This window comes from Mesorhizobium sp. M5C.F.Ca.IN.020.29.1.1 (assembly GCF_003997375.1).
In the GTDB taxonomy this organism is placed as follows: domain Bacteria; phylum Pseudomonadota; class Alphaproteobacteria; order Rhizobiales; family Rhizobiaceae; genus Mesorhizobium; species Mesorhizobium wenxiniae.
Genome location: NZ_RZSW01000002.1, coordinates 1 through 45,821, shown reverse-complemented (window position 1 = coordinate 45,821; position 45,821 = coordinate 1). Strand labels below are relative to the sequence as shown.

49 protein-coding genes and 1 tRNA gene are annotated in these 45,821 nt (G+C 62.2%); 34 read left to right on the top strand and 16 right to left on the bottom strand.

Annotated elements, in window-relative coordinates; genetic code table 11:
- Window positions 1-108: 108 nt before the first annotated feature.
- Window positions 109-591 (bottom strand): isoprenylcysteine carboxylmethyltransferase family protein, encoded by a 483-nt coding sequence (locus tag EOA85_RS00600; RefSeq protein WP_127207961.1) that lies wholly within the window; start codon window positions 589-591, stop codon window positions 109-111.
- Window positions 592-724: 133 nt separating this feature from the next.
- On the opposite strand from EOA85_RS00600, the gene EOA85_RS00595 reads away from it, so the two are divergent.
- Window positions 725-1,228 (top strand): MarR family transcriptional regulator, encoded by a 504-nt coding sequence (locus tag EOA85_RS00595; protein ID WP_127207960.1) that lies wholly within the window; start codon window positions 725-727, stop codon window positions 1,226-1,228.
- A 209-nt stretch (window positions 1,229-1,437) separates the two neighbouring features.
- On the top strand, window positions 1,438-1,752 hold the full coding sequence (locus tag EOA85_RS00590) for a hypothetical protein (RefSeq protein ID WP_127207959.1): 315 nt from the start codon (window positions 1,438-1,440) through the stop codon (window positions 1,750-1,752).
- Between the two features lie 76 nt (window positions 1,753-1,828).
- Here EOA85_RS00590 and EOA85_RS00585 read toward each other — a convergent pair whose 3' ends face one another.
- The 3 genes from EOA85_RS00585 to EOA85_RS00575 form a co-directional block, all read right to left on the bottom strand.
- Window positions 1,829-2,062 (bottom strand): hypothetical protein, encoded by a 234-nt coding sequence (locus tag EOA85_RS00585; RefSeq protein ID WP_065009975.1) that lies wholly within the window; start codon window positions 2,060-2,062, stop codon window positions 1,829-1,831.
- 539 nt (window positions 2,063-2,601) lie between these two features.
- On the bottom strand, window positions 2,602-3,018 hold the full coding sequence (locus EOA85_RS00580) for a LysR substrate-binding domain-containing protein (RefSeq protein ID WP_127207958.1): 417 nt from the start codon (window positions 3,016-3,018) through the stop codon (window positions 2,602-2,604).
- Window positions 2,933-3,499 carry an NnrU family protein gene (locus EOA85_RS00575; RefSeq protein ID WP_127207957.1) on the bottom strand — a complete coding sequence of 189 codons (567 nt, stop codon included), beginning with the start codon at window positions 3,497-3,499 and terminating at the stop codon, window positions 2,933-2,935. Before EOA85_RS00575 ends, EOA85_RS00580 begins: the two co-directional genes overlap by 86 nt.
- A gap of 950 nt (window positions 3,500-4,449) precedes the next feature.
- Here EOA85_RS00575 and EOA85_RS00570 point away from each other — a divergent pair.
- Together EOA85_RS00570 and EOA85_RS00565 are read left to right on the top strand one after the other, a co-directional pair.
- Window positions 4,450-4,743, top strand: a complete 294-nt coding sequence (locus tag EOA85_RS00570; protein ID WP_065012366.1) for a GYD domain-containing protein — start codon at window positions 4,450-4,452, stop codon at window positions 4,741-4,743.
- Window positions 4,744-5,062: 319 nt separating this feature from the next.
- The gene (locus EOA85_RS00565) at window positions 5,063-5,431 is read left to right on the top strand and encodes a VOC family protein (RefSeq protein WP_127207956.1); all 369 of its coding nucleotides are present in this window, start codon (window positions 5,063-5,065) and stop codon (window positions 5,429-5,431) included.
- On the opposite strand, the gene EOA85_RS00560 is transcribed toward EOA85_RS00565, so the two are convergent.
- Window positions 5,377-5,853 (bottom strand): hypothetical protein, encoded by a 477-nt coding sequence (locus EOA85_RS00560; RefSeq protein WP_127207955.1) that lies wholly within the window; start codon window positions 5,851-5,853, stop codon window positions 5,377-5,379. The two genes, EOA85_RS00565 and EOA85_RS00560, sit on opposite strands and share 55 nt — an antisense overlap.
- 800 nt (window positions 5,854-6,653) lie before the next feature.
- A tRNA-Arg gene (locus EOA85_RS00555) sits at window positions 6,654-6,730 on the bottom strand.
- A gap of 224 nt (window positions 6,731-6,954) precedes the next feature.
- Here EOA85_RS00555 and EOA85_RS00550 point away from each other — a divergent pair.
- From EOA85_RS00550 to EOA85_RS00535, 4 genes are read left to right on the top strand one after another with little or no spacing between them, the layout of a single operon-like run.
- The gene (locus EOA85_RS00550; RefSeq protein WP_127207954.1) at window positions 6,955-9,396 is read left to right on the top strand and encodes a DEAD/DEAH box helicase family protein; all 2,442 of its coding nucleotides are present in this window, start codon (window positions 6,955-6,957) and stop codon (window positions 9,394-9,396) included.
- 3 nt (window positions 9,397-9,399) lie between these two features.
- Window positions 9,400-10,854, top strand: coding sequence for a class I SAM-dependent DNA methyltransferase (locus EOA85_RS00545; RefSeq protein WP_127207953.1), 1,455 nt, complete (start codon window positions 9,400-9,402; stop codon window positions 10,852-10,854).
- A complete protein-coding gene (locus EOA85_RS00540) occupies window positions 10,851-12,584 on the top strand; it encodes a restriction endonuclease subunit S (RefSeq protein ID WP_127207952.1) in 1,734 nt (577 codons plus the stop codon). Before EOA85_RS00545 ends, EOA85_RS00540 begins: the two co-directional genes overlap by 4 nt.
- Window positions 12,581-13,504, top strand: coding sequence for a hypothetical protein (locus EOA85_RS00535; RefSeq protein ID WP_127207951.1), 924 nt, complete (start codon window positions 12,581-12,583; stop codon window positions 13,502-13,504). The genes EOA85_RS00540 and EOA85_RS00535 overlap by 4 nt, the downstream gene beginning before the upstream one ends.
- A gap of 195 nt (window positions 13,505-13,699) precedes the next feature.
- Here EOA85_RS00535 and EOA85_RS00530 read toward each other — a convergent pair whose 3' ends face one another.
- The gene (locus EOA85_RS00530; protein ID WP_127207950.1) at window positions 13,700-14,587 is read right to left on the bottom strand and encodes a D-alanyl-D-alanine carboxypeptidase family protein; all 888 of its coding nucleotides are present in this window, start codon (window positions 14,585-14,587) and stop codon (window positions 13,700-13,702) included.
- A gap of 221 nt (window positions 14,588-14,808) precedes the next feature.
- Here EOA85_RS00530 and EOA85_RS00525 point away from each other — a divergent pair, with 221 nt between their 5' ends.
- From EOA85_RS00525 to EOA85_RS00510, 3 genes are all read left to right on the top strand, one after another.
- The gene (locus tag EOA85_RS00525; protein WP_127207949.1) at window positions 14,809-15,918 is read left to right on the top strand and encodes a hypothetical protein; all 1,110 of its coding nucleotides are present in this window, start codon (window positions 14,809-14,811) and stop codon (window positions 15,916-15,918) included.
- A gap of 556 nt (window positions 15,919-16,474) precedes the next feature.
- Window positions 16,475-17,095 carry a nucleoside triphosphate hydrolase gene (locus EOA85_RS00515; RefSeq protein WP_127207948.1) on the top strand — a complete coding sequence of 207 codons (621 nt, stop codon included), beginning with the start codon at window positions 16,475-16,477 and terminating at the stop codon, window positions 17,093-17,095.
- A 99-nt stretch (window positions 17,096-17,194) separates the two neighbouring features.
- Complete coding sequence (locus EOA85_RS00510) at window positions 17,195-17,569, top strand: hypothetical protein (RefSeq protein WP_127207964.1); 375 nt, start codon at window positions 17,195-17,197, stop codon at window positions 17,567-17,569.
- Between the two features lie 50 nt (window positions 17,570-17,619).
- Here the strand turns inward: EOA85_RS00510 and EOA85_RS00505 are convergent, their stop codons facing one another.
- The 3 genes from EOA85_RS00505 to EOA85_RS00495 all read right to left on the bottom strand — a co-directional run bounded on the left by EOA85_RS00505 (window position 17,620) and on the right by EOA85_RS00495 (window position 19,874).
- The gene (locus EOA85_RS00505; RefSeq protein ID WP_127207947.1) at window positions 17,620-18,324 is read right to left on the bottom strand and encodes a glutathione S-transferase N-terminal domain-containing protein; all 705 of its coding nucleotides are present in this window, start codon (window positions 18,322-18,324) and stop codon (window positions 17,620-17,622) included.
- An 82-nt stretch (window positions 18,325-18,406) separates the two neighbouring features.
- Window positions 18,407-19,615 carry a beta-ketoacyl-[acyl-carrier-protein] synthase family protein gene (locus EOA85_RS00500; protein WP_127207946.1) on the bottom strand — a complete coding sequence of 403 codons (1,209 nt, stop codon included), beginning with the start codon at window positions 19,613-19,615 and terminating at the stop codon, window positions 18,407-18,409.
- 4 nt (window positions 19,616-19,619) lie between these two features.
- Entirely contained in the window at window positions 19,620-19,874 is a 255-nt protein-coding gene (locus EOA85_RS00495) for an acyl carrier protein (RefSeq protein ID WP_065011664.1), read from the bottom strand.
- Window positions 19,875-20,076: 202 nt separating this feature from the next.
- On the opposite strand from EOA85_RS00495, the gene EOA85_RS00490 reads away from it, so the two are divergent.
- From EOA85_RS00490 to EOA85_RS00470, 5 genes are read left to right on the top strand one after another with little or no spacing between them, the layout of a single operon-like run.
- Window positions 20,077-20,919: an urease accessory protein UreD gene (locus EOA85_RS00490; protein WP_127207963.1), complete on the top strand. Its 843-nt coding sequence runs from the start codon at window positions 20,077-20,079 to the stop codon at window positions 20,917-20,919.
- A gap of 43 nt (window positions 20,920-20,962) precedes the next feature.
- Complete coding sequence (locus EOA85_RS00485; RefSeq protein ID WP_023801505.1) at window positions 20,963-21,265, top strand: urease subunit gamma; 303 nt, start codon at window positions 20,963-20,965, stop codon at window positions 21,263-21,265.
- Between the two features lie 10 nt (window positions 21,266-21,275).
- Window positions 21,276-21,533 carry a DUF1272 domain-containing protein gene (locus EOA85_RS00480; protein WP_127207945.1) on the top strand — a complete coding sequence of 86 codons (258 nt, stop codon included), beginning with the start codon at window positions 21,276-21,278 and terminating at the stop codon, window positions 21,531-21,533.
- A 31-nt stretch (window positions 21,534-21,564) separates the two neighbouring features.
- Window positions 21,565-22,158 (top strand): HupE/UreJ family protein, encoded by a 594-nt coding sequence (locus EOA85_RS00475; RefSeq protein WP_127207944.1) that lies wholly within the window; start codon window positions 21,565-21,567, stop codon window positions 22,156-22,158.
- 8 nt (window positions 22,159-22,166) lie between these two features.
- A complete protein-coding gene (locus EOA85_RS00470; protein ID WP_095491221.1) occupies window positions 22,167-22,472 on the top strand; it encodes an urease subunit beta in 306 nt (101 codons plus the stop codon).
- Window positions 22,473-22,498: 26 nt separating this feature from the next.
- Here EOA85_RS00470 and EOA85_RS00465 read toward each other — a convergent pair whose 3' ends face one another.
- Window positions 22,499-22,993 (bottom strand): hypothetical protein, encoded by a 495-nt coding sequence (locus EOA85_RS00465; RefSeq protein WP_127207943.1) that lies wholly within the window; start codon window positions 22,991-22,993, stop codon window positions 22,499-22,501.
- A gap of 126 nt (window positions 22,994-23,119) precedes the next feature.
- Window positions 23,120-23,503, bottom strand: a complete 384-nt coding sequence (locus tag EOA85_RS00460; RefSeq protein WP_127207942.1) for a hypothetical protein — start codon at window positions 23,501-23,503, stop codon at window positions 23,120-23,122.
- A 173-nt stretch (window positions 23,504-23,676) separates the two neighbouring features.
- On the opposite strand from EOA85_RS00460, the gene ureC reads away from it, so the two are divergent.
- The 7 genes from ureC (at window position 23,677) to EOA85_RS00430 (ending at window position 28,835) form a co-directional block, all read left to right on the top strand.
- A complete protein-coding gene (gene ureC, locus EOA85_RS00455) occupies window positions 23,677-25,392 on the top strand; it encodes an urease subunit alpha (RefSeq protein WP_164759427.1) in 1,716 nt (571 codons plus the stop codon).
- Window positions 25,393-25,435: 43 nt separating this feature from the next.
- A complete protein-coding gene (locus tag EOA85_RS37190) occupies window positions 25,436-25,600 on the top strand; it encodes a hypothetical protein (protein ID WP_164759426.1) in 165 nt (54 codons plus the stop codon).
- Between the two features lie 70 nt (window positions 25,601-25,670).
- Window positions 25,671-26,243: an urease accessory protein UreE gene (locus EOA85_RS00450; protein ID WP_127207940.1), complete on the top strand. Its 573-nt coding sequence runs from the start codon at window positions 25,671-25,673 to the stop codon at window positions 26,241-26,243.
- Window positions 26,236-26,907, top strand: coding sequence for an urease accessory protein UreF (locus tag EOA85_RS00445; protein ID WP_127207939.1), 672 nt, complete (start codon window positions 26,236-26,238; stop codon window positions 26,905-26,907). Before EOA85_RS00450 ends, EOA85_RS00445 begins: the two co-directional genes overlap by 8 nt.
- Entirely contained in the window at window positions 26,904-27,344 is a 441-nt protein-coding gene (locus tag EOA85_RS00440) for a DUF3995 domain-containing protein (RefSeq protein ID WP_127207938.1), read from the top strand. Before EOA85_RS00445 ends, EOA85_RS00440 begins: the two co-directional genes overlap by 4 nt.
- Window positions 27,341-27,982 carry an urease accessory protein UreG gene (ureG, locus tag EOA85_RS00435; RefSeq protein WP_127207937.1) on the top strand — a complete coding sequence of 214 codons (642 nt, stop codon included), beginning with the start codon at window positions 27,341-27,343 and terminating at the stop codon, window positions 27,980-27,982. The genes EOA85_RS00440 and ureG overlap by 4 nt, the downstream gene beginning before the upstream one ends.
- A gap of 85 nt (window positions 27,983-28,067) precedes the next feature.
- A complete protein-coding gene (locus EOA85_RS00430) occupies window positions 28,068-28,835 on the top strand; it encodes a class II aldolase and adducin N-terminal domain-containing protein (RefSeq protein WP_127207936.1) in 768 nt (255 codons plus the stop codon).
- A gap of 3 nt (window positions 28,836-28,838) precedes the next feature.
- Here the strand turns inward: EOA85_RS00430 and EOA85_RS00425 are convergent, their stop codons facing one another.
- A complete protein-coding gene (locus tag EOA85_RS00425; RefSeq protein WP_095517549.1) occupies window positions 28,839-29,471 on the bottom strand; it encodes an HAD family phosphatase in 633 nt (210 codons plus the stop codon).
- A gap of 248 nt (window positions 29,472-29,719) precedes the next feature.
- On the opposite strand from EOA85_RS00425, the gene EOA85_RS00420 reads away from it, so the two are divergent.
- Window positions 29,720-30,676, top strand: coding sequence for a sugar-binding transcriptional regulator (locus tag EOA85_RS00420; RefSeq protein WP_127207935.1), 957 nt, complete (start codon window positions 29,720-29,722; stop codon window positions 30,674-30,676).
- A 21-nt stretch (window positions 30,677-30,697) separates the two neighbouring features.
- On the opposite strand, the gene EOA85_RS00415 is transcribed toward EOA85_RS00420, so the two are convergent.
- Window positions 30,698-30,883: a hypothetical protein gene (locus tag EOA85_RS00415; RefSeq protein WP_065011651.1), complete on the bottom strand. Its 186-nt coding sequence runs from the start codon at window positions 30,881-30,883 to the stop codon at window positions 30,698-30,700.
- Between the two features lie 110 nt (window positions 30,884-30,993).
- On the opposite strand from EOA85_RS00415, the gene gcvA reads away from it, so the two are divergent.
- The 9 genes from gcvA to EOA85_RS00370 all read left to right on the top strand — a co-directional run bounded on the left by gcvA (window position 30,994) and on the right by EOA85_RS00370 (window position 40,918).
- The gene (gcvA, locus tag EOA85_RS00410; protein WP_127207934.1) at window positions 30,994-31,902 is read left to right on the top strand and encodes a transcriptional regulator GcvA; all 909 of its coding nucleotides are present in this window, start codon (window positions 30,994-30,996) and stop codon (window positions 31,900-31,902) included.
- A gap of 223 nt (window positions 31,903-32,125) precedes the next feature.
- On the top strand, window positions 32,126-33,436 hold the full coding sequence (locus EOA85_RS00405; RefSeq protein ID WP_127207933.1) for a sugar ABC transporter substrate-binding protein: 1,311 nt from the start codon (window positions 32,126-32,128) through the stop codon (window positions 33,434-33,436).
- 118 nt (window positions 33,437-33,554) lie between these two features.
- Window positions 33,555-34,427 (top strand): sugar ABC transporter permease, encoded by an 873-nt coding sequence (locus EOA85_RS00400; protein WP_127207932.1) that lies wholly within the window; start codon window positions 33,555-33,557, stop codon window positions 34,425-34,427.
- 11 nt (window positions 34,428-34,438) lie between these two features.
- Window positions 34,439-35,263, top strand: a complete 825-nt coding sequence (locus EOA85_RS00395; protein ID WP_023801521.1) for a carbohydrate ABC transporter permease — start codon at window positions 34,439-34,441, stop codon at window positions 35,261-35,263.
- A gap of 50 nt (window positions 35,264-35,313) precedes the next feature.
- Window positions 35,314-36,318 carry an ABC transporter ATP-binding protein gene (locus EOA85_RS00390; RefSeq protein ID WP_065011647.1) on the top strand — a complete coding sequence of 335 codons (1,005 nt, stop codon included), beginning with the start codon at window positions 35,314-35,316 and terminating at the stop codon, window positions 36,316-36,318.
- The gene (locus EOA85_RS00385) at window positions 36,315-37,085 is read left to right on the top strand and encodes an L-iditol 2-dehydrogenase (protein WP_127207931.1); all 771 of its coding nucleotides are present in this window, start codon (window positions 36,315-36,317) and stop codon (window positions 37,083-37,085) included. Before EOA85_RS00390 ends, EOA85_RS00385 begins: the two co-directional genes overlap by 4 nt.
- A gap of 71 nt (window positions 37,086-37,156) precedes the next feature.
- Window positions 37,157-38,635, top strand: a complete 1,479-nt coding sequence (locus EOA85_RS00380; protein WP_127207930.1) for a mannitol dehydrogenase family protein — start codon at window positions 37,157-37,159, stop codon at window positions 38,633-38,635.
- 16 nt (window positions 38,636-38,651) lie between these two features.
- Entirely contained in the window at window positions 38,652-39,335 is a 684-nt protein-coding gene (locus tag EOA85_RS00375; protein WP_127207929.1) for an HAD-IA family hydrolase, read from the top strand.
- Window positions 39,332-40,918, top strand: coding sequence for an FGGY-family carbohydrate kinase (locus tag EOA85_RS00370; protein ID WP_127207928.1), 1,587 nt, complete (start codon window positions 39,332-39,334; stop codon window positions 40,916-40,918). Before EOA85_RS00375 ends, EOA85_RS00370 begins: the two co-directional genes overlap by 4 nt.
- A gap of 26 nt (window positions 40,919-40,944) precedes the next feature.
- On the opposite strand, the gene EOA85_RS00365 is transcribed toward EOA85_RS00370, so the two are convergent.
- Entirely contained in the window at window positions 40,945-41,523 is a 579-nt protein-coding gene (locus EOA85_RS00365) for a histidine phosphatase family protein (protein ID WP_127207927.1), read from the bottom strand.
- Between the two features lie 274 nt (window positions 41,524-41,797).
- On the opposite strand from EOA85_RS00365, the gene EOA85_RS00360 reads away from it, so the two are divergent.
- Window positions 41,798-43,201 carry an MATE family efflux transporter gene (locus EOA85_RS00360; RefSeq protein WP_127207926.1) on the top strand — a complete coding sequence of 468 codons (1,404 nt, stop codon included), beginning with the start codon at window positions 41,798-41,800 and terminating at the stop codon, window positions 43,199-43,201.
- 254 nt (window positions 43,202-43,455) lie between these two features.
- On the opposite strand, the gene EOA85_RS00355 is transcribed toward EOA85_RS00360, so the two are convergent.
- Window positions 43,456-45,821 (bottom strand): adenylate/guanylate cyclase domain-containing protein (locus EOA85_RS00355; protein WP_245485541.1); only part of this gene is annotated, 2,366 nt, incomplete at its 5' end.

Here is a 45,821-nt window from a genome sequence, read left to right as displayed (position 1 = left end):
CATTTGATACCCTGTAGCGTTGGTTCTGGATCGTCGTCAGCCGACAAAATAGTACCAACTCGACGAGACTTTGGGATCAGGCGTCACACATCAGGATTCCTGCGACTCTCAGAGCCACCGCCGCACGCGTTGCCTGTAGTGGCGATAGGCATCGCCGAAGCGCCGCTCGAGGTAGGCCTCCTCGCGGGCGACGACGCCGTAGCGGATCAGGATTGCAAGCGGCAGCGTCAGGACAAGGATCCACATATTCTGCGCGGCCACGCCGATGCCGCCATAGATGAGGAACATGCCGAGGTAGATCGGATTGCGCGTCCATCCGTGGACGCCGGTCGTCACCAGCACGCGCGTCGGCTCATTCGTCGGCACCGGCGTCTCCGCGCGCATGAAGTTGCGGATGCCCGCGGCGAACAGCGCAAAACCGATCAGGATCAGCGAGCCGCCGATGATCCAGGTGACCAGGTCATTCCTGGGGAACGGCAAGCGCAGCAGGCGATCCAGCACGAAGCCAATCAGGAAAGCAGCGAGAAAGAGCAGCGGCGGTCTCGCGATGACACCCGCGGTTCCGCTGTCGGTTTGCCCAGCCTGGTCCATGTCTGCTCCCGCAGATGCTGGAGGGCCATGAAGCCCTACAGCCGCCTAGAAACGACAACTAAGGTGTCATTCTAAAAGTTGACAACTGCAGTGTCAATCGCAGAACTTGGCACGGAAAAGGGGAAAGAAGGCGATGGCGTCGGCACGACACGGGACCGGGGCGGGCCCAAGGACGGACCCCATCGTTGACGGCAAGGCCGAGGCGATCACCGAGCTGATGCTCGAAGTGGCCCAGTGCTTCTTCAGAATACGGGCTCTCGGCCAGAAGACCGGGCTCATCACCAGTTGGGGCGGCGGTGCGTTCGGCTTCATGCGAAGCCTGGCGCTGCTTGGCCCGCTCACCGTGCCGCAGATCGCCCAGATGCGGCCCACCAGCCGTCAGCGCATGCAGCGGCTGGCGGATGAGCTTGCGGCCGAGGGGCTGGTCGAATTCATCGACAATCCAAAACACCGGCGCTCGAAGCTTGTGCAGCTGACGCGCAAAGGCGCCGCGCGCTATGGCGAGCTGAACGCTCAGCTCTTGGCGATCGCCTCGACCATGGGCGTCGCTCTCGACGAAGCCGATATCCGCAAGACCGCCGAGGTCGTGCGGCAGCTAAGCGATGACGTGAAAGTGCGGTCGGAGCGGCTGTCGTAGCGCTGGCGCAAAGGCGGCGCGGCGCCATTGATGGGAATCCTGCTTGAGCGCCTCCTCGGCCTCGTGCCGTTTCAGCCTGGATGCGCTTGGCTGTCGCCCCTTCCGTCCAAGCCTGCCGGCGACGATTGCCACCCGGAACCTCTGCGGAGCTGAGGCGTTCGAACCGCAGGAGCTGAGAGCTGCACCTGCAATTTGCAAAGAGTACTGCAATGGCTCAGAAACCAGAGATAACGACAGGCACCAACGACCGGCCGCGCAACGAAACCATAGGCCAATCCGGCGAAGGTCTGCCCGATGACAGCAGCACGTCGCTTGAAGTCGACGAAACCGTGGTCGCCCAGTTGAGAAAGCAGCTGCAAGGCAAACCCGAACAATTTGGCGAAGCCAATCCCGACGCGACAGGCATTCCCGGTGCCGGCGAGCATATGTGTCACCGCTGCGCCGGGACGGGTATGATCGACGGCCGCACCTGCCCCGAATGCGGCGGAACCGGAAAGGTGACGACGCCGATCGGCGGCGGCTGAGGCGATCAAGACAGCGATCACGCTTCGCGGCAACCTCATCACTGAAGCGTCAAGGGGCCGATGCAAATTGCGCGGATCAGATCGCCGGCACCCACTTCCAGAACACGCCCTCCATCCGTTCGGGGTAATGCTTGAACTCGCATTCGAAGCGCCATCCGTAAGTCTTGGCGGCCGCCAGCGCTTCCTTGCTGACCGGGTTCATGCCCGTTCCCGGCGCGAACCAGTCCTCCAGCAAATCGTCGGGCACGTAGGCGCCGATCCTCAAAGGCAGCTTTTCGAGGACGACATCCATTTCCTCAGGTGCGGACAATGGTTCCTCCCTTCGAGAGCTATCGACAAACAAGTCATTCGAGGCGGATTGGGTTCCAGACCATGGCAGAGTGGAAGGGAAACGTGATGGGCGACTGTCTCTCGATCTGCACATTTCAGGCCGCCCGCCGCCGCCGGTTGGTCGAACGCCGGCTAGCGTGTTCTCACAAGGTTGCAGATGGAGCTATGGGGCATACTTGACGACCGCTTGTGGGCGCCTTGCCGTCCGGCAGGACCGAGGCCGGAAGCAGACCGGCAACTTCTGGTGTCCGAAAAACGATAGCGGACATTCGGACGGCCGCGATGCGTGCGAACGGCGACCTTGTCGCTTATTGTCGTGAACGTCACGAAATGGTGCGTTCCGCTGGTTCAAACACCTGAGCCGCAGAACGCCCGATATGAGCTTCGAAGGACTGGCTGTACTAGTTTCGCGACCATAGCTCTTCCGCCGCAAACGCTTGTTGGTGATACGGAATGCACACGCGGCTCATCAATTCAAGATTGCCGGCGGCACATTCCGGCGCGACGGTGACGGTTCTTCTAAGCTTCAAAAGGCGGACGCGTGTTGCGACTCGGCGATTGGTCGGACGCTCGGTCCCAATAAGGCGGATCGCCGAAGCTTCGCCGCAGACTTTCGATGAGCGCGAGCACCTTGGCTGACGCACTGCGCTCACGCGGATAAGCGATGAACAGCTCCGCGCCTTCGGCCTCTACACCAATGTCGATTCGGGTGAGGGCCCCGTCTACAAGCTGGTAGTGGACGAAGAAGGTAGGCAGCAGCGAAATGCCGAGGCCGGCGACAGCGCTCGATCCGCGGCAACTGGTGGGATTCGCCAGGACATCCTCGAAGGCGCGCCGTCGCTGCGGACGTTCAAGCGAAGGGCGAGACTCCGAACAGCCAGCCGTGCAGCCAGAGCCCGAACAATGCGAAAGCCACCAAGCCGATGCCCACAGCAATCAGGTCGCTACGCGGTCGCACGACCGCGGGTGCCGGATCGCCGCGTGGAATGACGGCAATGAGATCGACAATCGCGTAAACCAGAAATGCTCCGAAGACTAGGAGCGAGGCAAGGTCGCCATTGGCCAGGAGGTGGCCGATGGCCCAAAGGATGATGCCCACCAGCATCGGGTGCTTCAGCCGATGCTTGATTGAACCGGTGGGCAAGTAAGCGGCTGCCAGAAAGACGAATGCGGCGAGCACCAACACCGACGCGACATGGCGGCCCCAAGAGGGCGGCTCGTAGATCTCAGGCGCATTGGGGCGATAAAGACTCCAGCCCCAGACGATCAGCACGAAGCCGATGATCGATAGGAGCGAATAAAGTCCCTTCCAGCGCCGCTCGTTTGTGGCGATTTGCTGATCACGAAAGCTGCCGGCGGCGATCCGAACAGAATGGATTCCGAAGAAGATCACGAGGCCGAAAACCAGTACTAGCATAACACCTCCGAGGTTCGGCGCGTCGGCGGGAAGCTTACGCTCTCGCTCGAGTTGCCGGCTGCATATGCGCAAAACGGATCCTGCGAACGAGATGGTCAGAGTAATATATCAGGGACCCGCAATCTTGGAATGGGCAAAGCTGCCGATTGGCACGGCACCGCACGTTTGACACCTGCCAGTCGCCGCCTTCGCGCGGCACCACTCGGTCTTCAAAGTCTCGCTCTTGGCGTTGATTCGGCTGTGCGCCACCTTTCGGGTCCTTCGCCCAATACGGGATCAGACCCCACCGCGCCGACACAAACATGGTCGTACCGCGCACCAACTCATCGACAACGATCATCGGATATGTCAGCCGGGGTGCGCCGTTCTAGACCGGAAACTGGTTCGACAGCCGGTCGACCTTGTCCGGATCAGCGAAGGAAAACTTCGCCACCATCTCTGCGATAGAGCGCTTTACATGAACCCGTCCACACATTGGGCGAAGATTGTTGCCCGAAAATCGAGACTCGAGCTTCTGGACTCAGGACAGCGACAGACACCGCTATGACAATCGTTCTGGCTGGTGGCGAAAGCGTGCTGTAAGTCTTGTCCTCCAAGTGGCCGTCGATCTCAGCTACAGTCCCTCGTCGGTCTTCCTACACTTGGGCCGGCTGCGAGGAGTTGGACGACGTCGCAGGGTGGCTTCGCCGAACTGCTGGACCACGGCTCGATCGAGATCACATTCGCATCACAATGGCGACGAGGCCATCCTCCAGGCCAAACGTGATCCTTCTTCAACGGCCTGCTAGGGCCTTCCGCCCACTGTTCCCGAGCCAAGGCGTCATAAGGGAGCCATTCTTGCAATCGGCCTTAGCAATGGGACGCAGTTCGCGTGACGTGCTATGCTTTGAGGCGGGAGATACGGCGGTCGCCGAAGCGCCCGCATGCCTCCCTGTCTATGGGAGGATAATATGGCTTACTATGTGCTGCTCACCAACTTCACGGATCAGGGGGCAAAGACAGTCAAGGACACCGTAAAGCGTGCTGAAGCATTCAAGGAGATGGCGGCCAAAAGCGGGGTCAAAGTGCATTCGCTTTACTGGACGCTCGGTCAGCACGACGTGGTCGCGATTGCCGAAGCGGACGATGATATAGCCGCGACCGCGCTCAGCTTATCAATAGCTTCGCTCGGCAACGTCCGAACGCAGACCCTAAGGGCGTTCGACGCCAACGATATGGCAAAGGTCATTGCCAAGATGGGCTGAAGAAAGAAGCGACAATAAAGATCGCGCCGACCGTTGGCGCAGGCAAACGGCCGACGCGACCGCGCCGATCCACAGTTCCGGGTTTCAGGCACGTGACGTGTGGGCGCGGGCTTCGGAAGAGATGGTTTACGTGGTTTGTGACTCAGTGCTTCCGGGAGGCTTCCCTGGAATGTCTGAGCCGGCGGCGACCGTGTCCTCGACGTCGGCGATCTCACCGTCTTGGCCGTGGCGCCGGGTAGGCGATGCAGCGAGAGCGTTCATCGTTCTTCATCGTTCAATGGAGGGGTGAGGAGGACCGGGCGGGACCAAGGAGAATCATATGTTCAGCCATGTAAAATTCGCCCATCTGCCAGTGCGCGACCAGGATCGCGCGATCGCATTCTATCGCGACAAGGTAGGGCTTAAGGTCGCGACGGATGCTCCCTATCGGGACGGTCTCCGCTGGATCGAGCTGGCCGTCGGGGAGTCGCCCACCCATCTGCTTTTCACAGAGCGGCCCGACGACACGCCCGGCGAGACGCCGAGTGCAATTCTAATTACACCCGATGTCGGGGCGGCCTATGAACGGCTGACAGAGCGCGGCGTGGAGTTCACGCACCCGCCGTCGCCGGCACCTTGGGAGCCAGGCGCCACCTACGCCCTTTTCCGCGACAGCGAGAACAACCTAATCATGCTCGGATCGCATTGATCGGGCGAGCTGGAGGAGCACTCCAGGCAGCCATCCGCGAAAAATTTCGTCGGCAATGCCAAAGTGAGAATCTTCGTGCTCTCGGATTGAGTTTCATAGCGCCCACCATCGGTCAGAGCGCTCGGTATCCTCGACAAGCTGCTAGAAATTTCGCAGAAGCTATCGATCTCGCTTTCGCGGTTGTGGAAATGGGGTGAGACGCGCACGAGCCCGTTGCGCGCCTCGACACGGACGCTGCGCATTCGAAGCAGCGCCGCCAGCGCCTCGGCATCCGATGACCTGAAGGAGATGATACCGGCGGCCTCACGCTGCGACGTCACGATGTCGGTGCCGATCCTGATCAGATTTCCGGCCAAGCGCGCACGCAGCATTGCGAGACGACGGAAGATGTTCTCCCAGCCGAGCGCCTCAAGGTCCAGCAATGAGGCTTCGAGGGCGCATCCAAGATGTGGCCCGTGATCACGCTCAGGCTAGCGACCGAAAATGCAGACGCCGCTATTTTCCAAGGCGGGTGTAGACGGCACGTGTCGCCTTCCAATACACCCGAATCTCCCAACGGATAGCTTAACCCGATCTTGCCTTCAGCCTGGAGAACCTTTGGTTCATCAGGCACTTCGTTGAGATAAATGGCGCCCCGCATGTCCGCGATGAGACTGTGGTATGACCGTGCCAGTCCTCACCGAGCATTTTCGTTGCCGCCTTTCCGTCGATAGTTGCCGTTCGGATTTTCGGTCTAAGATAGTGAAGTTCCAAGGCAAATCGTCCGCCACCCGGGACCACGCCTGCGACTACTTCGCGTTGCGAATAGTGAGAGACAAGCCGGGGAAATGGACAAGTCGAATCGTTCGTTTAGACAACTAATGTCAGCGCTATCTGGCTACGACACCGTAATCAATGCCGGTGTCGTCATGGAGCTAGGCGATTGCGCTTATCCTAGCTGTTCTGCCGCCACTGGCGCGTGAATGACCGCTTTCGGGAAGTGGCAGAAGGGCAATCAACGACGGACACGCGGCGCATAGCGGTCATCCAACGACGAATATGCGAGCTCTGCCATGAGGTCCAAATACGCCATTCGACCGTAAGCGATTCGGACTTTTTCACCGCCGATCACCGCCATTACTAGGCTTTTTTCGCCTTCTGGCTATTTCCCGCTCTTCGCACGGGCGTAGTTCCGGCGGCGATTGGCGGCAATTTTCGGTGCTTGCGTGGTGGAATGTGCCCTTGGCGCACCCGACAGGATTCGAACCTGTGACCTCTGCCTTCGGAGGGCAGCGCTCTATCCAGCTGAGCTACGGGTGCCTTCAGGATCGAAATCCGGAAAACGAACCAGCCAGTGAACCGGCCAGCCACGGCTTCTTAGCGGAAGCCGAGGCGGGCTTCAACGGCCAAGTGGAGGTTGTGCGAATTCCCACGGTCCCCACAAAACGTGGGCTTTTAAACGGCTCACTAGCCGATGTGTTGAACTGCACCCTTGATCGGAATGAGCTTACCTCATAGAGCCAAGGGTGGGGGAACATCAGTTGATGGACAAACGAAGCCTCACTGAACGCGACATCTGCACGAAATTCATCTTGCCTGCCGTCAAGCACGCTGGATGGGACGAGATGTTGCAGGTTCGGGAGGAGGTCTATTTCACCAAGGGCCGCATTATCGTGCGCGGCAAGCTGGTGACGCGCGGCAAGGCCAAGAAGGCCGACTTCGTTCTCTACTATAAGCCGAATATCCCGATCGCTCTGATCGAAGCGAAGGACAACAATCACAGCGTCGGCGATGGCATCCAGCAGGGCCTTGACTACGCCGCGACACTAGACATCCCTTTCGTCTTCTCCTCAAACGGCGATGGCTTCGTCTTTCACGACCGCTCGGGGCAGAGCGATACCAAGGAAGCGAACCTCGGTCTCGATGCTTTCCCTTCACCCGCCGATCTGTGGGTGCGCTATCGCGCCTGGAAGGGTCTCAACCCGGAAGCGGAACAGATCGTGCTTCAGGATTATTTCGACGACGGCAGCGGCAAGGCCCCCCGCTATTATCAGGTAAACGCCGTCAACGCCGCGATCGAGGCCATCGCCAAAGGCCGTGACCGCGTGCTGCTCGTCATGGCGACGGGGACGGGCAAGACCTACACGGCGTTTCAAATCATCTGGCGCTTGTGGAAGGCGGGTCGCAAGAAGCGCATCCTGTTCCTAGCCGACCGCAACGTGCTGATCGATCAGACGATGGTCAACGATTTCCGCCCGTTCGGCGCAGCGATGGCGAAGCTTTCGACGAACGCTAAGACCATCGAACGGCAGGACGGCACAACCGTCGATCTGACGCTGGCACTCGACCGAAAGCGGCGCATCGACACCGCCTTCGAGGTGTATCTCGGGCTCTATCAGGCGATCACTGGGCCGGAGGAGCGCCAGAAGCTCTACAAGGAGTTCTCGCCCGGCTTCTTCGATCTGATCGTTATCGACGAATGCCATCGCGGCAGCGCGGCGGAGGATTCCGCTTGGCGCGAAATCCTCACCCACTTTTCCGGTGCAACGCAGATCGGCCTAACTGCCACGCCGAAGGAAACGGAATACGTTTCCAACGCCGATTATTTCGGCGAGCCAATCTTCACCTATTCATTGCGCCAAGGCATCAGCGACGGCTTCCTTGCGCCCTACAAGGTCATCAAGGTCCACATCGATCGCGACGTAGAGGGCTATCGCCCGGAACTTGGGCAACTCGACCGAGACGGCAACGAAGTGGAGGATCGCATCTATAACGCCAAGGATTTCGACCGGACGCTGGTTCTTGACGACCGCACCCTGCTTACCGCCAAGAAGGTCACCGAATTTCTAAAGGAAAGCGGCGACCGCTTCCAGAAAACCATAGTGTTCTGCGTTGACCAGGAGCACGCAGCGCGTATGCGACAGGCGCTCATCAACGAGAATAAGGATCTTTGCGACGAGAACCACCGATACGTCATGCGGATCACCGGTAGCGACAAGGATGGCCAGGACCAACTCGGCAATTTCCTCGACCCGGAATCGAAATATCCGGTTCTCGTCACAACCTCGCGGCTTTTGTCCACCGGGGTTGATGCGCAGACCTGTCGGTTGATCGTGCTCGACCGCACGGTGGATTCGATGACCGAATTCAAGCAGATCGTCGGGCGTGGCACCCGCGTTCACGAGGACACCAAGAAATTCTACTTCACGCTGATCGACTTTCGCGGCGCGACCTCTCATTTCGCCGATCCGCAGTTCGATGGCGACCCGGTGCAGATTTATGAACCCAGCGAAGACGATCCGATTACGCCGCCCGATGATGCCGTCGTTGATTTTGGTGAAGGTAATCAAGCGCCTTACGAATCGGGCGATGGCGAAACCATAATTGATCAGGGTTTTCCGCTGCCGCCGGGCAACCAGGCGCGCAAGATTTATGTGGACGGCGTCGGTGCCCGCATCGTCGCCGAGCGCGTCGAATATCTCGACGAGAACGGCAAGCTCGTCACCGAAAGCTTGCGCGGTTTCACTAAGACGGCGTTGAAGAAGCGTTTCGCTAGTCTCGACGATTTCCTCAGGCGCTGGAAATCTGCTGACCGCAAACAGGCAATCATTGACGGACTGGAAGCCGAGGGTCTGGCGCTCGATGCCATTGCGGATGAACTGGGCAAGAACCTCGATCCCTTCGATCTGATCTGCCACGTCGCCTTCGATAAGAAACCTTTGACACGCCGTGAGCGGGCCGAGAACGTCAAAAAGCGCGATGTTTTCACGAAATACAACGCGCGAGCCCGCGCCGTCCTTAACGCACTGCTTGAAAAATATCGCGACGAGGGCGTGCTCAATCTCGACGACGCGAATGTGCTGAAGGTAACGCCTTTCACCGCAATGGGCAGCGTCGTGCAACTTATCAAGGCATTCGGCGGTAAGGACGGTTTCGAGAAAGCTGTCCACGAATTGCAAGACGCCCTCTATCAGGAGACCGCTTAAACCATGATCGTCCGAACCACCATCAAATCCATTCAGGACATCATGCGCCAGGACGTCGGTGTCGATGGCGATGCACAGCGCATCAGCCAGTTATGCTGGATGTTCTTCCTCAAGATCATCGACGATCAGGACCAGGAACTCGAACTGACCAAGGATGGCTACCACTCGCCGATCCCGGAAAATCTCCAGTGGCGCAGCTGGGCGGCGGATCCGGAAGGCGTTACGGGGCAAGCCATGCTTGATTTCATCAATGATGAACTGTTCCCCGCTTTGAAGGGGTTGCAGCTCACTGGAAAGCCCGGCGACCGGCGCCGCGTGGTGCGCGATGTGTTCGAGGATGCCTATAACTACATGAAATCCGGCCATCTCATCCGGCAGGTGGTGAACAAGATCAACGAGGTCGATTTCAACAATCTCGATGAGCGGCGTCACTTTGGCGAGTTTTACGAGCAGTTGCTCAACGACTTGCAATCGGCCGGCAATGCAGGCGAATATTACACGCCACGCGCGGTCACCGCCTTCATGGTCGACCGTATTGACCCGAAACCTGGTGAAACTCTGTTCGATCCCGCTTGCGGCACCGGCGGTTTTCTTACCTGTGCTATCCGGCACATGGAGAAGAACTACATCCGCACTCCCAAACAGCGCGAAGCGATGCAAAGCGCACTTCGCGCGGTGGAGAAAAAGCAGCTTCCGCACATGCTCTGCGTCACCAACATGTTGTTGCACGAGATCGAGGACCCAAGCTTTGTGCGCCACGACAACACGTTGGCCCGCCCGCTCATTTCGTGGAGGAAGGAAGAGCGAGTTGATATCGTCGTCACCAATCCGCCCTTCGGCGGACGTGAGGAGGACGGCATCGAGAATAACTTTCCGACCTTCCGCACGAAGGAAACCGCCGATCTGTTCCTCGCGCTTATTGTGCGGCTGCTGAAGACCGACGGTCGCGCCGCGGTGGTGCTGCCCGATGGCACGCTGTTCGGTGAGGGCGTGAAGACACGACTGAAGGAGCATCTGATGGAGGAATGTAATCTCCACACGATCGTCCGCTTGCCCAATTCCGTGTTCAAGCCCTATGCCTCAATCGGCACCAACCTTTTGTTTTTCGAGAAGGGCGCACCGACCAAGGACATCTGGTTCTACGAGCATCGCGTGCCCAACGGCCAGAAGGCCTATTCTATGACCAAGCCGATCCGGTTGGAGCATTTCCAGGGCTGCATCGACTGGTGGGGCGGCAAGGAGCGCAAGGGCCGCGAGGAAACGCCGCAGGCGTGGCGCGTGACGGCGCAAGAGGTGAAGGCGCGCGGCTTTAATCTCGACATCAAGAATCCGCATACAGTGGCGGATGACCACGGCGACCCCGAAACGCTGCTGGCGAACCTCGCCCGCGCCGAAGCCGAGACGGCGGCTTATCGCGACCAGTTGAAGGCGATCCTCGCCGAGGCGCTGGCCCGATGAATGCGGAACGCCTGCTGAATCATTACGAGCAGATTGCCGACGCGCCCGACGCAATTGTGCGGCTACGCCGCTTCATTCTCGATCTGGCGGTGCGCGGCAAGCTGGTGCCGCAGGAGGCGGGCGAAGAATCGGCATCGGACCTGCTGAAGCGGATCGCGAAGGAGAAGGCGCGGCTGGTGAAGGCCGGAGAGCTTCGCAAGCCGCGTGACTTTGATAACGGCAACGACCTCAACGAGCCTTTCGCGATCCCGGTGACATGGAGATGGCTGAGGCTTGATGCAGTTGGCGCAATCGTTGGCGGTGGAACGCCATCGGCCGCCGACTCCGACAACTTTACCGAACCGGGCGAGGGCGTGCCATGGCTTACGCCTGCCGATCTTGGCGGATATTCAAACCTCTACATCTCGCGAGGTTCCCGAGACCTATCAGAAAAGGGATCGCGGGCTTCATCGGCAACCGTAATGCCGAAGGGCACGGTGCTGTTCACCAGCCGGGCACCGATCGGCTATGTCGCTATCGCCGCAAATGCGATTTCGACCAACCAGGGATTCAAGTCGATCGTTCCCTACGTCCCGGATTGTTCGCGCTTCATCGCAACTGCGATGAAGGCATTTGCGCCCGAGATTGACGCCAAAGCTCCGGGCACCACATTCAAGGAAGTTTCGGGCAAGATCGTCGCCGCAATTCCCTTTCCCCTTCCACCGCTCGCCGAGCAGAATCGGATCGTCGCCAAGGTCGATGAACTGATGGGTCTGTGCGACCAGCTGGAGGCGGCGCGTGCAAGCCGCGAGAGGTCACGCGACCGGCTGGCGGCGGCGAGCCTCGCCCGCCTCAACGCGCCTGGTCCCGAAAGCTTCCGGGCCGACGCCCGCTTCGCCCTTGACGCGCTGCCAGCGCTAACAACGCGCCCCGACCAGATCAAGCACCTCCGCCAAACCATCCTCAACCTCGCCATGCGCGGAAAGCTCGTGCCACAGGACCCGAACGACAATCCGGCGTCGGAACTGCTTGTTAGTCTGCATCCTGGCGCTAAAAAGGCCCGCGGAAAGAAAACCAAGTCAGATAATATCACTTTAGCCGATGCCCCTTTCGATTGTCCGAAGGGCTGGGTGTGGACGAAAGTGCAGAATGTTCTCGATGAGAACCGAGAGATTTCTTACGGAGTGATCAAGCTTGGTGACGAACCCAAGTCCGGCGGCATTCCTACACTGAGGTGTAGTGACGTGCGTGCAGGTTATGTCGACCTTTCAGGCGTTCGGAAAGTTCGTGAAACGATCGAGGCTGAATATGCCCGGACGCGCCTTTCGGGTGGCGAAGTTGTCATTAATATTCGTGGAACCCTCGGTGGCGTGGCACTCGTTCCGCCCGATTTGAGCGGGTTCAATGTTGCGAGAGAAGTCGCCGTGGTTCCTATTGCTGACGCAATACCAGGACCGTTCATGGTCTACCTGATGCTGTCCCCGTACTTCTGGGATCATATCCAGAACAATCTCCGTGGGATCGCGTACAAGGGGCTCAACCTCGGGATTTTGAGAGACCTTCCAATTCCGCTCCCACCCCTCGCTGAACAACATCGCATCGTCGCCAAGGTTGATGCGCTGTTGGCGCTTTGCGACCGGCTTGAGGCGAGCCTCAGTGCTACCGCCGGCACCCGCCGCCGCCTTCTCGACGCGCTGCTGGCCGAAGCGCTGGCGCCGGCAGGCGCGCGCGAACTGGAGGCAGCGGAGTGACGCTCCTGATCGAATATCAGAGCCGATCTTTTCCCAGCGCATACAATTTGGCACGCACCGGAACTCTCAGCACATCATGGGATGAACTACTCTGGGCGGCGATAACTATTGGCCGCCCAAGCACCTACCACGTATTTCAGCATGGGCCGACGTCGTTCCACGAGGCAATATTCCGGTTGTCCCTGATCCGCATGGCCGTTGAGCAGAATTGGCACCGGCATCTTCAACGCACTGATGCCTTTGCTGCGCTGGACCCTACTGAGAAGGGAATGGTCAGCTACTTCCTGGGAATGACACTTTGCAAGCTGTTCTCATCACGGATATTGAACACACCGTCGCTGCTTCACCTCGACGTTTTTCGCCCTCAGCTTAACCCCACAATCCTTGGCAGATCGCGCCCCGATCTTGTTGGCGAAAACAACGCTGGAAAGTGGTACGCCTTTGAAAGCAAAGGGCGATCGTCTGTACCATCATCGGGCGACAAGGCAAAAGCGAAGTTGCAGGCCCACCGCCTTGTTTCAATCGGTGGCCACCCATGTACGTTGCACGTCGGCTCGTTCGCCTTCTTCCAATCTGATCTGCTTAAGTTCTACTGGCGGGATCCGGATCCAGACGCAAAGGAACCGATTGAACTGCCGCGCCCGGGTGAGGAATGGAGATACTACTACGAACCCGGCCTCAGTCTCGCATCAATGCTCGATGAAGGTGCCATGGCATTAGAGCACGAAAGGGCTGATGCCACCGTTACAATTCATCCGAAGATTCGCGAGTTGCTCGAGCAAGGGCTGTGGTTACAGGCGCGCGAAGCGGCCAGAATGCTTCAAGATGAGTTCGGATCTGATGGGTATCGGCCGGACGGTTTGCGGGTCGTTGCAGGTGAGAGCTGGTCCAAGTCGTATGACTTTTCGGAAAGACGGTAAGGCCGGCAAACCTGCGGTTTTGTCGGACTTATGAAGAATGGCGCCGGCGCCTAAAATGAAAAACCCGCCCTCGGCGGGCGGGCGCAAATCAACACTATGAATAAATTCCTAGCATAACTGCCGTCACCTGTCAAGTTGAAACTGACACGGATCGCTGACACCCGTCACGAGCTCGCCCCCGCCGAACGTCACGCCTCACTGCTCCCCGGCATACAGCAACCTTGTCGTCGTGTTCGATGCCGGCGACAGGTTGCGCTGGATCAGCGCTTCGACGTGGTCGTTGCGCTGGCGCGCGCTGTCGGCGCCCATCACCACGAGGATCAGCCGGCGGCCGTCGGCATCGTAGGAGGTGACGATGTTGAAGCCTGAGGCTCTGATAAAGCCTGTCTTGATGCCGTTGACGCCGCGGACGCGGCCGAGCATGTCGTTGTGGCCGCGCACCAGCCTGCCCCGGAACATGAAGTCGCTCTCGGAGAAATAGTGGAAATGCTGCGGGAAGCGGGCGCGCAGCGCCGTGCCAAGCACCGCCATGTCGCGCGCCGTCGTCAGCTGGCCGGCGTCCGGCAGGCCCGAGGCGTTGCGGAAGACGGTGCTGCGCATGCCGATCTGGCGCGCTTTGGCGGTCATCATTGCGGCGAACGCCGCTTCGCTGCCGCCGAGATATTCGGCGACGGCGACCGCCACGTCATTGGCCGATTTGACGGTGATCGCGCGGATCGCCGATTCGACATCGATCGTCTCGCCGCGCCTGAAGCGCAGCTTGGTCGGCGGCTGCCTGGCGGCGTTGTCCGAGACCGGGATCAGCGTCGTCTTGCTGATGCGGCCCTGTTCCAGCGCCTCGAATAGAAGGTAGAGCGTCATCATCTTGGTCAGCGACGCCGGATAGCGCGGCGCCGTCGAATTGGCCTCGAACAGCGTCTTGCCGCTGCTGCCGTCGATGACGACAGCCGCATATTTCTGCGCCGGCGCCGGCACCGCCAGCATGGTTTCAGTCGGCGTCGTCGCGCAGCCGGCGACGAGCACCAGCAGCGCCAGCGCTGCGACAAATCTTTGGAGGAGCGGAAAGAGGCGCGGTTTGGACAAGATAGGTCTGTTCTGAAAGGTGGCAGTTGCTTAAACGAACGGGAAACTAGCGTAACCCAATGGCGCCGTCTATTTGGTTAATGCCGGTGTTGCGCAGGATCACCGCCTGTCCACAGGACGGAGCCGGCGCTGCGTCGATCTCGGCACCGAATACCGGGACTGAGCTTGCGCAACCGGCACCGAGCGGGTTTGCTGGCGCTGGCAGAATCAGCAGGTGCGCCATGGATACGCTGACGATCAAGGCAAAAGGCATTTCGGTAACGGTCGATCTCACCGTCGGCCATCTCGCCGACATGACGGTCGATATCGACGGGCGCCGGCTAAAGCCGCTGCATCGCGCGCCGTGGATCGGCGAGCCGCGCGAGACGCTGCCGCCAGACCTGCCCGAGGGCACCGTTCGCCTGTCCGGCGATTTCCTCTGCGCGCCGTTTTCGCGCAGCGATGTCGAGGCGGCACCGCTGCATGGCTGGCCGGCCAACAGCCCCTGGGATGTCGTCGATTCCGAGGCGACTGCCGACGGCTGGCGGGCCGTTTTCAGGCTGCGGCACCTGGTCATGGGCGCCACGGTCGACAAGATCCTCACTTTGCGCGACGACCATCCCTTTCTCTATCAGGAACATGTCTTTTCCGGTGGCTCGGGCGGCATTTCCGTCGCCCATCATCCGATGACAGCGATGAAGGACGGCGGCAGGCTCGCCTTCTCGCCGAAGCGATTTGCGGCAACGCCGGACGATCCGCTCGAGCCTGACCCGGCCCGCGGCCGTTTTCTGCTCGTCTATCCGGCCCGCTCTGCAGACCTGACGCGTTTTCCCGCCGCCGATGGCGGCACGCTCGACCTGACCGACTATCGCATGGACCAGAGCCGAGAGGATTTTGTCACGCTGGTCGAGGCCGACCATGGCGGGCCGGGCTGGACCGCGCTGGCGCGCCAGGCGGAAGCCGATCTCGTTGTGGTGCTGAAGAACCCCGCCGAGCTGCCGGTCACCATGCTGTGGATCAGCAATGGCGGGCGCGACTACGCGCCGTGGAGCGGCCGCCATCGCGGCGTGCTCGGCATCGAGGACGGCCGCACCGCGCTCGGCCATGCCGCGTCGCTGGGTGACAACTGGCTGAAGCGGGAAGGGGTGGCGACCGCCTTTGCCCTTGGCGAAGGCCGCAACGTCTCGTTCCGCCACGTCATCGGCGCACTGCCTCAAGAAGCCGGCGGCGAGCCGCCGCGCGACATCATAACCGAGCAGGGGCATATGCGCATTGCGGCGCCTGACGGTACGATGCGGGAAGTGCCTTTCGACGGCGATTTCCTGCGGATTGGCAAGTCGCTCCCAGCTTGAGCGCTCGCCTCCCCACCTTCGTCATCCCAGGGCGGAGCAGGAGCGAAGCGACGTCGCGGAGACCCTGGGATCCATGCCGTGACATCGGAGCGCTGCTGCGGTGCAGAACCTTTGATCGCGGAGGGACAACGCCCCCCTCTGTCCTGCCGGACATCTCCCCCACAAGGAGGGAGATTGGCCTTCATCACTGATTTCGCCAACAACCAACCTTGCAAAAAGGACGCTGTCCGCGAAAGCGGCCGATCTCCCCCCAAGTGGGGGAGATGTCCGGCAGGACAGAGGGGGGCGCGAAGGATCGCTGCGGAGCGCTTTTATTCTGAGCCGCAGCATTCTTCGGCTGATGTCACGGCATGGATCCTGGGGTCTGCGCCGCGTCGCTTCGCTCCTTGCTTCGCCCCAGGATGACGAAAGGGAGTATCGTTTCGGGCCAATCCTAGAGGTCTGCGATTTGCCAACGGACGGTCGAAACTTCTGTGTCGAGGACTAATCCCAGATTTGAAATTCCTGCGAATTATCGCCAAGATGCGATCCAAAACACCCGGCCAGAAAGGCTCCGATGTCCGAGATTGCCCACCTCGCCGCCACCATCTTCAAGCGCGCCGGCAAGGCGCAGCGTTTTGTCGTTGCCATCGCCGGTCCTCCGGGCGCCGGCAAGTCGACGATTTCGGCCCGCCTGCATGAACTGCTGCCGGAAGGTACGGCCGAAATCGTGCCCATGGATGGCTTCCATTACGACGATATCGTGCTCGAGCAGCGCGGCCTGCGCGCGCGCAAGGGCGCTCCGGAAACTTTTGACTTTGCCGGCTTCGAAACCTTGCTGAAGCGCATCCGCGCGGCCGAGCCCGACATCGCCATTCCGGTGTTCGACCGCAGCATGGAGCTGTCTCGCGCGGCCGCTTCGATCATCGCCGCCGACACCAAGTTCATCCTGGTTGAAGGCAATTATCTCTTGCTCGACGAGGAACCCTGGTCGCGACTGGCGCCGCTGTTCGATTTCTCGATTTTCGTCGATGTGCCGCGCGCTGAGCTCGAGCGCCGGCTGCTTGAGCGATGGCATGAGCATGGCCGCTCCGACGAGGACGCCCGCGCCTGGATCGCCTCCAACGACATGCCCAACATCGACCGCGTGCTTGCCCGCCGCCGCCTCGCCGATCTGGTGATCGGCGATCAATCCTGATTTGCAGGACGGCCCCGCCGGAACCTTAGGACTTTCCGGCCGTTATGTCGGATACGGCAATGATGCTGACATGAGGAAAACTGTCCCATGGCAACTCCGATGGCAACCAAGGCAAGAAAGCCTGCGCCCGGCAAGGGCAGGGCAACTCGATCAAAGGCAGCTGAATCAAAGGCAACTGAATCAAAGACGGGCGCTGGCCCGGCGGTCGCCGCCCGCTCCAAGGATGCAAAGCCTACTTTCGGCAAGGCGGCACCGAAGAAAGTGACACCGACCGCAGCTAAGGCCACGGCAAAACCCGCCAAGCCGAGGAAATCGGCAAGCGGTGGCTCGATGGCAGACAGCGCAATGCGCACGGTCAAGACGACGGCCAATGTCGCGGCCGGTGCGGTTGTCGCCACCGCCAAGACCGCTGCATCCCTTGCCGCTTCCGTTATGGGCAAGGGCGGCTCAAAATCCAAAGCCAAGACAAAGTAGGTCTCGCGTACGACAGCCGCTTTGTGCAGCTCGACCGATTAGCCCCCTAGTTAGCCCCGGGCGGGGATACTAAGACCCTTTTGCACCGCCGGCCGGGCAAGGCCGCGTTCCAGCCATGCCGCGACATGGCGGAAGTCGTCGAAGCCGACAAGTTCCCTTGCCTCGTAAAAACCGATCAGATTGCGCACCCAGCCCAGCATCGAGATATCGGCGATGGTGTAGTCGTCGTCCATGATCCAGCTGCGGCCCTTCAGCCTCGTCTCGAGCACACCGATCAGCCGCCGCGATTCGTCGCGATAGCGCGCCAGCGGCCGCTTGTCGGCGATTTCGCGTCCGGCGAATTTGTGGAAGAAGCCGACCTGCCCGAACATCGGCCCGATCGAGGCCATCTGGAAGAACACCCACTGGATCGTTTCGTAACGCCGCGCCGGGTCGGCCGGGACCAGCTTTCCGGTCTTGTCTGAGAGATAGAGCAGGATGGCGCCGGATTCGAACAGCCCGATCGGCCTGCCGCCCGGGCCGTCCGGATCGATCATCGCCGGGATTTTGCCGTTGGGGTTCAGCGACAGGAATTCCGGCGTCCAGCTTTCCTTCTTGCCGATGTTCACCGCATGCGCCTCGTACGGCAGGCCGAGTTCCTCCAGCGCGATCGACACCTTCACTCCGTTCGGCGTCGGGAACGAATAGAGCTGGATGCGGTCGGGATGGCTGGCCGGCCAGCGCGTGGCGATCGGAAAGGCGGACAGGTCGGTCATCGAAACTCCTGGGCGGGGATTTTTCGCGCGTGCGTGGCGCGTGGCAAGACGCGTCTCGCCGTATCTTGGGAACCGGTTGCGGTCAGACCGCCTTGAACGCCAGCACCGCATTGGTGCCGCCGAAGGCGAAGCCGTTGCTGATCGCCGCGCGCACCTTGCGCTCGCGCGCCACATTCGGCGTGATGTCGAGATCGCAATCGGCGTCGGTTTCGCGAAAATTGGCTGTCGGCGGCACGATGCCTTCGCGGATCGCCATCACGCAGGCGATCAGCTCCAGCGCGCCCGACGCGCCGAGGCAGTGGGCGTGCATCGATTTGGTCGAGGAGATCGAAAGCCTGGAGGCATGATCGCCGAAGACGCGCTTGATCGCCGCCGTCTCGATCTGGTCGTTGGCCTTGGTGCCGGTGCCATGCGCATTGACATAGTCGATGTCTTCCGGGTTCAGCCTGGCATCGACGAGGCAGAAGCGCATCGCCGCCTCCGGCCCTTCGATGGTCGGCGCGACGATGTCGGAGGCATCGCCGGAAAGGCCGGCGCCGGCAATTTCGGCCAGAATCGTGGCGCCGCGCGCCATGGCATGCTCGTAGGTTTCCAGCACAACCATGCCGGCGCCTTCGCCGAGCACCAGGCCTTGGCGATCGGCCGAAAACGGCCGGCAGGTGTCGGGCGACAGCACCCGCAGCGCCTCCCAGCCTTTCAGGATGCCCCAGACCAGTGGCGCATCGGTGCCGCCGGCGAGCATGATATCGGCGCGGCCGAGCCTGATCTGGTCGACAGCCGAGGCAATGGCGTGGTTGGACGAGGAGCAGGCAGAGGTGATGCCGAAGACCGGTCCGCGCAGGCCGAGATTCATGCTGACATGGCCGGCCGCGGCACCCGGCATCACTTTCGGCACGGTGAAGATGCCGGCGCGATTCTTGCCTTCGAGCAGGATGGCGCGATAGCTCTCTTCGATCGCCTCCCAGCCGCAAACGCCGACGCCGACGATGGCGCCCATCCGGTAGGTGTTGGCTGCGTGCGAGGTCAAGCCAGCCTGTTGCGCGGCTTCCCGCGCGGCGATCGTCGCCAGCAGGCTGAAGCGATCCATCGACACGACCTGCTTGCGGTCGATACCGTGATCGGGAAGCGTCTTGATTTCGCAGCCGACCCTGACTTTCAGGTCATGCAGCTCCGAATTGACGATCGGGCCGATGGCCGAGCGGCCGTCGCGCATCTCGCCCCAGATTGCGGGCGCATTGGTGCCGAGCCCGCATATGCCGCCGATGCCGGTAATGACGACGCGCTTGTTCATTCAGTCAGGCTTTATTCGCGATCAGCGCGCGAACCGCCTCGACCATGTCGCCGACGTTCTTCAGGTTGCTCCAGGCATCGACCGTGTTCATCTCGATCTCGATGCCATACTGTTCCTCGAGATCGAAGATGATCTCCGTCAGTTCCAGCGAATGGATGCCAAGTGAGGTCAGTTCGGTGCTGGTGGTGATTTCTTCGCCACCCGGCTCGGCATGAGCTTTGATCTTCGCGATGATGTCCGTTGCCAGCTGGTCAGCCATTCGGTTCCTTCCCCAACCTTGTCGTTTCTCGACGCCGACTGATCAGCGCCTCTTTTTCCCCAGGTTCAGATCGTCACCGTCGCCTTTTATCCCGCCAGGCGCTGTGTGACCGTACCAAGACGGCTCCTCTATAGAAACCGAAACGTTGTCAAGCAACAAGCTATATGTCGACAAAGCCGGCGGAGTGCTTAACCTTGGCACCATGAATCTGATCGAACGTGGCCTGACCTTTGTGCCGCCGGCCCAGCGCGTCGCCGGAACGGCGCAGCTTGCATGCGACAGGAATGGCGGCCGCACGCGTCTTCGGCGGCTTTATCAGGATGGTTCCGCCAAGATCCGCATGCCTGCCGTCTCGGCCGATCCGCTCGAAGCCGTCCTGATCAACACCGCCGGCGGGCTGACCGGCGGCGACCGCCTCGGCTGGGAGGTCGATGTCGGCGCCGGCGCCTCCGCCACCATAACCACCCAGGCCTGCGAGAAGGTTTACCGTGCCGCATCCGGTCGCGCCGAGGTGCGGGTGAAGCTGACGGTCGGCGCCGGCGGCCGCATCGCCTGGCTGCCGCAGGAAACCATCGTCTTTGATCGATCGGCCTTTGCCCGCAGGCTCGACCTGGAGCTTGCCGCCGGTGCCGAGGCGCTGGTGCTCGAGGCGACCGTCTTTGGCCGCCTCGCCATGGGCGAACGCGCGGCGCACGGCAATTTCCATGACCGCTGGCGGGTCAGCCAGGATGGAGCGCTTGTTCATGCCGAGGATTTCCGCATCGGGCCCGGCATTGCGGCCATTCTGGGCCGTTCGGCCGTGGCCGGCGGCGCCATCGCCATGGCGACGGTGCTGATGGTCTCACCGCGGGTGGAGGCTTTGCTGGATCCGGCCCGGGACATCATCAGCGGCCAGGGCGACGCCAGCGTCTGGACCGTGAAGAAATCTGGCAAGCTTCTTGCGAGGCTGTTTGCCGAGGACGGCTACCAGCTCCGCAAGCGGCTGGTTCCGCTCGTCGAATTGCTCAACGGACGGGCGGGTCTGCCCAAATTATGGTCACTCTGATTCCGATTATGTCATTCCAATTTACGCCATCCTAGGGAAACGCATGAACCTGACGCCAAGGGAAAAGGACAAGCTGCTGATCGCCATGGCGGCGATCGTGGCGCGCAAGCGGCTCGAACGCGGCGTCAAGCTCAATCACCCCGAGGCGATCGCGCTGATCACCGACTTTGTTGTCGAGGGCGCCCGCGACGGCCGCCAGGTCGCCGAGCTGATGGAGGCCGGCGCCCATGTCGTCACCCGCGCACAGGTGATGGAGGGCATCGCCGAGATGATCCACGACGTCCAGGTCGAGGCGACGTTTCCCGACGGCACCAAGCTGGTGACCGTGCACGAACCGATACGGTGAGGAGAGGAAAATGCTTGAACTGCGCCCCAACTGCGAATGCTGCGACAAGGACCTGCCGCCTGAGGCGACGGATGCGCTGATCTGCACCTTCGAGTGTACCTTTTGCGCCGATTGCGCGGCAAACGTGCTGGGCGGCGTCTGCCCGAATTGCGGCGGCAATTTTTCAGTGCGCCCGATCCGCCCGGCAGCGATGCTGACGAAACATCCCGCCTCGACAAAGCGCGTCCTCAAGGCCGAAGGCTGCAGCCCGGCCGGCAAGGCCGCGTGACGGCACGATCCTGATAACGGAAGGCATATCGATGGTTCCCGCAACGATCAAACGCACGTCGCTCTCGGCGATCCTGCTTCTCGCCACCGCAATGCCCGCCTATGCCCATATCGGCATCGGCACGACCGCGTCCCTGTCGGCCGGCCTCATGCATCCGCTCTCCGGCCTCGACCACATGGCGGTTATGATCGCGGTCGGGTTGTGGGCGGCGCTCAACGGCGGCAAGGCGGTTGTCGCCTGGCCGCTCGCCTTTGTCGGCGTCATGCTGGCGGGCGGTACGCTCGGCATGCTGCAGGTGCCGGTTCCGTTCGTCGAACCGGGCATACTGGCGTCCGTCGTCGCGCTGGGACTGCTGGTCGCGCTCGCGGTCGATCTTCCGGTCTCGGCCGGCGTCGCCATCATCGGCCTGTTCGCGCTGTTCCACGGTCACGCCCATGGCACCGAGGTGCCTGAAAACGCCGGCGGGCTCGGCTATATGGCCGGCTTTGCCGTCACCACCGCGCTGCTCCATGCCGCCGGCCTCGCCGCCGGTCTTGGCCTCGGCATCAGATTCCCGGGCCTTGCCCGCGCCGCTGGCGGCGCCTGTGCTGCCGTCGGTGCCGGCCTCGCCTTCGGCGTCTTGTGAGGCTGGCGATGATCCCGGGCGAAATCATCACGGCAGGCGGCGAGATCGAACTCAACAAGGGCCAGCCGACCGTCACCATGAAAGTGGCCAACAGCGGCGACCGGCCGGTCCAGGTCGGCAGCCACTATCACTTCTTCGAGACCAATGAGGGGCTGAAATTTGATCGCGACAAGGCGCGGGGCATGCGCCTCGACATCGCCGCCGGCACGGCGATGCGCTTCGAGCCCGGCCAGGAGCGCGACGTCACTTTGGTGCCGCTCGGCGGCAAGCGCGAGGTCTACGGGTTCCAGCAGAAGATCATGGGCGCGCTGTGAGATCCAAGGCGTCGAGCAGTTTCGGCTCAGCTGGGCGGCTTGGCCGCTGCGTAGATGACGACCTTTCCAGGATCATCGAATTCCACGGCGAGAACGTCTTCAGTCTGCACGCGTTGAGAGTCGATGGCGTTGAACAGCAATGCGTTCGCCTCGATCTCCTCGCGCAGTTCCGCAATCTCGTCCTGATGCTGCTCGACCTTGCTTTCGATCGCCGGCGGCAGACCGCCTTCCGTGCGCGCCGCGTCGGTGAGGAACACGATATCGACTTTGTCGAGCTTGGATGTCTTGCGCACAGTACCGATGTTTTCACGCGTCCGGTCGATCGCCGTGGCGACTTTGCCGGCTTCCACAGCCGTGTTGGTCTCTTCCTGGCCGACTTCCGAGCCGATGATCTTGTTGACCGTATCCGGGCCTTCCAGACCCTGTGCATTCAGCGCAGCCTGGGGAACGCTCGCCGCGAGAAACGCAGTTGCGGCAACCATATGCAGCCATCTGGTGTCGGGGAAGGTGGTGATCGCCATCGCTCGCTCTCGGAGCCGCTTTCGAGACTCGTTACTTGGCCAAAAAGTCGAAACGTATTCCGCCCTGCGAAGGTTCCCTCCCCGATGCGGCAGGCCGACCTTGTGCCGGCCCGCCACAGCGTATCGTCAGCTCGCTTTTTTGGTGATCAAGGTCAGCGCGCCATTGGTGTCCATGCTGGCGGCGATCACTTGCGCCGAGGTGAGTCCTTTGGCTTCGAGCGCGGATTTGACCTGGGGGGTCGCGTCGATCGAGCTGCGCAATTTCTGCAGGCCGTCCTCGCCGCGCTTGGCGATCACTTCGTTGACCTTCGTCTGCGTTTCCTTGGGCAGTTCCTCGATGTCGACGACGTTCACGGTCTGAATCGCCGGCGCTTCCGGCTGAGCGCCGGGCGCCGCGGGAGCGGGCGAAGCCGGCGGCTCGCCGGGTTGCGGCGCCGGCTGTTGCTGGGCGCTGGCAGCGGTCGCGAGCAGGAGGGTGGCGGCGGCAGCGAGACTTATCGTTTTGCGCATGGATCTTCCTTTCCATCGATTGGCGAACGGTCGTTTTGGGGTGACCCGGCCACCTCAAACGTTAAATGGGATCGGAAGGTGTCGCTCAGCGGGTCATTACGTGACCATAGGATGGCGACAATGTGCGGCCGGGCTTCGACCGGCTGTATTGGGACGTATTTCGGGAGCAATCGCTGATGGCTAGAATCACCCGCGCCGCCTATGCGCAGATGTACGGCCCGACCGTCGGCGACAAGGTGCGGCTCGCCGATACCGAACTGTTCATCGAGGTCGAAAAGGATTTCACCCTTCATGGCGAAGAGGTGAAATTCGGCGGCGGCAAAGTCATCCGCGACGGCATGGGCCAGAGCCAGGTATCCCGCGCCCAAGGCGCCGTCGACACCGTGATCACCAATGCGCTGGTCGTCGATGCATCAGACGGCGTCTTCAAGGCCGATATCGGCCTCAGGGATGGACGCATCGCCGCGATCGGCAAGGCCGGCAATCCGGACATGCAAAACGGCGTCACCATCATCATCGGTCCCGGCACCGAGATCATCGCCGGCGAAGGCAAGATCCTCACCGCCGGCGGCTTCGACGCGCATATCCACTTCATCTGCCCGCAGCAGATCGAGGAGGCGCTGATGTCAGGCATCACCACCATGCTCGGCGGCGGCACCGGACCGGCGCATGGCACGCTGGCGACTACGTGCACGCCTGGGCCGTGGCATCTGGCGCGCATGATCCAGTCCTTCGACGCCTTTCCGATGAACATCGGCCTGTCGGGCAAGGGCAACGCGTCCTTGCCGGCCGCGCTTGAAGAGATGGTGCTGGGCGGTGCCTGCTCGCTTAAGTTGCACGAGGACTGGGGCACGACACCAGCGGCAATCGACTGCTGCCTGTCGGTCGCCGACGACTACGACGTGCAGGTGATGATCCACACCGACACGCTGAACGAATCCGGCTTTGTCGAAAACACGGTGGCGGCGATCAAGGGCCGCACCATCCACGCCTTCCACACCGAAGGCGCCGGCGGCGGCCATGCGCCCGATATCATCAAGGTTTGCGGGCTGCCCAACGTGATCCCGTCCTCGACCAATCCGACCCGGCCCTACACCGTCAACACGCTGGCCGAGCATCTCGACATGCTGATGGTCTGTCATCATCTGTCGCCGTCGATCCCGGAAGACATCGCCTTTGCCGAAAGCCGCATCCGCAAGGAGACCATCGCCGCCGAAGACATTTTGCACGACATCGGCGCCTTCTCGATCATCTCGTCGGACAGCCAGGCCATGGGCCGCGTCGGCGAAGTGGCGATCCGCACCTGGCAGACCGCCGACAAGATGAAGCGCCAGCGTGGTTCGCTGCCGCAGGAGACCGGCGACAACGACAATTTCCGCGTCCGCCGCTACATCGCCAAATACACGATCAACCCGGCCATCGCGCACGGCCTGTCGAACGAGATCGGCTCGGTGGCGGTCGGCAAGCGCGCCGACCTGGTGCTGTGGAACCCTGCCTTTTTCGGCGTCAAGCCGGATATGGTGCTGATCGGCGGCATGATCGCCGCCGCCCCGATGGGCGATCCCAACGCCTCGATCCCGACACCGCAGCCGATGCACTACCGGCCGATGTTCGGCGCCTATGGCAAGGCGATGACCAATTCGTCGGTGACCTTCGTTTCCAGGGCGGCGCTCGATGCCGGCCTGCGCGGCCGGCTCGGCGTCGACAAGCAGATGGTCGCCGTCGAGAACACCCGCGGGGGCATCGGCAAGCATTCGATGGTGCTCAACGACGCCACCCCGCATGTCGAAGTCGACCCCGAAACCTACGAGGTGCGCGCCGACGGCGAATTGCTCACCTGCGAGCCGGCCACGGTGCTGCCGATGGCGCAGAGGTACTTTTTGTTCTGATCCATCGGCGCTATAGCTGACGCAGAACGTGCCGCACCGGGCCATGGACCAGAAACTCCCTTACGCCCACGACATCTTCCCGCACATCCGCATCGTCATGGGCATGGTGATCGGCCTCGGCGTCACGCGTCATCCTGCGGCTCTTCGACACGTTCGTTTGACCACAGCGGGTCCTTTCGGACGCGCAAAGGACGCTGTAAAAACTTGAATTCGGGGCATGCGCCGGCATTGGGCCGATGTTCGGGATGGTCTAGGCTTTTTGGAAAGGCAGTTTTTACATGAAGCTCGACATCCGCACAGATTTCACCAAATTCCCGCGTGCCGTCTCGGTGCTCGCCGCCGGCCAAGCGGGGGCGGTCACGCCCTATGATCGTGCCGTGCTGGCCCATGACGAGCGGCATCTGCGCCGCCGCGCCATCGAAACGGCCCGTAGCGACAAGGTGCTGGTCGACCTGCCCGAGCCGGTTGCCTTGAACGACGGCGACCGGCTGGTGCTGGAGGATGGCCGCCACATCGAGATCATTGCGGCCGAGGAACCGCTCTACGATATCCGTGCCGAGGGCGCCGTGCATCTGGCCGAACTCGCCTGGCATATCGGCAACCGGCACCTTGCGGCCGCCATAGAGGCGGATCGCATCCTCATCCTGCGCGACCATGTCATCAAGACGATGCTGGAAGGCCTGGGCGCCACGGTGAGCGACGTTTCCGAGCCGTTCAAGCCGGTGCGCGGCGCCTATTCCGGGCATGGCGGCCATGCTCATGCCGAGGCGCATGCACACAGCCACGCTGAAGCGCATTCCCATACGCATAGCGAGTCGCATTCCCACAGCCATTCACACGACCATGACTGACCAGCCTTCCAACATCGCTTTGTTGCGGCTGATGGCGTGGCTGTCGCCTGCCTTCCCGGTCGGCGGCTTTTCCTACAGCCATGGTCTCGAACAAGCCGTGCATGCCGGGCTGGTCGCCGACAGCGAAAGCCTCGCCGCGTGGCTGGAGACGCTGGTCGAGATGGGCTCGGGCTGGAACGACGCGGTGCTGTTTGCCGAAAGCTGGCGGCGCGCCCGCGAGGGCGGCGATCTCGCCGAAATCGCGGCCCTCGCCGAGGCCCTGGCCGGCTCGCGCGAGCGCCATGCCGAGACCATGCTGCAGGGCGCCGCCTTCCTGAAGGCGGCTTCGGCCTGGCCCTGCCAGGTGCTGGACCGTCTGCCGGCCGAGTGCGCCTATTGCGTCGCAGTCGGCGCAACTGCCGGCGGCAACGCCATTGCCCTGCAGGATGCGCTGTCGGCCTTCCTGCAGGCCTTCTTCTCCAATTTGGTCCAGGCCGCGATCAGGCTCGGCGTCGTCGGCCAGACGGGCGCCACCGCGCTGCTCGCCGGCTTCGAACCCCTGGCGCTTGGCGTCGCCGCCCGTGCTGCCGGCTCGACGCTGGATGATCTCGGCGCCTGCGCGTTCGTTTCGGACGTCATGGCGATGAAGCACGAGACGCAATATTCGCGGCTGTTCCGCTCATGATCGTCCTCGCTTTCGCCCTCTCGCTGGTCCTGCTGCTGATCACCGCACTGCATGTCTATTGGGGCATTGGCGGGATCTGGCCGGGCAGGGACGCTGCCTCCTGCGCCCGCGCGGTGGTCGGCTTCCGTGGCGTCGACGAAATGCCAGCGCCCTTCGCCAGCTTTGCCGTTGCTGCCTGTCTCGGCCTGGCGACACTGTGGCCGATGGCGCTCGAAGGCGTGTTTGCCACGCCCTTTCCCAAGGCTGGGCTCGCCGCGACAGCGCTGCTCATCGCGCTGGTCTTCTTGGCGCGCGGCATTGCCGGCTTTACACCGTGGTGGCGCCGGCTGGCGCCCGAACAGCCCTTCGCCCGGCTCGATGTCAGCTATTATTCGCCGTTGTGCCTTTTGATCGGGCTCGGCTTCGCCGTCCTTGCCATCACGGAGTTCGCTAGATGACACAAGCCAATGGTCCCCTTCGCATCGGCATCGGCGGCCCCGTCGGCTCCGGCAAGACGACGCTCACCGAAAAGCTCTGCAAGGCGCTGCGCGACGAGTTCTCCATCGCCGTGGTCACCAACGATATCTATACCAAGGAAGATGCCATGATGCTGGCCCGGCTTCAGGCGCTACCCGAGGATCGCATCATGGGCGTCGAAACCGGCGGCTGCCCGCACACCGCCATCCGCGAGGACGCCTCGATCAATCTGCAGGCGATCGCCGAGATGACCAAAAAATTCCCGGATCTCGATATCGTCTTCATCGAATCGGGCGGCGACAATCTTGCCGCCACGTTTTCCCCCGACCTCGCTGATCTGACGCTCTACGTCATCTCCGTCTGCCAAGGCGAGGAAATCCCGCGCAAGGGCGGGCCGGCGATCACCCGGTCCGATTTCCTGGTCATCAACAAGAGCGATCTCGCCCCTTATGTGAACGTCAACCTCGATGTCATGGAGAGCGATGCCGCCCGCATGCGCGGCAAGCGGCGGTTCGGCTTCACCGATCTGTCGCGCGGCAAGGGGCTGCAGGAAGTGATCGATTTCATAATCGAGCATGGCGGGCTGCGCGCCGGTGCCGCCAGAAGCACTGCGGCGTGAGGCAAAGCGCTCGTCTGCACCAAACGAAACCGGTTGCGCGCATCCGCGGCGCGCGGCATCCTTGTTTCTTTCACGGAGGTTTTCGATGAGCATCGCCCGCTTGCAGAAGGAAATGCTGACCAACCTGCCCTTCTACGAGGAGCGCGTCGATCTGGCTTGCGCCTTCCGCTGGACGGCGCGGCTCAACATGCATGAAGCCGTGGCCAATCATTTCTCGCTGGCCGTCAACGATGACGGCTCGCAATTCCTGATGAATCCCAACCAGGTGCATTTCTCACGCATCAAGGCGAGCGACCTGCTGCTCATCGACGCCAACGATCCCGATACGCTCTCCGGCCCGAATGCACCCGACCCGACGGCCTGGGGCCTGCATGGCGCCATCCATCGTAATGTGCGTCATGCGCGCTGCGTCATGCATGTGCACTCGATCCACGCCACGGTGCTCGCTTCGCTCGCCGACTCGACGTTGCCGCCGATCGACCAGAACTCGGCGATCTTCTTCAACCGTCACGTCGTCGATGGCCATTATGGCGGGCTCGCCTTCGAGGAAGAGGGCGAACGCTGCTCACAGCTGCTTACCGATCCGAAGGTCAAGGTAATGGTCATGGGCAACCATGGCGTGCTGGTCATCGGCGATAGCGTCGCCGACACCTTCAACCGCATGTTCTATTTCGAACGCGCCGCCGAGACCTACATCAAGGCGCTGTGGACCGGCCGACCGCTGCGGGTCCTGTCGGACGAAATCGCCGAGAAGGCAGCAACGGAGCAGGAAGAGTATCCCGGCCAGGCCGAGCGGCACCTTTCCGAATTGAAGGCGATCCTCGACGAGCAGGAGCCCGTTTACCGGAACTGATGCCTAAAGGCCCAGCTCAGCCCGCAACTCGTCGGCGCTGTTGATGACGATCGCGCCGGGCGGCCCTTCCATAGGCACTTCCGGCCAGAAGATCGTCCTCATCCCCGCCGCCAATCCCGCCGTGACGCCGGTCACGCTGTCGTCGACGGCCACGGCATCGGCCGGATCGACATCGGCCAGCCATGCGGCGCGCAGGAACGGCTCGGCATGCGGCTTGCCTTCGCGCACGTCGTTGCGGCTGACCGTCTTCATGCCGGGATAGAACAGACCGACCATGCGCAGATTGGCGTCGACGACCAGCCGGTCGGAATTGGACACCACCGCTTGCGCCACGCCAAGCGCGCGCAGCTCGTTGAAGATCTCGATCGCGCCGGGGCGCGGCTTCAGCGTCTCGGCCATCGGCAAATAGTGGTCGTATTTGCGCACGATCCAGTCATCGAAGGGCAGGTCGAGGCCGAACTCGTCGCGCAGCATCTCGTAGACCGGCCATGCGGCAATGCCGAGCACCCGCTCATGCAGGTCGGCCGGCGCCGCGATGCCGACGCTGTGCAGCGCCGCAATCAGCGCCGCCTCGTGCAATGGCTCGCTGTCGACCAGCGTGCCGTCCATGTCCCAGAAAACCGCTTTCGGCGTCATGCGAGGCTCCTTTGTCCGAATCCCTTAAAGGGTTTGCGTCGGGAGATAAACCGCCGCGCCGACATTGCCGGACTCATGAATTGCCGGACTTCAAAAACTGCTTGGCTACGATCATCCCCTGGAAACACCACAGGCACCTTGAGTACCTACCTAAGCAATTGCTCTGTCGGTAGGCAATTGCGCCCAAGCGCATTTCGCCGTAAAAGTAAGGCGCTCCGTCTCGATTGTCGGGGCAGGGAGGCAGCAAGTTGAATTCCCGGCAGGACAGCGGCAGCAACAGGCTGGACGACGCGGCGCGCGCCGGCTGGCTCTATTATGTCGCAGGTAACACGCAAGACCAGATCGCCTCGACGCTCGGCATCTCACGACAGACGGCGCAGCGGCTGGTGTCGCTGGCGGTGTCGGAAGGGCTTATCAAGGTGCGTGTCGACCACCCGATCGCCAATTGCCTCGACCTCGCGACCCGGCTGAAATCGCGCTTCGCGCTCGATCTGGTCGAGGTGGTGCCGAGCGATCCCGCTTCCTCCTCCACCATCGGAGTCGCCGTGGCGGCGGCTGCCGAAATCGAAAGACGGTTGCGCTCGCCGACGCCGATCGTCATGGCGATCGGCACCGGCCGCACGCTGAAGGCGGCGATCGAGCAGCTGCCGCCGATGGAATGCCCGCAGCACAAGGTGGTGTCGCTGACTGGTAACATCTCGCCCGACGGTTCGGCGGCTTTCTACAACGTCATCTTCACCATGGCCGACAGGGTCAAGGCGCGCTCCTTCCCAATGCCGTTGCCGGTCATCGCCTCCTCGCCGGAGGAGCGCGAGATGCTGCTCAGCCAACCGATGATCCAACCGACGCTGGCACTTGCCGCGGAGGCCGACGTCACCTTCGTCGGCATCGGCGATCTCGGCCCCAAGGCGCCGCTTTACGAGGACGGCTTCATTTCGCAAAGTGAACTGAGGGCGCTGCAAAAAGCGGGCGGCGTCGCTGAGATCGTCGGCTGGGTGTTCGATCGCGAAGGCCGGATGATCGAGGGCATCACCAATGACAGAGTGTCCTCGGCATCTTTGCCGTCGCGTGAAAAATCGCTGGTGATCGCGCTCGCCATGGGCGAGCGGAAACTACCGGGCATCCTTGCGGCTGTAAACCGGCGGCTGGTCAACGGTCTCATCACCGACGAGCAGACCGCCGCCGCCTTGCTGGCCACCAGCTGATTTGCGATAAGTCCAGCAAGGCTATTTACGCCGGCCGTAAGGATCGTTGCCGTCGAGGAAACCCATGTCGCGCTGCAGATGCGGCGGCAATTCCCTGATGTCGAGATAAGCCCGTTTTCTGGCTCCGTGCCGTGCCAATCCACGCGCCAGCCGCAAAAACCAGCCTCGGCCTGGCGTCAGAAATAGCTTTTCCTGTACAATGGTCATGATCGTCAGCCTTCGTTATTTCTGGACGAGATTGATCGTCGACCTCAAATATCGGCTGGATCGGGCCTTGCTGCCAATCAAACGTCGATCACGGCCCATAAGGAGTGCTTATGCCTGAACTCAAGTCACGGCAGGTCTCCCAGCTCCCTCCGCTTCAGGCGATCCGGGTGTTCGAGGCGGTGGCGCGGCATCTTTCCTTCACCAAGGCCGCCGGCGAGCTCGGCATGACGCAGGCGGCGGCGAGCTATCAGATCAAGCTTCTGGAGGAGCGCGTCGGCGCGCCTTTGTTCCTGCGCCGGCCAAGGCAGATCGTGTTGACCGAGGCCGGGCAACGCATGGCGCCTGCGGTCAGCGAGGCGTTCGCCCTGTTGGGTGGAGCCTATGCCGCGGCGCGCAGCGGCGCCGATGGGATGCTCTGCGTCTCGACGCTGCTGACCTTTGCCTCGAACTGGCTGGCGCAGCATCTCGGCTCGTTCCAGGTCGCGCATCCGTCGCTGGCCGTGCGTCTCGATACATCGAACCGCCTCGTCGATTTCGCCCGCGAGGACGTCGACATCGCCATCCGTTCGGGCGGCGGAAACTGGCCGGGCGTGGAGGTGCACAAGCTTTTCAATGCGGACTTCACGCCGATGCTGAGCCCGAAACTCGCGGCGACCATCGGCGGGGTGAAGGAGCCGGCCGACCTGTTGCGCCTGCCGATCCTCGATCCCGGCGACATCTGGTGGCGGGACTGGTTTATCGCCGCCGGCCTGCCGGTCGAGGAACTGGCCAAGCGCCCCGGCTCCAGCATGGGGGCGCAGGCCTATGAGGCAAACGCCGCGATTGCCGGGCAGGGCGTGGCGATTGTGACGGCCGCTCTCTTCAAGGCCGAGCTTGCCGATGGCCGCCTGATCCAGCCTTTCGATCTGGTCGGCGACGACGGCCACGCCTACTGGCTGGTCTATCCCCAGGCGCGGCGCAACGTGCCGAAGATCCGCGCTTTTCGCGAATGGATCCTGGCTGAGATTGCCGGCCAGTAGGTCGGCAATTGTCCAATCAAGTGGGCGCCGAAATCCGGCATTTCGCGTGTGCCGATAGCCATCCCACTGTTCTTCAAATACCCCCGAACGCGTCTCGAACCGGATGCCGCACGAGCTTTCGTGCTGCGCTGCAGCAACGAATCCGGCTTGACATAAATCATACAAAATGAGTAATTGCTCACAACCAAGGCAAATGCTCAGCTTGGTCTATGGGAGGAATTTGATGAAACTTCGCACGCTCACCCTGGGTCTGTTGTCGGCCAGTACCCTCGCGTTCGCCGCGCATGCCGAATCCATCACCATCGCCACCGTCAACAATGGCGATATGGTCCGCATGCAGACGCTGACCGACGACTTCACCGCCAAAAATCCCGATATCCAGCTCCAGTGGGTCACGCTCGAGGAGAACGTGCTGCGTGAGCGCGTCACCACTGACATCGCCACCAAGGGCGGCCAGTACGACGTGATGACCATCGGCACCTACGAAGTTCCGATCTGGGCCAAGCAGAGCTGGCTGCTGCCGCTCGACAATCTCGGCGACGACTATGACGTCAAGGACATCATCCCGGCCATCGCCAACGGCCTGTCGGTCGACGGCAAGCTTTATGCTGCACCGTTCTACGGCGAAAGCTCCTTCGTCATGTACCGCAAGGACCTGATGGAGAAGGCCGGGCTGACCATGCCCGACGCGCCGACCTGGGACTTCATCAAGCAGGCCGCCGAGAAGATGACCGATCGCGCCAACGGCGTGAACGGCGTCTGCTTGCGGGGCAAGGCCGGCTGGGGCGAGAACATGGCCTTCCTGACCGCCATGTCGAACTCCTTCGGCGCACGCTGGTTCGATGAGAACTGGAAGCCGCAATTCGACCAGCCCGAGTGGAAGAACACGCTGCAGTTCTATGTCGACCTGATGAAGGCCAATGGCCCCGAGGGCGCATCTTCGAACGGCTTCAACGAAAACCTGGCGCTGTTCCAGCAGGGCAAGTGCGGCATGTGGATAGACGCCACCGTCGCTGCGTCCTTCGTCTCAGACCCGAAGAACTCCACGGTCGCCGATAAGGTCGGCTATGCGCTGGCGCCCGACAATGGCTTGGGCAAGCGCGGCAACTGGCTGTGGGCCTGGTCGCTGGCCATTCCCGCCGGCACGCAGAAGGCTGACGCCGCTCAGAAGTTCGTGTCCTGGGCAACCAGCAAGGACTATCTCGAGCTCGTTGCATCGAAGGAAGGCTGGGCCAATGTTCCGCCCGGAACGCGCTCCTCGCTCTACGCCAACCCCGAATACCAGAAGGCGGCGCCCTTCGCCAAGATGACGCTGGACTCGATCAACGCCGCCGATCCGACGCATCCGACCGTCAAGCCGGTACCCTATGTCGGTGTCCAGTTCGTCGCCATCCCTGAGTTCCAGGGCCTTGGCACCACCGTCGGCCAGCTCTTTTCGGCCGCACTCGCCGGCCAGACCAGCGTCGACGACGCCTTGAAGCAGGCCCAGGACGCTGCCACCGCAACGATGACCGAGGGCGGTTATATCCAGTAGGCTCCTCCCGGTGCCGAACGCCGGTTGCCCATCATGGCCGGCAGCAGGGGCCGCCCGAATCCCAGTTCGGGCGGCCACCTTCAAACTCAATTTGGCTGACCTTTGAAGGGTGACCGTCATGGCTACTCAGCAGACCCGTTCGCTTGCCCGCTTCATGATGGCGCCATCCGTGGTGCTGCTGTTCGTCTGGATGATCGTTCCGCTGGCATTCACCCTGTGGTTCTCCTTCCAGCAGTACAACCCGCTCAATCCGATCCGCGACGGGTTCGTCGGCTTCTCGAACTACGCCCTTTTCTATTCCAATCCGGCATTCCTGCAGTCGATCCTCAACACGCTAATCCTCGTGGCCAGCGTGCTTTTGATCACGGTGATCGGCGGCATCCTGCTGGCGCTGCTGATCGATCAACCGATGTGGGGACAGGGCATCGTCCGCATCCTCGTCATATCGCCGTTCTTCGTCATGCCGCCCGTGGCCGCACTGGTCTGGAAGAACATGATCATGCATCCGCAATACGGCGTTTTTGCCGACATTGCGCGCTTCTTCGGCGGGCAGCCGATCGACTGGTTTGGGCAGTATCCCATGCTAGCGATCATCATCATCGTCGCCTGGCAGTGGCTGCCGTTTGCGACATTGATCCTCTTGACGTCCCTGCAGTCGCTCGACGGCGAGCAGAAGGAAGCCGCCGAGATGGACGGGGCCGGCTTCATCAGCCGCTTCATCTATTTGACGCTGCCGCATATGTCGCGCGCCATCACCGTCGTCATCCTGATCCAGACGATCTTCCTTCTGTCGGTCTATGCCGAGATCCTCGTCACCACCAATGGCGGCCCGGGCTACGCCTCCACCAACCTGCCCTTCCTCGTCTACCAGAAGGCGTTGCTGGAGTTCAAAATCGGCCAGGCATCCGCCGGCGGCATCCTCGCCGTCATTCTCGCCAACATCGTCGCCTTCTTCGCCATGCGCGCGGTCGGCAAGAACCTGGACAAATAAGGGAGGAAACGATGGCACGTGCAGTCAGCACCCAACACAAGACGATTGCGACCGCGGCCGCCTGGATCGTCGCCCTGCTGATCTTCTTCCCGATCCTCTACACGATCATCACCTCGTTCAAGTCGGAGCAGGAGGCCATCCAGGGCTTCAACCTGTTTCCGTCGGGAACCACGGAGAGCTATACCGCGGTGGAGGCGCAGAGCGGCTACTTCAAGTTCTTTCTCAACTCCGTGTTCCTGTCGGTCGGCTCGACTATCCTGGCTTTGCTCGTCGCCATACCGGCGGCATGGTCGATGGCGTTCTCGCCGGGCAAGTGGACCAAGGACATCCTGATGTGGATGCTTTCCACCAAGATGATGCCGGCCGTTGCCGTGCTGTTCCCGATCTACCTGATCTTCCGCGATACCGGATTGCTCGACAGCCGCATCGGTCTGATGATCATGCTGATGCTGATCAACCTGCCGATCGTGGTGTGGATGCTCTACACCTACTTCCGCGAAATCCCGGGCGAGATCCTGGAAGCGGCGCGCATGGATGGCGCATCGCTCTGGAACGAGATCGTCTATGTGCTGACGCCGATGGCTGTGCCGGGCATCGCCTCGACAATGCTGCTCAACATCATCCTGGCATGGAACGAGGCGTTCTGGACGATCCGGCTGACCACCACCGAGGCCGCCCCGCTCACCGCCTTCATCAGTTCCTTCTCAAGCCCTCAAGGGTTGTTCTGGGCCAAGCTGTCGGCGGCCTCGACGCTGGCGATCGCGCCGATCCTGATCATGGGCTGGTTCAGCCAGAAGCAGCTGGTGCGCGGCCTGACATTTGGTGCCGTGAAGTAGCGACGTTGCTCGAAGCATCTGGCGAAAAATAACCCCTCGGGGAGGAAACCATGGGAAACATCACGCTCAAGCACGTCTCCAAGTCGTTCGGGTCGACGATCATCATTCCGGGCATCGACCTGGTCATCGAGAACGGCGAGTTCGTCGTCTTCGTCGGCCCGTCAGGCTGCGGCAAGTCCACGCTGCTGCGACTGATCGCCGGGTTGGAGGATACCACCGCCGGCACCATCAACATCGACGGCCGCGACGTCACCGGCGAGGCGCCAGCCAAGCGCAAGCTGGCCATGGTGTTCCAGTCCTATGCGCTCTACCCGCACATGACGGTGGCCAAGAACATCGCCTTCCCGCTGAAGATGGCGGGAGAGGACCAGGCGACCATCGATCGGAAGGTGAAGGACGCGGCGCGCATCCTGAACCTCACCAACTATCTCGATCGCCGCCCCGGCCAGCTCTCCGGCGGTCAGCGCCAGCGCGTCGCCATCGGCCGCGCCATCGTACGGCAGCCATCGGCTTTCCTGTTCGACGAACCTTTGTCCAACCTCGACGCAGCACTGCGCGGCACCATGCGGCTGGAGATCAGCGAGCTGCATCATCAGCTCAAGACGACGATGATCTACGTCACCCACGACCAGGTCGAGGCGATGACCATGGCCGACAAGATCGTCGTGCTCAATGCCGGCAACATCGAACAGGTCGGCTCGCCGATGGAGCTCTACAAGACGCCGAAGAACCTGTTCGTCGCCGGCTTCATCGGTTCGCCCAAGATGAACCTGATCGAAGGCGCGCCGGCGGCCAAACATGGCGCCAAGACCGTCGGCATCCGTCCCGAGCATATGAACATCTCGAAGACTTCAGGCGAATGGAAAGCCACGGTCGGCGTCGCCGAGCATCTCGGCTCCGACACGCTTTTGCACGTGCAGGCCGACGGTGTCGGACCGCTGACGGTGCGCGCCGACGGCGAACTGGCCGCCCATCACGGCGACACGATCTATCTGACGCCGGACAAGACCAAGCTGCACCGCTTCGGCGCCGATGGAAAGGCGATGATGCAATGAGGCTGAAGGGTAAATCGGCGCTGATCACCGGGTCGGCGCGCGGCATCGGCAGGGCGTTCGCCGAAGCCTATGTCCGCGAGGGCGCCATGGTCGCCATCGGCGACATCAATCTCGAAGCCGCCGAAAAGACCGCTTCGGAGATCGGCGGCAACGCTTACGCCGTGAAACTGGACGTCACCGACCTCGCTTCGATCGAGGCGGCGGTCAAGGCGGTCGAGACAAGGGCCGACCGGCTGGATATTCTGATCAACAACGCCGCTCTGTTCGACCTGGCGCCGATCGTCGAGATCAGCAAGGCGAGCTACGACAGATTGTTTTCCGTCAATGTCGCAGGCACGCTGTTCATGCTGCAGGCCGCCGCCCGCTCGATGATCGCGGCTGGTCGGGGCGGCAAGATCATCAACATGGCGAGCCAGGCCGGGCGCCGCGGCGAGGCGCTGGTCGCCGTCTATTGCGCTACCAAGGCCGCCGTTATCTCGCTCACTCAGTCGGCGGGACTCGACCTGATCAAGCACCGCATCAACGTCAACGCCATCGCGCCGGGCGTCGTCGACGGCGAGCACTGGGACCATGTCGATGCCCTGTTCGCCAAATACGAGAACCGGCCGAAGGGCGAGAAGAAGAGGCTGGTCGGCGAAGCCGTGCCCTATGGCCGCATGGGCACTGCGCAAGACCTCACCGGCATAGCGGTGTTCCTGGCCAGCGACGACGCCGAATACATCGTCGCCCAGACCTACAATGTCGATGGCGGCCAGTGGATGAGTTGAGGGGGCGAAGGCGCTCTTCTCCCCGTCTCCTCCACCGGGGGGAAGAGCCGTCCCGCTAAAGGGTAAAGCAGATGACCGTGAAACTCTCTTCTTCCATCCTCGCCAAGCTTCCGCCTGAGGTCGCCGGCCCGAAATATGATCGCGCGGCGCTCAAGGCCGGTATCGTCCATTTCGGGGTCGGCAACTTCCATCGCTCGCATCAGGCCGTCTATCTCGACGACCTGTTCAATGCGGGCCTCGGCCACGACTGGGCAATTGTCGGCGCCGGCGTCTTCGAGGGCGAAAAGGTCGGCCGCGGCAAGTTGCAGGAACAGGACTGGCTGACCACCGTGGTTGAGCAGGATGCTGGCCACATGAGCGTCCGCGTCACCGGTGTCATGATCGACTTCCTGATGCCGGGCGCCGCGGCCGCGATCATAGAACGGCTTGCCGATCCGGCGATAAGGATCGTTTCACTGACCATCACCGAGGGTGGCTACTTCATCGACCCGGCGTCGGGCGTGTTCAACCCGACCCATCCCGACATCGTCGCCGATGCGCAGCCGGAAGCAACGCCGAAAACTGTCTTCGGCATCATTCTGGCCGGGCTGATGCGCCGCCGCGACGACGGCATCGTGCCCTTCACAATCATGTCCTGCGACAACATCCCTCACAACGGCCATGTCACCGCTGATGGCGTCATCGGCCTCGCCCGGCTGATTGACGAGAATCTGGCGACCTGGGTGAGCGATAACGTTGCCTTTCCCAACGGCATGGTCGACCGCATCACGCCGGCCACCACTGACCGCGAGCGTGGCATTCTCTCGAGCGAATTCGGGCTCGACGACAACTGGCCGGTATTCTGCGAACCGTTCAGGCAATGGGTGCTCGAGGATCGTTTCACCAACGGCCGCCCGCCGCTGGAAAAGGTCGGCGTACAGTTCGTCAGTGATGTCGCGCCCTACGAGTTGATGAAGATCCGCATCCTCAATGGCGGTCATGCGACCATCGCCTATCCGGCCGGGCTGATGGACATCCATTTCGTCCACGAGGCAATGCAGGAGCCGCTGGTGCGCGGCTTTCTCGACAGACTGGAGCACGACGAGATCATCCCGACGGTGCCGCCGGTGCCGGACACCGTGTTGGAAGACTATTATCAACTCATTGAGCACCGCTTCTCCAATCCGAAGATCGGCGACACCATCCGCAGGCTCTGCCTCGACGGCTCCAACCGGCAGCCGAAATTCATCATCCCGACCATCGCCGACCGGTTGAAGGCCGGCAAGGGCGTCGCCGGCCTGGCGCTGGAATCGGCGCTGTGGTGCCGCTACTGCTTCGGCACCACAGATAGCGGCGTCGTCATCGAACCCAATGATCCGAGCTGGGACCGGCTGCAGACGACAGCCAGGGCGGCAAAGGATACGCCTGCCGCCTGGCTGGCCATGGAAGACATCTATGGCGATGTTGGCCGCTCGGCGCCGTTTGTCGAGGCCTTTGCCCATGCGCTCGAGGCGCTCTGGGCCGATGGTGCGCGTGCGACACTGACGCGCTATCTCGCCGGCAATCTCTAAGATCGGCTCAATGCCCATGACGCCTGACCTGGTCATTTTCGACTGCGACGGCGTGCTGGTCGACAGCGAGGGGCTGTCCGTTTCGGCGCTGCTTAGCATGATCACGCTCGCCGGCGGCAGTGTCAGCGAGGACGCCGCCTATGAGCATTTCCTCGGCAAGAGCATGAAAAACGTCCGCGAAATTCTCGGCCGCGACTTCGGACTTGATATCACCGACCAGCACCTGAGCGAGATGCGCGTCGAGCTGATGCGCAAATTTCGCGAGGAGCTGAAACCGATTCCCGGGATCGGGCAGGTTCTGCCGAGGCTCGCCATGCCATGCTGCGTTGCTTCCTCCGGCACGCTGGACCGCATCCGCTATGCGCTCGACGTCACCGGGCTGCTCGGGCTGCTCGAGCCGCATCTGTTCAGCGCCGCCATGGTGGCGCGGGGCAAGCCGGCGCCGGACCTTTTTCTCCATGCAGCCGCCAATATGGGAGCGATCCCGCAAAATTGTCTCGTCGTCGAGGACAGCCCCGCCGGCGTCGCGGCGGCACGGGCGGCGGGCATGCGCGTCCTTGCCTTCACCGGCGGCTCGCACGCGGGCAGCCCGGCACTGAAAGCGCGGCTTGCGTCGAGTGAACCGGACTTTATATTCGCTGACATGCTGCAATTGCCCGATCTGATTGCAGGCCTGGGAGCGAGAGCAAGAACACCTTGACGAAAAGTTTCGTTTGCGCGGTCGATGTCGGCACCGGGAGCGCCCGTGCGGGCATTCTCGACACCAGAGGCACCTTGCTCGGCCGCGCCGAGCACCCGATCGTCATGAACCGGCCGAAGGCCGATCACGCCGAGCACGATTCGCAGGATATCTGGTCGGCGGTCTGTATTGCCGTGCGCGCGGCCCGCGAAAAAGCCGGCGTGGCAGCGGAGGATATCGTTGGCGTCTCCTTCGACGCCACTTGCTCGCTGGTGGTGCGGGGCAGGGATGGTGGCCAGCTCAGCGTCTCGGTGTCGGGCGACAGGCGCTGGGACACCATCGTCTGGCTCGATCACCGCGCCATTGCCGAGGCCGATGAATGCACCGAAAGCCGCCATGCCGTGCTCGATTATATCGGCGGCGTCATGTCGCCCGAAATGGAGACGCCGAAGCTGATGTGGCTGAAGCGCAACCTGCCCGGGACATGGAACGAAGCCGGCTATCTATTCGACCTAGCCGACTTTCTCAGTTGGAAGGCGACCGGTTCGCTCGCCCGCTCGCAATGCACGCTGACCGCCAAATGGACCTATCTGGCGCATGAAGAGACCGGCTGGCGGCACGACTTCTTCGAAGCGGTCGGGCTCGGCGATCTCTTCGAGCATGGCAATCTGCCTGACAAGGCCAGCCCGGTGGGCGCCGATCTCGGCCGGCTGAGTGCGGAAGCTGCGGCTGAGCTTGGCCTGACCGAAAAATGCCGGGTCGGCGCCGGCGTCATCGACGCCTACGCCGGCGCGCTCGGCGTGCTCGGCGGCTTTGCCGGCGATGAAACCAACATCGGCCGGCATCTGGCGCTGATCGCCGGCACCTCGAGCTGCGTCATGGCGATGACGCCCGACCCGCAACCCTTTGCCGGCGTCTGGGGCCCGTATTATGGCGCAGCGCTGCCCAGCCTTTGGCTGTCGGAAGGCGGCCAGTCGGCCACCGGCGCGCTGCTCGATCACATCATCCGCTGGCACGGCGCCGGCGGTGAGCCGGATGCCGCCATGCACGCCAGGATCGCTCGGCGCGTTGCCGAACTGCGCACCGTCGAGGGCGAGAACCTTGCCGGAAGGCTGTATGTGCTTCCGGATTTCCACGGCAACCGCTCGCCGCTCGCCGACCCGCATGCCGTCGGCGTCATCAGCGGGCTGACGCTGGATTCCTCCTTCGACAGCTTGTGCAAGCTCTATTGGCGTACCGCCGTAAGCATTGCGCTAGGCGTGCGCCATGTGCTGGAAGCCCTGAACGAGAACGGCTATCTGATCGACACGCTGCATGTCACCGGCGGCCACACCAAGAACCCGCTGCTGATGGAGCTTTATGCCGACGCCACCGGCTGCACGGTGGTCGAGCCGCTGGCCGACGAGGCGGTGCTGCTCGGCACCGGCATGATCGCCGCCACCGCCGCCGGCCTTTTTCCCGATTTGAACGCCGCCTGCGTCGCCATGCAGCAAGGCGGCAAGACGCGAGAGCCCAATTCGGCGGCCGCCGGCCGGTTCGACCGCGACTATCGCGTGTTTTTGGAGATGCACCGGCAGAGGCAGGCGCTGGACGCGATCAGATAGACGCGAACAAGCCTTTAAAGCGTCTGCTATCTCTGGTTCCAGCGCCGGATAATTGGTTCGCTAATGTCGTGCTCATAGCCGAGTACGCTTGTGCTGGCGGTATCCAGCACGAACAGAGCTCCATTTTGCGGCGGCAGGCCGAGCCAGCGCGTAGCCAGCACCCGCAGGAAATGAGAGCTTGAAAACACCAGGACATTGCCGTTGACGCCACGCAGCTCGTCGATGATCCGATCCGCCCTTGCGCCGACGTCCTCTGCCGCCTCGCCATCAGGGCAGCCATCGCGAAACAGACGCCAGCCGGGGCGTTCGATGAGGATCTGCTTTGTGGTCAGCCCCTCGTAAGCGCCGTAATCCCATTCCGCCAGATCGGCCTTCTTCACGCCGGCCGAACCGAAGCCGGCCAGCGTACAAGTCTTGAAGGCGCGCTGCGATGGGCTCGACCAGACAGCCTGGAACGAAAGGCCCTGCAACCGCTCAGCGACCCGCCCGGCGGCCTCCTCGCCGGCAGGCGTCAGCGGTATGTCGGTCAGGCCCGTGTGCTTTCCGGAGGCGCTCCATTCCGTCTCGCCATGCCGAACCAGATAGATTTCGGGAAATGCGCTCATCCGCATGCCTTTCGATGGAATCTGATATCATGCCTGCTCTTCAGGTCAGTCAGCGACGCAACCATAGCGGCTTCTGCGCTCTCTCCAAACAAGCGGGAATGAGACCGTACGCGCTGGCTCAACTCTTCCTCTGAGTCAGCCTCTTGCCATAGCTGCCCATTTCGTAGACAAGCCGGGCTGTTAATGCGGAATCCGGGCCGATCACGGCTATTTTCCGCGCTGAGACGCGGCTTCCGGCCTTTTTGCCGACGCGCCGCAATCGGATAGGCGAAAAATGTCTGCGATCGAAGCCGGCGCTCGCGCGCCGGAAAATCTTTGGCGTCAGGAAATCAGGGCGACGCTGGCGCTCGCCTGGCCGATGGTGCTCACCAATCTCGGCCAGACCGCGATGACCGCCACCGACGTCATGATGATGGGGCGGCTGGGTCCGGACACGCTGGCCAGCGGTGCGCTCGGCGCCAACCTCTATTTCATGCCGCTGATCTTCGGGCTCGGCCTGATGCTGGCGACCTCGCCGATGATCGCCACGGAACTCGGCCGCCGTCGCCATTCCGTGCGCGATCTGCGCCGCACCGTGCGGCAGGGCCTGTGGCTGGCGATCCTCATCTCAATCCCGATCTGGATATTTCTCTGGTACGGCGAGGCCGTGTTGCTGGCCATGGGTCAGGAACCGGCGCTGGCACATCAGGCCGGCATCTATCTGCGCTGGCTCGAATGGGCGGTGCTGCCCTTCTACGGCTATATCGTCCTGCGCTCGTTTATCTCGGCGCTGGAACGGCCGGGTTGGGCGCTGGTCATCGTCTTCGTTGCCGTCGCGAGCAATGTCTTCTTCAACTGGGTGTTCATGTTCGGCAATCTCGGCGCTCCTTCGATGGGCATCGCCGGCTCCGGCCTCGCCACCACGCTGTCCAGCACGCTGATGTTCGTCGGCATGGCGGCGGTGGTGATGCTTGAGCCGAAGTTTCGCCGTTATCAGCTGTTCGGGCGCTTCTGGCGGGCCGACTGGCCGCGCTTCAAGGGGCTGCTGCGGCTCGGCCTGCCGATCGCCGGCCTGCTCGCCTTCGAGGTGACGATCTTCAACGCGGCAGCCCTTCTCATGGGGCTGATCGACGCTGCCTCGCTTGCAGCGCATGCCATCGCCATCCAGATCGCCTCGATCAGCTTCATGGTGCCGCTCGGCCTCAACCAGGCGGCGACGGTGCGTGTCGGGCTCGCCTATGGCGCCGGCAATCCGGAAGGCGTTTCCCGCGCCGGCTGGACCGCCTTTGTCATCGGCGTCTCGTTCATGGCGCTGATGGGGCTGGTGATGATCCTGTGGCCGCAACTGCTGATCAGCGCCTTCATCGATCTTGGTGAACCGACCAATGCCAGGGTGATCGGGCTTGCCGTGTCGTTCCTGGCCTTTGCCGCGCTGTTCCAGATTTTCGACGGCGCGCAGGCGGTTGCCGCCGGCATGTTGCGCGGCCTGCACGACACCAAGGTGCCGATGATCTATGCAGCGATCGGCTATTGGGGTATCGGCCTGCCGCTCGGCGTGCTGCTGGCCTTCTATTCCGGGCTCGACGGCGTCGGCATCTGGATCGGCCTGTCGTTGGGGCTGGCGGTGGTGGCGGCGCTGCTTCTGGCCCGCTGGCTGCGGCGCGACAGGATCGCGCCGCCGCTCTCCTTCGGCCATTGATAAAGTGGCTGCCGGTTCGTCCGGTGGCCGCCATGTCCTAACATTGTGGCTCATTCTCAGCGCCAGCCCACGAAAGGTCCGCCAAGCGGCCGAGAGCAGACCGGCAGCTTCGGGCTGCGAACTTTTAAGAGCGGACATTCAGCTTGGTGTGGGTATCGTCGTGACCTGACCCTGAGCCGAACGACGCGAAACCGCTGGAACGGTATGCAAAGATATCGCGAGCGACCAAGGCACTCAGCATTCGTGTCGAGCGTTCAGGTCCGTAGTTGTGCAATAAATTCTTCGAGCACCTTGATGGCTTCGGCTCGGCCAGCGTCTTTCAGGAAGGGTACGTCGATCTCGACCCGCAATCCTTCCTGGATGTGGCGGAGCACCGGCACGGGAGTCGGTTGATCGCCCCGAATTCCAAGCACACGATATGACCGAACAGGTTCCGAAAAGCCTTTGATGGTCAGCGGCGTCAACTCCTCTGACTCGATGTCGTCCTTGACAAGCGCCCAAGTCTCATGCGCCAGCAGAACGCCGCCAAGATCGGCATGTGCCTGAAGGCGCGAGGCGAGATTCACCTCGCCGCCGATGATGGTGTAGTCCATCCGGTCCTCACTGCCGAAATTGCCGACGGTGCAGTAGCCGGTGTTGATTCCGATACGCAGATGGAAGGGCAGTTTATAGCCTGCGTCCACCCACTCTCTCTGCAGTTCTTTCATGCGCCTCTGCATCGCGATCGCCATCCTGACGCAGGCAAGCGCATCTTCTCTGGTGCCTTTCGTCTCGGGGTCGCCGAAGAAGGCGAGGATGGCATCCCCAACATACTTGTCGATGGTTGCGCCGTGCTCCAAGGCAATCTTCGCCATCTCGGTCAGGTACTGATTGAGCAGTTCGGTCAATTCCTCGGACTCGAGTTTGTCCGTCGTCGCGGTAAAGTCGGCAATGTCGGAAAAGAACACGGTGAGTTTCTTTCTCGATGAAGAAATCTCGACGTTCCGTTTGCCCGAGAAGATCGATGAATAAACCTGCGGCGAGAGATACTTGGACAGCTTGCTGGAAAGCGATTCGAGCATGCGGTTCTGTTCGCCGACGCGATTGCTCGCTTCCTCTGCCTCGCGCTTGGCAGCCGCCGTTGCAGTGTGAAGTTGAGCGTTTTCCAGCGCGATCGAGGCGAGCTGTCCAAAGCGCTTCAACAACTCGACCTCTTCCTCGCCGAAGTCGAGCGCCGAGGCGTCGTCGTAAGCAATGCCGAGCACGCCAACGACCGTGTCGCCGGACTTGAGCGGCACCCCCATGATCGCCCGAATAGTGATGTCCATTTGCGCTGCGGCAGCGGCCCGTCCCGGCCAGTTCTGATAGTCGGTGATCACGAGGGGCTCGCCAGTATTCCACACCGTGCCGGCTACCCCTTCGTTTATCGCCAGCCTCTGGCCGATATGCGTGGCGTAGATCCCGACTCCGACCTTGCGCTCGAGAGATTCACCGGCCTCGTCAACCAGGTAGACGTAGCCGTGCTCGGTACCCAGCAACTGCGCTGCTCGACTCGTGAGATCCGACAGAAGCTCGGCAAGATCGAGCCTCGCGATCAACCCGAGCGACGTGTCATGCAAGGCGCCCAGATATTCGCTCTGGCGGCGAAACCGTCTGGCGAGGTTCTCCTGCTCTCTGCGGCGGTTCTCGAGGTCTCCAATGTTCGAAGCCAGTTGCACGGTCATGCTGTTGAAGCTGGCAGCGAGCTTGCCGATTTCATCTCCTGACTCGACCTTCGCGCGGGCCGCGAGGTCGCCTCTGCGCACGCGATCGGCGACACCGGTCAGTCGCTGGATCGGTCCGGCGATACTGTCCCGGAATATCAGGCCAAGCAGCAAGCCCGACAAAACGGCTGCTGCCCCGACGGTCAGGATTATTTGTTGCGCACGTTCGAGCTGGTCCCGGCCACCCGCGAGGTCGACTTGAAGCCGCTGCTGCTCTTGAGTGGCGACAGCGTCGAGGAGCGCGAGCATGCGCTCTGCGATCGGCACTGCCTTCGTGCGGAACAGATAAAGGTCCTCGCGTGCGTGTTCGCCCTCCACCGCCTCGAACATCCGCGCGGGCAGCTCGAGGAATGCAGTCCGGCTCTTGGCCATTCTATCGATCAACGCAGTCTGGTTAGCCGCAAGCGTGGTGCCCTCTTTCGCGATGTTGGACCAGGCCCCTTCGTTGATGTTAAGGTTGGCCTGATACTCATATTTGAAGCTCTCCCGTCCAGTGGTGACATAGCCGCGCAGCCCAGCGACCATCGCGTAGAAGGAGCTCTGGAACGAGGCCAGGTCGGCCAGGAGCGCCGTATTCGCAGCCGTCGGATCACGGTTCCGCTGGGCCAGCATCATGGCTTTGGCCGACGCCACCACCGTCGCTATGAGCGGGTTGGCGTCGCTCACAAGGATCTTGAGCGCGGGTTCCCTGCGCAGCTGATCGTTACGCAGTTCGAATAGCTGCTCGGACAGTGGTTGCCATTCAGCCAGCAGTTGACCGATTTCTTGCATGCCGAGCTCGGCATTGCTGCGCCCGGCTGGCGACTCGCCCTTTGCGCGCAGGAGACCCTCAAGCTCGCGCATGTCGGCAAGGAAGGCCTCGTTGGCCAGCCGATAGC

What these genes read in the sequence shown, in the direction of transcription:
- EOA85_RS00600 (WP_127207961.1), bottom strand. Translation starts at nt 591, where the DNA reads ATGGACCAGGCTGGGCAAACCGACAGCGGAACCGCGGGTGTCATCGCG.
- EOA85_RS00595 (WP_127207960.1), top strand. Translation starts at nt 725, where the DNA reads ATGGCGTCGGCACGACACGGGACCGGGGCGGGCCCAAGGACGGACCCC.
- EOA85_RS00590 (WP_127207959.1), top strand. Translation starts at nt 1,438, where the DNA reads ATGGCTCAGAAACCAGAGATAACGACAGGCACCAACGACCGGCCGCGC.
- EOA85_RS00575 (WP_127207957.1), bottom strand. Translation starts at nt 3,499, where the DNA reads ATGCTAGTACTGGTTTTCGGCCTCGTGATCTTCTTCGGAATCCATTCT.
- EOA85_RS00570 (WP_065012366.1), top strand. Translation starts at nt 4,450, where the DNA reads ATGGCTTACTATGTGCTGCTCACCAACTTCACGGATCAGGGGGCAAAG.
- EOA85_RS00565 (WP_127207956.1), top strand. Translation starts at nt 5,063, where the DNA reads ATGTTCAGCCATGTAAAATTCGCCCATCTGCCAGTGCGCGACCAGGAT.
- EOA85_RS00550 (WP_127207954.1), top strand. Translation starts at nt 6,955, where the DNA reads ATGGACAAACGAAGCCTCACTGAACGCGACATCTGCACGAAATTCATC.
- EOA85_RS00545 (WP_127207953.1), top strand. Translation starts at nt 9,400, where the DNA reads ATGATCGTCCGAACCACCATCAAATCCATTCAGGACATCATGCGCCAG.
- EOA85_RS00540 (WP_127207952.1), top strand. Translation starts at nt 10,851, where the DNA reads ATGAATGCGGAACGCCTGCTGAATCATTACGAGCAGATTGCCGACGCG.
- EOA85_RS00525 (WP_127207949.1), top strand. Translation starts at nt 14,809, where the DNA reads ATGGATACGCTGACGATCAAGGCAAAAGGCATTTCGGTAACGGTCGAT.
- EOA85_RS00515 (WP_127207948.1), top strand. Translation starts at nt 16,475, where the DNA reads ATGTCCGAGATTGCCCACCTCGCCGCCACCATCTTCAAGCGCGCCGGC.
- EOA85_RS00510 (WP_127207964.1), top strand. Translation starts at nt 17,195, where the DNA reads ATGGCAACCAAGGCAAGAAAGCCTGCGCCCGGCAAGGGCAGGGCAACT.
- EOA85_RS00505 (WP_127207947.1), bottom strand. Translation starts at nt 18,324, where the DNA reads ATGACCGACCTGTCCGCCTTTCCGATCGCCACGCGCTGGCCGGCCAGC.
- EOA85_RS00500 (WP_127207946.1), bottom strand. Translation starts at nt 19,615, where the DNA reads ATGAACAAGCGCGTCGTCATTACCGGCATCGGCGGCATATGCGGGCTC.
- EOA85_RS00495 (WP_065011664.1), bottom strand. Translation starts at nt 19,874, where the DNA reads ATGGCTGACCAGCTGGCAACGGACATCATCGCGAAGATCAAAGCTCAT.
- EOA85_RS00490 (WP_127207963.1), top strand. Translation starts at nt 20,077, where the DNA reads ATGAATCTGATCGAACGTGGCCTGACCTTTGTGCCGCCGGCCCAGCGC.
- EOA85_RS00485 (WP_023801505.1), top strand. Translation starts at nt 20,963, where the DNA reads ATGAACCTGACGCCAAGGGAAAAGGACAAGCTGCTGATCGCCATGGCG.
- EOA85_RS00480 (WP_127207945.1), top strand. Translation starts at nt 21,276, where the DNA reads ATGCTTGAACTGCGCCCCAACTGCGAATGCTGCGACAAGGACCTGCCG.
- EOA85_RS00475 (WP_127207944.1), top strand. Translation starts at nt 21,565, where the DNA reads ATGGTTCCCGCAACGATCAAACGCACGTCGCTCTCGGCGATCCTGCTT.
- EOA85_RS00470 (WP_095491221.1), top strand. Translation starts at nt 22,167, where the DNA reads ATGATCCCGGGCGAAATCATCACGGCAGGCGGCGAGATCGAACTCAAC.
- EOA85_RS00465 (WP_127207943.1), bottom strand. Translation starts at nt 22,993, where the DNA reads ATGGCGATCACCACCTTCCCCGACACCAGATGGCTGCATATGGTTGCC.
- EOA85_RS00460 (WP_127207942.1), bottom strand. Translation starts at nt 23,503, where the DNA reads ATGCGCAAAACGATAAGTCTCGCTGCCGCCGCCACCCTCCTGCTCGCG.
- EOA85_RS37190 (WP_164759426.1), top strand. Translation starts at nt 25,436, where the DNA reads ATGGACCAGAAACTCCCTTACGCCCACGACATCTTCCCGCACATCCGC.
- EOA85_RS00450 (WP_127207940.1), top strand. Translation starts at nt 25,671, where the DNA reads ATGAAGCTCGACATCCGCACAGATTTCACCAAATTCCCGCGTGCCGTC.
- EOA85_RS00445 (WP_127207939.1), top strand. Translation starts at nt 26,236, where the DNA reads ATGACTGACCAGCCTTCCAACATCGCTTTGTTGCGGCTGATGGCGTGG.
- EOA85_RS00440 (WP_127207938.1), top strand. Translation starts at nt 26,904, where the DNA reads ATGATCGTCCTCGCTTTCGCCCTCTCGCTGGTCCTGCTGCTGATCACC.
- ureG (WP_127207937.1), top strand. Translation starts at nt 27,341, where the DNA reads ATGACACAAGCCAATGGTCCCCTTCGCATCGGCATCGGCGGCCCCGTC.
- EOA85_RS00430 (WP_127207936.1), top strand. Translation starts at nt 28,068, where the DNA reads ATGAGCATCGCCCGCTTGCAGAAGGAAATGCTGACCAACCTGCCCTTC.
- EOA85_RS00425 (WP_095517549.1), bottom strand. Translation starts at nt 29,471, where the DNA reads ATGACGCCGAAAGCGGTTTTCTGGGACATGGACGGCACGCTGGTCGAC.
- EOA85_RS00415 (WP_065011651.1), bottom strand. Translation starts at nt 30,883, where the DNA reads ATGACCATTGTACAGGAAAAGCTATTTCTGACGCCAGGCCGAGGCTGG.
- gcvA (WP_127207934.1), top strand. Translation starts at nt 30,994, where the DNA reads ATGCCTGAACTCAAGTCACGGCAGGTCTCCCAGCTCCCTCCGCTTCAG.
- EOA85_RS00405 (WP_127207933.1), top strand. Translation starts at nt 32,126, where the DNA reads ATGAAACTTCGCACGCTCACCCTGGGTCTGTTGTCGGCCAGTACCCTC.
- EOA85_RS00400 (WP_127207932.1), top strand. Translation starts at nt 33,555, where the DNA reads ATGGCTACTCAGCAGACCCGTTCGCTTGCCCGCTTCATGATGGCGCCA.
- EOA85_RS00395 (WP_023801521.1), top strand. Translation starts at nt 34,439, where the DNA reads ATGGCACGTGCAGTCAGCACCCAACACAAGACGATTGCGACCGCGGCC.
- EOA85_RS00390 (WP_065011647.1), top strand. Translation starts at nt 35,314, where the DNA reads ATGGGAAACATCACGCTCAAGCACGTCTCCAAGTCGTTCGGGTCGACG.
- EOA85_RS00385 (WP_127207931.1), top strand. Translation starts at nt 36,315, where the DNA reads ATGAGGCTGAAGGGTAAATCGGCGCTGATCACCGGGTCGGCGCGCGGC.
- EOA85_RS00380 (WP_127207930.1), top strand. Translation starts at nt 37,157, where the DNA reads ATGACCGTGAAACTCTCTTCTTCCATCCTCGCCAAGCTTCCGCCTGAG.
- EOA85_RS00375 (WP_127207929.1), top strand. Translation starts at nt 38,652, where the DNA reads ATGACGCCTGACCTGGTCATTTTCGACTGCGACGGCGTGCTGGTCGAC.
- EOA85_RS00365 (WP_127207927.1), bottom strand. Translation starts at nt 41,523, where the DNA reads ATGAGCGCATTTCCCGAAATCTATCTGGTTCGGCATGGCGAGACGGAA.
- EOA85_RS00360 (WP_127207926.1), top strand. Translation starts at nt 41,798, where the DNA reads ATGTCTGCGATCGAAGCCGGCGCTCGCGCGCCGGAAAATCTTTGGCGT.